Below are 56295 nucleotides of genomic sequence, written 5' to 3'. Positions count from 1 at the left end.
CGATCTGCGGTCCGAGACATTGCAGCATTACGATGCCGACGTCCTGACCGGTGTCATCCTTGACGGCATTTCCGATACCGCAATGCCCCCATGGCGGCCCCTGATCAGCGAAGAAGAGGCCGAATGGATCGCCCGTTACCTGCTGGAACAGGAGGAACAATGAAACATCTCATCCTCGGCCTTGCAGCCACATTGATGATCACAACGGCACATGCCGATCCTACCGCAACCGGAGACCTGGGTCTGGTGATCGAACGGGCCAAGGGGTCAGTCCTGTTGGTCGACCAGTCCGACCGCGCCGCGCTCGCGCGGATCGAGGGGCTGGGCGACCTTTCCCATGCCTCGCTGGTCTATTCGCCGGATGAACGCTTTGCGTATGTCTTCGGGCGTGACGGCGGGCTGACCAAGGTGGACATTGTCACCCGTCAGATCGTGAACCGCGTCGTGCAGGCGGGCAACGCCATCGGCGGCGCAATCTCAGACGATGGCAAACTGGTGGCCGTGTCCAACTATGAACCCGGTGGTGTACGAGTCTTTGATGCGGACACGCTGGAGATGGTCGCCGACATTCCCACCGACAGCAAAACCATCGGTTTAGTCGATGCGCCGGGCCGTCGCTTCGTGTTTACCATGTGGGACACGGGCGAGACCTGGATTGCCGATTTTGCCAAAGGCGACCCCGCGATCACCAAGATCACCGACATGGGCAAGAACCCTTACGACGCGCTGATCACCGCCAATGGCCGCACCTATATCACCGGCCTGTTCGGCGAGGACGGCCTGACCGCGCTGGATCTCTGGGCCGAGAACCCCGAACCCATCCGCGTGCTGCCCGACTATGGGCGCGGACAGGAGGAAATGCCGGTCTACAAGATGCCCCATCTGGAAGGCTGGGCGCTGACCGGGCGCGAGTTCGTCCTGCCCGCCGTTGGCCATCACGAGGTTCTGTGGATCGACTCTGACACCCTTACCGAAACCGGGCGCACCAAGACGCACGGCCAGCCGGTCTTTGCCATGGCTCGCCCCGACGGGCGGCAGGTCTGGGTCAATTTCGCCCATCCACTGAACGACACGATTCAGGTCATCGACAGTGTCAGCAAAGAGATCATCCACGAATTCAAACCCGGCCCCGCCGTGTTGCACATGGAGTTCACGCCTCGCGGGCATGAGGTCTGGCTCAGCGTGCGCGATGCCAACAAGGTTATGGTCTACGACACGCAGACCTTCGAAAAACTGCGCGAGATCGATGCGGACAGCCCCTCGGGCATCTTCTTTACAGCGCGTGCGCACAAAACGGGGCTGTGACGGATGGATCATATCACCGACCCGATCGACCGCCGCCTGCTGGATGAGTTCCAGCGTGATTTCCCGATCACCGACCACCCGTTTCAGGTTCTGGGCAATACGCTGGGTCTGGACGAGGCCGAAGTCATCGACCGCCTGACCCGAATGCGCGCAACCGGCCGGATCACGCGCGTTGGCGCGACGATTGCACCCGGTGCGGTTTCGGCCAGCACTCTGGCTGCCGTCGCCGCGCCCGATGAGCGTCTGGAAGAGGTCGCCGCAATGATCGACGCGGAACCCGGCGTTAACCACAATTACCAGCGCGAGGATGACTGGAACCTATGGTTTGTCGCCACCGGCCCGGACCGTACGCATGTGAATGACACGCTGGCGCGGATCAGCCATCGCACCGGGCTGCGGGTGCTGGATTTGCGGCTGGTGCGCCCGTTCAACGTCGATCTGGGGTTCCGCATGTCGGGCAATACCCGCAACGTGCCCGGCCCCCGCAAGGTGGATTGCTCGGCCATGCGGGACGGAGACCGCCCCTTGCTGCAGGCGCTGAGTTCGGGCCTGCAACTGGTCATTGATCCGTTTGCTGATCTGGCACGGTCTCTGGGTCGGTCCGCCCCCGAGGTGATGGCGCGAATCGAGGCACTGCACGATGCGGGCATTATCTCGCGCCTGGGTGTCATCGTTCGCCACAGGGCGCTTGGCTGGTCGGCCAACGCGATGGTGGTCTGGGATATGCCCGCCGATCAGGTCGGCACTGCTGGCCCAGCACTTGCCGCACATCCCGGAGTGACCCTGTGTTATGAGCGGAACCCGGTCGAGGACATCTGGCCCTATCGCCTCTATTCCATGATCCACGCCCGGTCGCGCAGCGAAGCGCTGGAAACCCTTTCAAGTGCCGTCGCCTTGCCGGAACTGGCCAGTGCGCGCCACAAGGTGCTGTTCTCGACCCGCTGCTTCAAACAGACCGGCGCGCTGATCCACCAAAAGGAGGCTGCGGCATGACACTGGACGCAACCGATCGCGCAATCCTGAACCGGATGCAGGACGATCTGCCACTGAGCACGCATCCCTATGCCGCAATCGCCACCGAGCTGAGCATTTCGGAGAGCGACTTGCTGGACCGTCTCAAACGCATGAAAGAAGAGCGCATCATCACTCGCTTTGGTCCGTTTTTTGACGCCGCTGCCATGGGCGGCGCCTTCTGCCTGTGCGCAATGGCCGTTCCACCCGAGAATTTCGAAACCGTCCTGACCAAAGTCAATGCGCATCCAGAGGTTGCCCATAATTATGAACGCACGCATCGGCTGAACATGTGGTTCGTCCTGGCAACCGAAACCCCCGAGGGGATCGAGGCCACCGCCGATGCCATCGAACGGGAAACGGGGATCGAGGTACTTTGTTTTCCCAAATTGCAGGAATTTTTCATTGGCTTCCGGGTGGCGGCATGATCGACGCGAAAGACAGAGAGATTATCGAGGCGCTGCAAGGCGGCCTGCCGCTCGTGCCTGCACCCTACGCGCAGGTGGCTTCGGACATGGGCATGGACGAAGACGAGTTGCTGCTTCGTCTGGCCGACCTGAAATCGAGCGGTGTGATCCGCCGCATCGCTGCTGCACCCAATCACTACAAACTGGGCATGACCTCGAACGGCATGACCGTGTGGGATGTCGAAGACGACCACGTGACCGAACTGGGCACCCGGATCGGCGCTTTGCCGTTTGTCACCCACTGCTACGAACGCCCTCGCGCCCTGCCCGACTGGCCTTATAACCTGTTCGCCATGGTCCACGGAACGGACCGCGACGAGGTCGAAGAAAAGCGGGCGGAAATCACCGCAATACTGGGCGAGGCCTGTCGGGCCAAAGATATCCTCTATTCCACGCGCATTCTCAAAAAGACCGGGCTGCGCCTGAAAACGAAAGGCTGAGACATGTTCCGCCTGACCGAATACATGCATCAACTCGTCACCCCGACCCCGGTGCGGAAACGCCGCCCCGGACCGGTAAAACCGGTGGTAATCTGGAACCTGACGCGTCGCTGCAACCTGAAATGCCGCCATTGCTACACCGTTTCGGCGGATGTTGCGTTCCCGGGCGAGCTCAACCACGAGCAAGCCATGGTAACCCTTGAGGATCTGGGCCAGTTTCGCGTCCCGGCCTTGATCCTCTCGGGTGGGGAACCGCTGGACCGGTTCGATTTCTTCGATATCGCCAAACGCGCCCGTGACCTGGTGCCGATGCTGGCATTGTCGACCAACGGTACACGGATACACGACGAAACCGCCGACATGATCGCCGATGTCGGGTTCAACTATGTCGGCATCTCGTTGGACGGGATCGGGGCCACGAATGACTGGTTCCGCGGGGTTGAAGGCGCCTTTGCCGACGCCCTGCGCGGTGTGCGCGAATGCAAGAAACGCGGCATAAAGGTTGGCCTGCGGTTCTGTCTGACCGAAGGCACCCAACATCACCTGCCCGACCTGCTGCAACTGTGCGATGATGAGGGCGTTGATAAGTTCTATCTGTCTCACCTTGTTTACGCCGGGCGCGGCGACAAGAACCGGGGCGAGGATGCCGAGCATATGCGCACGCGCAACGGGCTTGATCTGTTGCTGGAACGCGCGTGGGAGGCCGCCTCGGGCGGGCGCCCACTGGACATCGTGACAGGCAACAACGACGCCGATGCTGGGTATTTCCTGAACTGGGTCCGCGCACGCTTCGATGCCGACAAGGCCGCCCATGTACGCGAGCACCTGGCCGCATGGGGGGGTAATTCCAGCGGTCTGGGCGTGGCCAATATTGACAATCTGGGCCGGGTTCATCCCGACACCTACTGGTCCGACTACACGGTCGGCAATGTAAAGACCAAACCGTTTTCCGAGCTATGGACCAGCGATGATCCGATGCTTGCCATGCTGCGCACCCGCCCGCGCCCGCTGAAGGGGCGCTGCGGGGCTTGTCAGCTCAAGGACGTCTGCGGCGGCAATACCCGGATTCGGGCGTTGCAGCTGACCGGCGACCCCTGGGCCGAAGATCCGGCCTGTTATCTGACAAATCAAGAAATCGGCGTCGAAGATGCGGGCGAGCGCCTGCAGGTGACGCCGTTCCGAGGAAAAAGCCATGACCCGGCGCATCAATTCTTTTGACACTCTGAAAATCGGCACCTTCTGTTCGCTGCTGCTGGCGGGCACTGCATGGGCCGACGCCCCAGCCGACTATGCCGAACACTGCGCATCCTGCCACGGTGAAAACCGTCTGGGCGGAGTTGGTCCTGCGCTGATCCCCGAGACGCTGAAACGGATGCGCGGCCCGCGCGTGGCCGCTGTGATCGCCGAAGGGCGCACGGCCACTCAGATGCCCGCCTTTTCCCACGAACTCGACGCTTTGCAGATCGAGGAACTGGCCGGTTGGCTGAAATCCCCGCTGGAAACCGACCCTGAATGGGGTGAGGCCGATATCATGGCCAGCCGCACGCTGGACGAGGACTATGTCCCGGTCGACGCCCCTGTATGGGACAGCGACCCGATGAATATCACGCTGGCGGTTGAGACCGGCGATCACCATGTCAGCGTTCTGGACGGCGACACGTTCGAGGTTCTGGACCGGTTCGAGACGCCCTTTGCCGTTCACGGCGGCCCAAAATTCAGCCCCGATGGCCGCTATGTATTCATCATGTCCCGTGATGGCTGGGTGCAGAAATACGACATCTGGGCGCTGAAACAGGTGGGCCGCGTGCGCGCAGGCTTGAACAGCCGCAACATTGCCATGTCTGGCGACGGCAAATGGGTTGCCGTGGCGAATTACCTGCCCAACAGCCTGACCCTGCTGTCGACCGAGGACCTGTCGGTTGCCAAGGTCGTTGAGGTCAAGAGCAAGAAGGGAGTCCCCAGCCGTGTCTCGGCCGTGTATCAGGCCCCACCGCGCGAAAGCTTTGTGCTGGCACTGAAAGACGTGCCCGAGATCTGGGAGGTCTTCTACGGCGCCAACCCACCGCAATCCGGCCTGGGTCACGACTTTCGCATCGAGGGTCAGTTCAAGAACCCCGACCCATTCCCGGTGCGCAAGATCACCACGCCCGACTATCTGGACGATTTCTTTTTCGACCAGAGCTATGAATATGTCATGGGCGCATCGCGCGATGGCGAGGGCGGTCAGGTGATCGATCTGGTCATCGGCCAGAAAGTCGCCGATCTGGACCTGCCGGGGATGCCGCATCTGGGCTCGGGCATCACATGGCAGCACGGCGACACCACCGTGATGGCCACGCCGCACCTGACCGATGGTACCGTGTCGGTGATCGACATGGAAACCTGGGAAACTGTCAAACGGATCAAGACGGAAGGACCGGGGTTCTTCATGCGCAGCCATGAAAACTCGCCCTACGTCTGGGCCGATGTGTTCTTTGGGCCGAACAAGGACGCGATGCATGTGATCGACAAGCAAAGCCTTGAGATCGTTAAGACTCTGCGCCCGGCTCCGGGTAAGACAGTTGCGCATGTTGAGTTCACCAAAGACGGCAGCCACGCGCTGGTTTCGATCTGGGAAGATGACGGCGCGGTAATCGTCTATGATGCGCAAACGCTGGAAGAAGTCCGCCGCCTGCCGATGCGCAAACCTTCGGGAAAATACAATGTCTGGAACAAAATCACCTTCTCGGAAGGAACCAGCCACTGAAGGCAAATGGCCGGTCTGGAAACTGGCCATTCTGCTTTATCCGGCCACGGCGCTGACCGTGGCTATCAATCTGTTTCTGGCCGGCCTGATTGCCAACAGCGCCGGTTACGGCATTATCGAGCCGGTCACAGCGATCCTGTGGTCGATCCCATTGGGCGTGCCTGCATCCTGGCTTGCCGGGCGCTGGGTACGGGGCCTGATGGACGAAGCTGACAGTTGACGTCGGCTTCTAGAATTCTGAGATTTCACGGAAATCCGCCAAGATTAATTTTTGGGCAGTCTGAGAACAAATGACTTAAGTCAAGGATCGAATCCGGCGGCAGGTCTACCCCTCAGGAAAGATTGCCGAGTTGGATTCTCCATGCCCGCCTTTAACCCTCTGCACATGTCAGCTGATTGCGCGTCCCGCGCAGCTTGTGCTGTAGCGGGCATTTTCCTTCTGCTGTTGCAGCTGCTTGGCCCGGCGCTGGCGAGTCCCGGGGAAAGCATGTGGGTGGAGATCTGCTCGGAGGCAGGGGCGGTCTGGGTTCAGGTGGACCTTGAAGAGGACACCACGGATCCAACCGCGCCCTGTCCGAATTGCGCCGACTGCGCCCTGTGCGCCGTCACCTCAGCGGCCCCGGTGCCGGAAATGCCTGTATTCTACCGGGAAGGTCTAATTCACGCCGCACATTGCGAAAACCGCGATCTGCTCAGCGTCACCAGTGTAAAACGACTGTGGCCCGAAACCCGCGGCCCCCCCCGCGTGACCCAAGAAACAACTGAACGCGCCCTGCGCGCGTCCATGGCGTCCACCCAAATTATCGGAGGTGCGCCGTGGTCGTAAGTCGCGCAATCCATTTCCTGCTGGCCCTTTCCCTGTCCTGCCTGATGGCGATCAGCGCCCATGCCGACAGCCTCGCCAGCTTCCTGCCCGACATTGAGCCCGCCGACCTGGCCCCCGGTGCCGATGCTTTTGGCCCGGTTCGCGACGACGTGCCCGTTGCCCCAGTTCTGAAGGGCGGAGAGACAGTTGCCTGGGCTTTCCTGACTTCTGATTTCGTGGGCACCACCGGTTATTCGGGCAAACCCATCCACGTGGTTGCTGCCATCGACGACGATGCGGTTCTGACCGGTGTTAAGCTGGTCAAACACTCGGAACCCATTGTTCTGATCGGCATTCCCAATTCCCGTATGGTCGAATTGACCGAAGGTTACACTGGGCTTGACCTGAAAGTCGAAGTGGAGACCGGTGGCGAGGGGCATGACCTCGACATCATCTCGGGCGCGACAGTGACGATCATGGTGATCGACGACAGCCTCGTTCGCGGTGGGATCAAGGTATCCCGCGCACTGGGTCTGGGAGGCCTGTCTCCGTTGCTGGCCGATGGTCCCAAACGCGAAATCGATATGGCGAAGAACTCCGCTTACGACTGGGCAACCTTGTCTGGCGACGGCTCGGTCCGGCGTCTGACGCTGGACGTCGGTCAGGTCAATGCCGCTTTTGAGGCCACGGGCGATCAGCGTGCCATCAAGCGCCCCGAGCCGGGTGAACCGGACGACACATTCATCGACATGCATTTGGCACTGGTTTCTGTCCCGTCAATCGGCAAGTCGCTGTTGGGTGAGGCCGAATATCAGAATCTGGTCGAGTGGTTGGACGAAGGGGAACAGGCCATTCTGGTGCTGGGCCGCGGCGCCTACAGCTTCAAAGGTTCGGGTTACGTCCGCGGCGGTATCTTTGACCGGATACAACTGATCCAGGGCGACAATTCAGTACGGTTCTTTGACAAGCAACAAGAGCGTCTTGGCAAAGTCGCAGCCTCCGACGCGCCGAGCTTCACCGAATTGGATATCTTCAAGATCCCTGCCGAGGCCGAGTTCAATCCGGCTGAACCGTTCCGCCTGCAACTGCTGGTGCAACGCGCTATAGGTGCGGTTGAGAAGACATTCCTGACCTTTGATCTTGGTTACAAACTGCCCGAGCGGTATCTGCTGCCCGTCGCTGCCTCCGCGGTCGTCGATGATGCCACCGGCGAAGCCGCCGCCAAAGCCGCTTTGTGGCAGCGCATCTGGAAGGATCGCACCGTTGAAATTGGCGTTCTCGGCATCATGCTTCTGGTGCTGACGGCCACCTTCTTCTTCCAATTCCACGCCACCATGAACGCGCGGGTCTTCTACTGGTTCCGCATCGGTTACCTGACAATGACCCTGTTCTTCATCGGCTGGTATGCCAACGCGCAGCTAAGCGTGGTGAACCTGATGGCTCTGGCAGGCAGTCTACGCACCGGGTTCTCATGGGATGCGTTCCTGCTGGATCCGCTGGTCTTTATCCAATGGTTCGCCGTGGCCGCCGCCCTGCTGTTCTGGGGCCGAGGTGCCTATTGCGGCTGGCTGTGCCCGTTCGGTGCATTGCAGGAGCTGACCAACAAGATCGCGCGGGCCTGCCGCGTTCCGCAGTGGACCCTGCCCTGGGGTCTGAATGAACGGCTTTGGCCTGCAAAATACATGATCTTCCTTGTGCTCTTCGGCATCAGCTTCGTGTCCATCCCGCTGGCCGAAAAATATGCCGAGATCGAACCGTTCAAGACCGCAATCATCCTGAAGTTCATGCGCGACTGGCCGTTTGTAGTCTTTGCGCTGCTCCTGCTGGGTGTCGGGCTGTTCATCGAACGGTTCTACTGCCGTTATCTCTGCCCGCTGGGCGGAGCGCTGGCGATCCCCGCCCGTATCCGCATGTTCGACTGGCTGCGCCGCTACAAGGAATGCGGCACACCCTGTCAGACCTGCGCCAACGAATGCCCCGTTCAGGCCATCCACCCCACGGGTGAGATCAATCCGAACGAGTGTGTCACCTGCCTGCATTGTCAGGTGCTCTACCAGTCCGAGACGAAATGTCCCGTCGTCATCCGCCAGCTAAAACGGCGGGCCAAGACAGGGTCGGTCGACCTCAAGACCCCGCTCGGACAACCACCGGCGAACCATCCGAACGCCAAACCGCAATCCGTTTCCTAAAAAAGGAGGAACGATCATGTCGGACAATGAAAGCAAACTGAACATCACACGCCGCGGGATGCTGGGTGCAACCGCAACCGGCGCTGTGCTGGCCGGGACCGGTCTGGGCTCAACCCTGATGACCGCGAAGCAAGCCAGCGCTGCCGCCAATGCTAACCTGGAGCCCGGTGAACTGGACGAATACTACGGTTTCTGGTCTTCAGGTCAGACAGGTGAACTGCGCATTCTGGGCTTCCCGTCCATGCGCGAACTGATGCGGGTTCCGGTGTTCAACCGCTGCTCGGCCACCGGCTGGGGTCAAACCAACGAGTCGTTGAAGATCATGACCGATGGCCTGCTACCGGAAACCAAGGAATTCCTCGCCAAGCGCGGCCTGAAAACCTATGACAACGGTGACCTTCACCACCCGCATATGTCATTCACCGACGGCACCTATGATGGCCGCTACCTGTTCATGAACGACAAGGCCAACACCCGCGTCGCCCGCGTGCGCTGCGACGTGATGAAATGCGACAAAATCACCGAGATCCCGAACGCCAAGGCGATCCACGGTCTGCGCCCGCAGAAATTCCCGCGCACCGGCTATGTATTTGCCAACGGTGAGGATGAAACGCCGCTGGTTAATGACGGCACAGTGCTGGATGATCCATCGCAATACGTGAACATCTTCACCGCGCTGGACGGCGACACCATGGAAGTGGCATGGCAGGTGATCGTGTCGGGCAACCTCGACAACACCGACTGCGACTATCAGGGCAAGTACGCCTACTCGACCTCGTACAACTCGGAAATGGGTATGAACCTGGCCGAGATGACCGAGAACGAGCTGGACCACGTCGTTGTCTTCAACCTCGCGGAAATCGAAGCGGGTATCGAAGCCGGTGACTATCAGGAACTGAAGGGAGTCAAGGTTCTGGACGGTCGTAAGGGTCAGAACAAGAAGTACACCCGTTACATTCCGATCCCGAACTCGCCGCACGGCATCAACACCGCGCCCGACGGCAAGCACGTCTGCATCAACGGTAAGCTGTCGCCGACCGTGTCGATCATGGACGTCACCAAACTGGACGCCTTGTTCGAAAGTGATGCCGACCCGCGGTCCTGCATCGTGGGTGAGCCGCAACTGGGTCTTGGCCCACTTCACACCGCCTATGACGGCCAGGGCAACGCGTTCACCACGCTGTTCCTGGACAGCCAGATCGTGAAGTGGAACATCGAAAAGGCAATCGAAGCTTACGGTGGTGCTGATGTGGATCCGATCATCTCGAAGGTCGACGTGCACTATCAGCCGGGCCACAACTCGACCTCCATGGGTGAAACCAAGGATGCCGACGGAAAGTGGCTGATTTCGATGAACAAGTTCTCGAAAGACCGCTTCCTGAACGTGGGTCCGCTGAAGCCCGAGAACGAGCAGTTGATCGACATCTCGTCCAACGAGATGAAAGTGGTTCACGACGGTCCGACCTTTGCCGAGCCGCATGACTCGATCATCGTTCGCAGCGACATCGTCAACCCGGTAAACGTCTGGGACCGCGCCGATGTTACATGGGAAGACGCCCGCAAACAGGCCGAGGCCGATGGCATTGATCTGGAAGAAGGCGCCGAAGAACCCATCCGGGACGGCAACAAGGTGCGGGTCTACATGACATCGCAGGCTCCGACCTTCAGCCTGGAAAAGTTCACCGTCAAACAGGGTGACGAGGTGACGGTTTACATCACCAACCTGGATGACGTGGACGACGTGACCCACGGCTTCTGCCTGGGCAACTACGGCATCGCGATGGAGGTCGCACCGCTGGCGACCGCTTCGGTCACCTTCACAGCCGACCGTCCGGGCGTACACTGGTTCTATTGCCAGTGGTTCTGTCACGCGCTGCACATGGAAATGCGCGGCCGGATGCTGGTCGAACCGCAGGGAGCATAACCCATGCGTTGGTCCCTGCTCATACCGCTCCTGCTCGGCTCGCCCCTTTGGGCGGCGGACTGGGATGTGCCCAACCGGGCGGGGGCCATTAATGAAATACTGGCGCAGGCGGCGGATGGGGACACCCTCCGCCTGAGCCCCGGTGTCTACACCGAAACACTGGTTCTGGACCGGCCCGTCACCATCGACGGGCTGGGACAGGCCACCATTGACGGACAAGGCACGGGCAGCGTCATCACCGTGACCGGGCCGGGTGTCACCGTGCGCGGGCTGACGGTGATCGGCTCAGGCTCTAGCCATGACGGGATCGACAGCGGTATCCAGCTGACCAAAACGGCCAAAGCACCCGTGGTTGAGGATAACGTGCTGCTGGGCAATCTCTACGGCGTCGACATTCACGGGGCCAAGGACAGCATCGTGCGGGGCAACCGGATCGAAGGTCGGTTGGACCAGCGGATGAACGACCGCGGTAATGGCGTCTATGTCTGGAATGCGCCGGGTGCGCGGGTGGAAGACAACGACATCCGCTATGGCCGCGACGGGATCTTTGTGAACTCGTCCAAGAAAAACACCTTCACTGGCAACCTGTTCCGCGATCTGCGATTTGCCGTGCACTACATGTATGCCGACGACTCGATCGTCAGCGACAATGTCTCAATCGGTAACGATCTGGGTTATGCCGTGATGTTCACTACCAATGTGAAGGTCGCAGATAACGTCTCGGTTGGTGACCGCGAACATGGCGTGATGCTGAACTACGCCAACAAAAGTCAGATCACCGGCAACGTGGTGATAGGTGCCAAGGAAAAATGCACCTTCCTCTATAACTCCAACAAGAATGAATTCACCGATAACTGGTTCCAGGGATGCGGCATCGGCATCCATTTTACCGCTGGCAGCGAGCGCAACCGCATCGTCGGCAATTCTTTTATTGGGAACCGGACACAGGTGAAATACGTCTCGACCAAGTGGGTCGAGTGGTCCGAAAACGGGCGCGGCAATTACTGGTCCGATTTCGCTGCCTATGATGTGGATGGGGACGGTATCGCCGACGCCCCCTATCGCCCCAATGACAGTATGGACCATGTGCTGTGGACCCAACCCTCAGCCAAATTACTCCTCGGCTCCCCTGCCGTGCAGCTGGTGCGCTGGTCGCAATCCGCCTTCCCGGCCCTTCTGCCGGGCGGCGTGATCGACAGCAACCCGCTTATGCAAGCCCCTGAACCCCCAGCTATGAAAAAGGTGCCTCATGACGGATAAGGCCCTAAGTATTACCCAAGTCAGCAAGGACCGAGGGAAAACCCGCGTTCTTGACGATATCACCCTTTCCCTTGCCCCAGGTCAGCGCGTTGCACTGCTGGGCCATAACGGCGCGGGCAAGTCGACCCTGATCAAATCCATCCTCGGCTTGACGCCGATCCATGGCGGAGCCATTCGGATCGGCGATACCACTCCCGGCACCGCGCAAGCACGGCGGGATACGGCCTATCTGCCCGAGGCTGTGTCGTTCCACCCAGCCTTGACCGGACGCGAGCAGTTGACCCTTTTCGCAAAGCTGTCCGGGGCAATTGCCGATGTGCCCGGCTTGCTGGATCGCGTTGGCCTCAGCGATGCACTGGATCGCCGGATTGGAACTTACTCCAAAGGGATGCGGCAACGTCTTGGTCTGGCGCAAGTGCTGCTAGGCCAGCCGAAAGTGGCACTGCTAGACGAACCAACCTCAGGCCTGGACCCGATCTCTCGGCAGGATCTTTATGCCATCATTGACGAACTGGCAGCGCAGGGCACCGCCGTCCTGATCGCGTCGCACGCTCTGACCGAGGTCGAGGCCCGCACTGACCGCATCGCTATCATGCGGAAGGGCCGGATGGTTGCGGATGACACGCTGAACAACCTTTCGGCGCTGGCCGGGCTGCCGATCCGCCTGCGCGTACGCGCCAGCGTCAACGCAGATGCACTGGCCGCCGAATTGGGTGGCAACCGGATCAATGGTGCGTCCGTGGAACTGCTCTGTTCCCCTGATGACAAGATGGAGGCCCTGCGCCGTATCGCCGGGTTGGGCGACGCAGTAGCGGATGTCGAAATGACCCCGCCCAGGCTGGAAGACCTCTATCGACACTACGCACAGGAGGAGATGCAATGACCCGCTTCCTCGCCATCACTCGCACCGAGATGCTGATCCTGCGTCGCAACCGCTGGCTGCTGGTCGCAACGCTGATCATGGTATTGTTCGCTTTGGCTCTGACTTTTGCGGGCAGCGCCCCCACCGGCACACTGGGCGTCGATATGCTGACTGTTTCGGTGGCCTCGATGACCACACTGTCGGTTTACCTGGCACCCTTGCTGGCGCTGATGATTTCCTTCGACGCCATCGCTGGTGACGTGGACCGGGGCAGCCTGTCGCTGCTGCTGTCCTACCCGGCAGGGCGCGGAGAAATCCTGCTAGGCAAGTTCACCGCCCACTTGGCCGCCCTGGCCTTTGCTATGACCGTTGGTTTCGGCACCGCAGGCGCGGTGGCCGCATTTTTTGGCGGCGCGGGACCGGAAAGCCTGATGGCGCTGGCTCGCCTCATTCTCACATCCATCCTGCTGGGCGCTGTGTTTCTGGCGCTGGGTTACCTGCTGTCTGCCCTGGCAAGGGGCGCCACGGCGGCAGCAGGTCTGTCGGCCGGGCTCTGGCTGGTTTTTGTCGTCCTTTATGATCTGGGCTTGTTGGGAGCCGTCGTCATGGACAAGGGCGGCACCTTCACCCAATCCGTCTTTCCGTGGGTGATGGTTGCCAACCCGGCCGACGCATTCCGTCTGTGGAACATCGCCGCAACCGAAGGTGTCGCCATGGCCTCGGGCATGACTGGAGCTGCGCAAGCTCTGCCCGTATGGGCCGCGCCGGCCTCGCTGCTGATCTGGCCGGTGCTGGGTTTTATCCTAGCCCGTGCCGCCTTCCGGAGGGTCGAGCCATGAAACGCTTTTGCCTGATCGCCCTGGTAGCCCTGACTGCTTGTAAAGAAGAGATGGCCGTGGCCCCTGACCCGGTTGATTTGACACCGGACGCGCTCAGCTATTTTTGTCAGATGAACATTGCCGAGCATGGCGGGCCAAAGGGGCAAATTCATCTGGAAGGGTATCCCGTGCCGCTGTTCTTTGCTCAAGTTCGCGACATGGTGGCCTATCTGAAAAGCCCCGAGAGGGATGCCAAAATCACTGCTGTTTATGTCAGTGACATGGGGGTTGCCCCGAACTGGCGGCAGCCGGGCATTTCCAACTGGATCGCGGCTGATGACGCAACCTTTGTGGTCGGCTCCAACGTTGCAGGCGGCATGGGCGCACCCGAGGTTGTACCCTTTGCCGATCCCACCGCTGCCGATGTTTTCATCACCCAATATGGCGGCGCGCAGATGCCGCTGCCCGACATTCCAGCTGCCGAGGTTCTCGGCCCCGTCGATCTGGACCTGAAACTGGAGACCCCCTCATGACCCCCCTCTCCCGCCGTCGGTTCCTGACCATGTCCGCCGCCTGCGCCGCCTTTCCAGCCAGCGCGAAACCCGCCCCAGCGGCCCATTGGCGCGGGGTTGCACTGGGGGCCGAAGCCAGCCTGCGGCTGGAAGGGCTGACCGATACCCAGGCGGCGCCGATCATTGCCGCCGTCGAGGCCGAGTTGAACCGTTTGGAAAACATCTTCAGCCTGTACCGCCCTCAATCCGAACTCAGCCGACTGAACCGCGACGGCCAACTGTCGGACCCCGCACCTGAATTGCTAAACGTTCTCAGCCTGTGCACGGCGCTGCACGAGGCTACGAACGGCGCGTTTGACCCCACCGTTCAACCACTCTGGTCCGCACTCGCAACTGATGCGCGCCCTGAAAAGACCGACGCGGCACGGCGTTCTGTCGGGTGGACTCGCGTGAACGTTCAGACGGACATGATCCGCCTGCCGCAACCGGGTGTTTCAGCACTGACCCTGAACGGCATCGCACAGGGCGCCATCACCGACCGTATCAGTGCGCTGCTGACCGCGCATGACCTGCGGGGCGTGCTGGTAAATATGGGAGAAATAGCAGCCTGGGGGCAACGCGGAGACGGACAAGCCTGGCAGGTCGGGCTGGCTGGACCCGGAGGCAATGTTCGTAAATCCATCGAACTACGGGACCGTGCGGTCGCAACTTCGAACGCGCGCAGCTTCATGCTGACAGGTGATCAGGGGCATATTCTGAACCCTGCGAGTGGTATGCGCCCAGCGGGCATCGTCTCAGTCTCAGCGCCCAGCGCGGCCATTGCCGACGGGTTGTCGACAGCTTTGTGCGCCCTGCCGAAGACAGGATTTGACACAGTACTCAGGTCTTTCCCCGACGTGCGGCTGGAAATGCACATCTGATCACAAGGCTCAGTGTTGCGTGCCAGAAACTGCGCAACCAAAGCCTCTCAGTACACCAAAGCCGAAACATAGACTTGCCCAAAGATTAATTTGGTAAGCCGAGTTTCACGCCGTATCTACGAAAAAAGGTAGGTGGCGGAGACGAAGGGATTCGAACCCTCGAGACGGTTTCCCGCCTACTCCCTTAGCAGGGGAGCGCCTTCGACCACTCGGCCACGTCTCCGCCGACGGGTATATCCTTGCAAACGCTGGAAATACAAGGCCAATTCTGATCAGATTGGCAGTTTTCTGAGAAATCCCGGAACTACTTGAAATCTCACCAAATAGCACTGCTTAAACCGATTCCGGACCATGTCCGGTCAACCGATTTCAGCTGGGTGTAATGGGAACAGGTTGCAGATTCGCAAAACACATTGAGGCTGTACGCACCCGTGCGCAGCATCGGGTGTCAAACATGCCCCGATACCTAGCTATGCACCGTCAGTTTTTCAAAAGGTCGATGACCAGCCCTCCCTGAGCTGTGTCCCAAAAGCCTTCGCGGCCAAGAACCCAATATCCGAAATCCGATCGTGCGTGATGGGTCGACATGGGAACCAGACTTTGTCCGTCGATCAGGTCCTGGATGATCCCCGTCCACCCAAGCGCTACCCCGGCTCCGGTCAGGGCAAGATGCAGCGCCATTCCGTGATCATTGACCACGACGCGGTTGTCCGAAAGGCGCCAATCGTCTTGAGAGCGATCCAGCCACGCCTCCCAACTCAGCCAGCGCCTTTCCGGATCTTCCTGTTCGATCAGCGGAATACTGGACACGTCAATGCTGCCATCTGGCTGCCGGTAGCGTTCGATCAGGCTGGGGGAGGCAACAGGACAAACGGCTTCATCAATCAGCTTTCGGGCCTCGAATCCCGGCCAGTGGCCTTGACCAAAGAGAATCCAGCAATCTGCCGGCTCCACAAACAGGTCCGCGTCCTTGACCAGGGTGATTACCTTTACCTGAACATCCAACCGCTCGGACAGTTCCGGCAGGCGCGAAGACAACCAGTAAGCTCCGATTCCCGGATAAGTCGCGATTGCGAAAACCCCATCGCCCTCTTTCGCGCGAATCCGGGCCGCCGTCGTTCGTATGTTTCGAAAAGCCCGTGACACGCTGTCATAGAGCTCACTCGCGTCCGGGGTCGGTACCAGACGCCCATGCGATTTCTCGAAGAGAACGGCACCAAGATCCTGCTCAAGCTTCTTGATCTGATAGCTTATCGCCGGTTGTTGCACGTTCAGCGCCTTGGCCGCCAGCGTGAAGCTGCCATGCCAGTAAGCCTCTTCGAAGGCTCTCAGACCCTTGAGTGTCGGAAGGCTGTCAGCCATTGAAAAATTCAATCTCCTGCTCAGAATTTTCCGCGTATTGTAGAAGAAAAAACTCGTTTAAACAGAAAAAACTATTCTAATGCCGGAAACTGGGAGGCCTCACTTGTCCACCGATATTGAAAAAATTTTGAACATGGCGCGCGAACACGCGGCCGCTGAGGTTGCTCCTAACGTTGACGCCTGGAACCAGTCAGGAGTTTGGCCGCGTGCAGTGTCGGACAAGGCTGGGGCTGCGGGTCTTACGGGTCTTTATGCCCCCGAAAAATATGGTGGTCAGGGGCTTTCCCTTGGCGACGGCATCCGGGTTTACGAAGAGCTTGGAATGGCCGATGGCGCCTATGCGTTCGCGTTGTCGATGCACAATATCTGCACCTTCGCCGGGTGCGGCTTTGGCACCGAAGCATTCAAGGCGCAGTGGGCGCGTTATCTTACATCCGGCCGGAAACTTGCGAACTTCGCGTTGACGGAACCGCAATCGGGCTCTGACGCCACCAACATGTACAGCCGCGCCGTGATCAATACAGATGGCACATGGACTATCAATGGCGCAAAGGCCTGGGTCAGCCTAGCGGGTGAAGCCGATATCTATTTCACCGTTGTGAAGACGTCCGATCAGCCCGGCCATCAGGATATGGCGATGATCGCCATCCCGGCCGACACTCCGGGCCTGAGCTTTGGGCCGCGTTATGAAACGCCCAGCTACAACTTCCTGCCCCTGTCCGAGATGTACATGAAAGATGTCGTCGTCTCAGAGGACAATATCATCCTGCCAGTCGGACAAGGGCTGCAGGGGTCACTGATGGCAATCGACATCGCTCGTGTGTCCATCGCCTCGGGCTGTTGCGGATTGATGCAGGCCGCGCTGGACACGGCGCTGAGCTATTCCAAGAACCGCAAAATGTTTGGCGGCAAGAACCTGGATCTGGATGGCATCCAATGGATGCTGGGCGATGTTGCGACCGAGCTGGAGGCCTCGCGTTTGTTGTACCGGGCGGCGGCAAACGCGCTTGGAACGCCTGAAGGACCGGTAATGGCGGCCCATGCCAAGCGATTTGTTCCGGATGCGGCCATCAAGGCGGCCAATACATGCACGCAGGTGCTTGGGGGGATGGGGTTGCTAAAACCCTATGGCCTCGACCGCCTGTCCCGGCTCAGCCAGATGCTGCGCATCGTTGACGGTACAACGGAAATCAGCCGGGTCGTTATTGGGCGCAGTCTGATGAAACGGGCAAAAAACCTGCCAGACTTGCCAATCCCCAAAGGCTTCGGAGAAGCCTAAGTCAAGTCACGCTGGTCTGTTTGGGAGGGTTGACCATGCAAAAACACTTTGAAGCGATGGAAAAGACAGCGGCCAACCATGTGCCGCTGTCCCCTCTATCCTTTCTGAACCGGGCGGCGGCGCTGCACGGAAAACGCACGGCGGTTGTTTACGGGGACACGCGGCGCGATTGGGGTGAAGTTGTCCAGCGCTCGCGCGCTGTTGCGCGCGGGTTGGCTGAATTGGGCATCACCAAAGGCGACACGATTTCCGTTCTCTGCCCCAATATACCCGAACTGTTCGAGCTTCATTTCGCCGTACCCTTGTCCGGTGCCGTATTGAACACACTGAACACGCGGCTGGAACCCGAGACGGTTGCCTACATTCTGGATCATGCTGACACTAATCTGGTGATTGTCGACCGTGAGCTGGTGCCACTTTTGTCCAAAGCCTTTGAACTACTCGGTCGTGATATCCCGGTTGTGGAAGTCACCGACCCGAATGCCGCGGGTCAAGACAGTCTTGGCGGGCAGGACTATTGCGAGCTTTTGAACAAAGGCGAATACGCTGGCCCGGCTGTGCCCGAGGATGAATGGGACGCGATTGCGCTGAACTATACCTCGGGCACCTCCGGGCGCCCGAAAGGCGTGGTGTATCACCACCGCGGCGCTTACCTGATGGCACTTGGCACTGTGGCGGCGTGGCAGATGCCCAGCTATCCGGTTTACCTGTCCGTTGTGCCAATGTTCCATTGCAACGGCTGGGGGCACCCTTGGGTGATGGCACTTCAGGGGGGAACCATGGTATTCACCCGCGTGCCGGCCGCAGACAAGATTATGGCGTCGATCCACGAACATGGCGTGACCCATTTGGGCGCGGCCCCAATCGTACTGCAGATGCTTGCCGAATTGGACAACAGCGGAACCGCCCCTTTTTACCCGGCCATCAAAGTGATGACCGCAGGTGCGCCGCCCCCACCTTCGGTTTTGGAGAAAACTACGGCGATGGGTCTGGACGTCATGCAGGTCTACGGCCTAACCGAAACCTTTGGCCACATTTCTCAGTGCCTGTGGCAGGAAGAGTGGGCCGATGAAAGCCCGGCCGAGCAGGCGCGACTGCAAGCGCAACAAGGCATCGCCTTTCCAATGGTCGAATCTGTTGAGGTCATCGACCGCGACAGCTGGGAAACCGTCCCCCGGGATGGCGAAACGCAGGGTGAGATCACCATTCGCGGCAATACGGTCATGAAGGGTTATTACAAGGACGCTGCTGCCACGACCGAGGCTTTCGACAAGGGGTATTTCTGGTCCGGAGACGCCGCCGTGGTCAACCCGGACAGCTACATGCAGATCCGGGACAGATTGAAGGACGTCATCATCTCGGGCGGTGAAAACATATCCTCGGTTGAGGTCGAGGCCGTTCTGTACCGCCACCCCGCGATCCAGGCGGCCGCAGTTGTGGCCAAACCCGACCCCAAATGGGGCGAGGTGCCCTGTGCCTTTGTCGAATTGCGACCGGGCCACCTAGCAGAGGGCCGCGAAATCATAGCGTTTTGCCGCGAGCATTTGGCCGGGTTCAAGGCACCCAAGTCAGTGGTGTTTACTGACCTGCCCAAGACTTCGACCGGGAAAATCCAGAAATTCCAGCTCAGGGAAAAAATAAAAGCCGCAGAGCCCTGAAAGACCGGCCCTTTTCATCCCTTGGACAGCCTGTGCCGCGCCCTGATGACCATCCTTTGGGGCCGACACTTTGCAGCAAGATGCGAACCCACCAAGAAACCGCGAAAGGCTTCTGGATGGGGAGCACCCCTTTTGCTAACGTCGCCCCGATCATGACCACTTACCGTGAAATAATCCGGCCCCACTTTATACCGCGCCTATTCAAAGTTGCATTGCCGGATGTGCGGTTCGGCACGACTTCAAGACCTAATCTGCAGCTCTGTTCGAAGAACGTCCTGGTGGCGTCTGATATCGCCCTGCCCCAAACCCACCGACCCGGAGCCCGACCATGCCTGTCGAAACGTTTGATTACATCGTCGTAGGGGCTGGCACCGCCGGTTGCCTGCTTGCCAATCGCCTCAGCAAGGACCCGTCGAACAGAGTGCTGTTGCTGGAAGCCGGTAAAAAGGACACCTACCCCTGGATTCACATCCCGGTCGGCTATCTGTACTGCATCGGTAATCCTCGTACCGATTGGCTGTATCGGACCGAGCCAGACAAAGGCCTGAACGGCCGCGCGCTACTCTATCCACGCGGCAGGACATTGGGCGGCTGTTCCTCAATCAACGGCATGATCTACATGCGCGGTCAGGCGCGGGACTATGACAACTGGGCCAAGTTAAGTGGAGAGGAAGACTGGAGCTGGGAAAACTCGGTCCCGGACTTCAAGGCACATGAAAACCACTACAAGCTGGACAATGGCGCCGATCCGGAAACCGGCAACAACAGCCGGTTTTCGGACCTGCATGGGCATGGCGGCGAATGGCGCGTAGAAAAGCAGCGTCTGCGCTGGGATGTGCTGGATGCCTTTGCCAACGCCGCAGTCGAGGCAGGAATTGAACCGACCGATGACTTTAATTCGGGCGACAATGCCGGGGTTGGTTATTTCGATGTGAACCAGAAATCAGGTTGGCGATGGAGCACCTCGAAAGGTTTCCTCCGCCCCGCGAAAGCGCGCCAGAACCTGGCCATCTGGACCGAAGCGCAGGTCGAGCGCCTGACCTTCGATACTGCCCCCGATGGCGCAACCCGCTGCTCCGGCGCGTTAGTGCATTGCGCGGGGCATTCGGTGACCGTGTGTGCCTCCACCGAGGTCATCCTGTCGGCAGGTGCCATCAACTCGCCACAGATTCTGCAGTTGTCAGGTATCGGCAATGCCGAGTTTCTGAAGTCCCACGGAATTGAGGTGGTGCAGAACGCGCCCGCTGTTGGAGAAAACCTGCAGGACCACCTGCAGATCCGCGCAGTGTTCAAGGTAGACGGAACCAAAACCCTCAATACGCTGGCAAACAGCCTTTTAGGCAAGGCCAGGATCGGTCTGCAATATGCCCTGCAACGCTCTGGTCCGATGAGCATGTCGCCCAGTCAGTTGGGGGCCTTCACTCGGTCCGACCCGTCCCGCGCTCATCCTAACTTGGAATATCACGTCCAACCGCTGAGCCTTGAAGCCTTTGGCGAAGATCTGCACGATTTCCCGGCCATCACCGTCAGCGTCTGCAACCTGAACCCGACCAGCCGTGGCCTCGTTCGCATCCGCTCGAACAAATACACCCACGCGCCGATGATCACGCCGAACTATCTGGCCACCAAGGATGACCGCAAGGTCGCTGCCGACAGCCTGCGCCAAGTGCGCGAGATCATGTCCAAACCAGCGATGCAGAAATACAGTCCGCAGGAATGGAAGCCGGGTGTTCAGTTCCGGACCGATGAAGAACTGGCAAATCTGGCCGGTGACATCGCCAACACCATCTTTCACCCTGTAGGCACGGCAAAGATGGGGCACGAGGACGATCCGACCGCGGTGGTCGATCCCTATCTGAAGGTCAAAGGCATCAAGGGGCTGCGCGTAGTTGACGCTAGCATCATGCCCGAGATCACCAGCGGCAACACCAACGCCCCGACCCTGATGATCGCGGAAAAGGCCGCACGCTGGATTCTGGACGGTCGGTAACCCAACCACACAGTGGCCTCGGGTTCTTGGGCGGACCCGGGTCTTGTGTCAAATCAGCGGCCAAGAACCATGGAACGGCAGGGACAGTGCGCATGCTGTTCCGATTGTCCTCTGGACTGCCGCTTGTCGGTGTCAAAGCCACCGGCCTTGCTCAGTAAACTGTAGGTTCCCGCCACGGTCGGGGCGCAGCAGATCAGAGAGCGACGCCCCGCTTTGGAAAAGCCCGGCCAATGCTAGCTGATCCGCAACAAACTGATCCTCAAACATGATCAGGTCGATGCCATTCGGTTCAGGTATCGGCCTATCTCACACAGAAAACTTGCCAGATATGCAGGTTTTAGGGCATATTTGTATGGATTTAATAAGTTCAAATTCATACAAATGAATTTCTTGAGGCTGAACCGAGCGGCGGGCGCTTTGCGCCCGAGACCACCTGTGGGGGAAGGAAGTTGGTTTTGGCTTGGTTGAGACTGTTACTCGTTTTTTGTTGTGTTTTGCTGCTGCCATCGCAGGTTTTAGCTGAAATCGGGAAAGTAATAGGCGTCAAACAAGGCGCACTCATCACGCGCGCTGGGAAAACCCAACCGTTGCAGGCTGGAATGGGAGTTGCTTCCGGCGATTCCATTTCAACCGACCGTAGCGGTGTGGTTCAGCTTGTTTTCGTTGACGAAACCAAGATTGCCATCGGTCCGAACGCACGCATGATGCTGGATGTGACAATGCTGCGCGGCAACCGAAAGGCCAAGAATTTCGCGGTTCAGGCATTGGGTGGCAGTTTTCGGTTTATCTCCGGCAAGAGCAAAAAGCGCGCCTATTCCATCAACACTCCGACCGCGACAATGGCGGTGCGGGGCACAACCTTCGACCTTTGGGTCGTTCCCGGCACTCAAAGTGCCATGCTGGTTTTGCAGGGGCGGGTAGAAATGTGCGGCCAGAACGGCAATTGCCGTGAAGCCGGGCGCCAGTGCAGCCTTCTGGCAACGACACAAGCCGGCAGTATTGGTCGCCCTGTCGATCAGGAAAGCTATGACAAGGCACTGAAAAAGGGGTTTCCCTTCGTTCAGTCGCAGGAACAGCTGCTGGCCCCTTTGCAAGTAGACTTCAGAGGTTGCGGAACAGACACACTGCCACCGCCACCGCAACGGTCCGAGGCGCGGGAAACCAGTCCCGAGCGCGGCGAAACAGGCGGTGTTGAAAGCGCCGCGGCTGCGGAGTCGCGCAGTGAAACTCCGTCCGGGCAAAGCGTCGGTCAGGGGAATGGCGGCAACATCGGCAGCAATACCGGCAGCGGCAACGGCAATGGCGGCAACATCGGAGCCAGCAGCGGCAGCGGGGATGGGCGCGGTGGTTCGATCGGTGGTGGCTCGGGCAGCGGTGGTCCGGGAAGCGGCGGCACAATCGGCGGCGGCGACACCGGAGGATTCGGGGGCGCTCCCGGCGGCGGTGGCGCCGGTGGGAATGGCGGTAACAGCGGCAGCTGAAGATATAATGGCACCGCTAGATGACACCAGTTCAGGCGATGTCGTGGCGGCACCCGCACGTTCAGGGATGACCAAGGCATTCGGAGGCTAACGTGACCGGAAAGCCCAGGGAAAGAACGGGGCGACGGCGAGCCTTTCAGTTTGTGGGGCTCGGACTGATTCTGTTTGGATGTTTCATAAGGGTGCTCGATCCTTACCCGGTGCGAATGACGCGGCTGATTTATTTTGACCTTTTGCAACGCATTTCGCCGCGGGAATACAACCCCGACCTTCCAGTTCGCGTAGTGGATATTGACGAACGGTCGCTGGCTAACTGGGGGCAATGGCCCTGGCCCAGAACCCTGCTTGCTCAGATGGTCAATAACCTGGGCGAATACGGTGCTGCCTCCATCGCCTTTGACATGCTGTTCATTGAGCCCGACAGGTTCTCACCCACACGCCTGCTGAACGATCCTGCTCTTGCTGGCGTGGTTTCGGTGGACCATCATGCCTCGAAACTGGACAACGACGTGCTGTTCGCGCTGGAAATCGCCAACTGGCCAGTGGTTTTGGGTGCCGCGGCCCGGCAATCCGGCGACGGGCGGGCCGTCACGCCCCACGCCGGCATCATAGAAATCGGGGAAACGCCAACTGCGGGGCTGGTCACGGTTCCTCATTGGACGCCGCCCGCCCCGCCGCTGGATCGCAGCGCAGCAGGTGTCGGCGGGGTCAACGTTTCACCTCTGGGCGGCATGGGTATCATACGCCGCGTTCCCATCCTGTGGGGCGGCCCGGACGGAACGCTGCCGGGGCTGGGCGTCGAGGCACTCAGGGTCGCATTGGACGAGCCCATCATCATTGCCGAGGGTACACCGGACGAAGCTGGTATCATGTTGGCGGTCGAGATCGGAGAGTTCCGACTGCCCACCACGGAAAACGGCGAAGTCTGGGTCCGGTACAGACGTGACAATCCGGATTTGTACCTGTCGGCGGACGATATCATGCAAGACCCGGATAACCCCGCTCTGCGCGCAGAAATCGAAGGTCACATCATATTGGTCGGCACCTCAGCTGCGGGACTGTTCGACATGCACCAGACGGCGCTGGGTGAATCCGTTCCGGGAGTGTCGATCCACGCGCAAATCCTGGAGCAAATTCTGACCGGCGAAATGATGAGCCGCTCGGATGTGACCGCCGCCCTTGAATTGCTGTCCTTCGTCACTCTGGGCATCGTGGTCACGGCTGTCATGGCCCGGTTCGGCGCGGTGGCCTCGTTCGTGGCGGGTGGCGCCTCGGCGGCGGTTGTTCTCGGCATCAGTTGGCTGGCCTTCCAGAACCAGCTGATCCTGTTCGATGTCACTTTTCCGTTGATGGGTGGCATGGCCAATTTCGGCCTTCTCGCGGGCTATCTGTTCATTTCGACAGAGCGCGAAAAGCGGGTGATCCGACAGATCTTTTCTCACTATGTCGCGCCCGAAATCCTGGATGAGATGGAGGGGACAGGTCATCAACTGCAACTAGGAGGGGAAACGCAGGATATCACTGTGATGTTTTCCGATATCCGAGGCTTCACCCCGCTGTCCGAGTCGATTTCGGCCACGGATCTTGTCGCCCTGCTAAACCAGTTGTTTTCACAGATCGGGGATCAGATCCTGCTGGAACGAGGCACCATCGACAAGTTCATAGGCGATGCGGTGATGGCCTTTTGGAACGCGCCGTTGCCAGTCGAGAACCACCCTTGCCGCGCAGCACAGGCGGCGCTGCTGATGCGGCAGGCGCTGATCGAATTCAATGCGTCGGACGCCATGACTGGGCGGCCACCGATTGCCCTTGCCACGGGCTGCGCTACCGGTCGGGCCTGTGTCGGCAATATCGGGTCCAAACGTCGGTTCAACTACACCGTGATTGGGGATGTGGTGAACGTCGCAGCGCGGATCGAACAATGTTGCCGCCATGTCAACTATGACATCCTGGTTTCTTGTTCGGTTTACGAAAAAACCAGGCACGACATGGCCATGCTCGAGGCCGGGTATGTCGACCTCAAAGGCCGCACCGATCTGGAGCCTGTGTTTGTTCTGGTGGGCGACAAGGCCATGCTGGACACGCCCGCGTTTCAAAAGCTGGACGCAACCCACAAGAAACTGATTGAGGCCATTCGGGGTCGTCAGCCACCGGATCAGGTCGAGGCGATCTGCGAAGATTGCATTGCTCAGGCGCGTCACATCGAACCCGGCCTGCTGAAATTCTACGGCGCGCTGTCCGGCCGAACGGCGGACTTCAGGTCCGAGTTCCAGTCCAGCCAGTTGATTTTCAGCCACCACGAGCGCGAAAGCACGTCCTCAGCGTGACGAGCTTAGAACAGACAGCCATGCTTGCCCGCCAGGCAAGGTGCATACGACCACCCAGGGCCGGGTGCATTCCTGCTTTCAGCGTTGCCCTAATCGACGGCTCTGTTCCCCGGAAGCCTTCATCCTTCGGCGGGCGCGCAGGACCCCAGATAGCGGCGAACAGTTTCGGCCATCCCGAATGTCAAAGCATCGCAGAACAGCGCATGGCCGATAGAGACCTCTGTAATCGACGGGATACGGGTAATCAGCTTGCGCGTCCCGCCAACCGTCAGATCGTGACCCGCATTGACCTGCAGGCCCTGCCTCTTGGCTGCGGCTGCTGCTTCAGCCAGACGTTCAAGTTCCCGATCTTCAGCAACGGGATCGCTGTGGGCGCCACCAAACGGGCCAGTATAAAGCTCGACCCGATCCGCCCCTGTCTGGGCTGCAGGACCCATATGTGTCGCGTCCGGGTCGCTAAACAGCGACGCGCGATGGCCGTTTCTCTTAAGCCCGGCAACCACCTCTGCCAGCATCGCGCCCTGTGTCTCGTAATCCCAGCCATGGTCGCTTGTCGCCTGCGTGGGATCATCCGGCACAAGCGTCACCTGATCCGCGCGAACCTCGTGAACAAGCGACAGGAACCGGGGATCGGGATAGCCTTCGACATTCAGCTCCCGGTCCGGAAACTCTGTATCAAGCAGCACCCGCAGCGCCCGTACATCTCCGGGTCGGGTATGGCGTTCGTCTGGCCGGGGGTGCACGGTCACACCAGCAGCACCTGCAGCTAAGGCGATCCGGGCCAGATCCACCACATCCGGCCATGGGTGTTCGCGCCGGTTTCGAAGCAAGGCAGCAACGTTCAGATTCACCGAAAGGTCTGTCATGTCATTGCCCTACAACTGAAAAGTCTGCACATGCGCGGGCATCGGGATACCGTCGATGTTGCGGGGATCGGGGATCGGGTCTCCGACCTTGGTGCTGACGGGAATGACACCGGCCCAGATCGGCAGGCCGTAATCCTCTTCCTCATCCTTGGGTCCACCGGTGCGAATCTTGGCGCTGCCTTCGGAAATCTCCATGCCCAGCACCATAGTCGCCTTCAGATCCTGCGCATAATCCGGCCGCAGGCCTTCATAGCGCCCGGGAAACAAGCCGTTCACAAACCGGGCAAGCTTTTTCTGTTTTTCCGCAGGGTCTTCGATCTTGAATGCCGACCCGAACAGCGTAACCGACCGCGAATTGACCGAATGGTGCATTCCGGACCGGGCCAGCACAAAGCCATCAAGGATCGCCACCGAAAGACACACCTGCGCGTCGCGCGCGTTGCGCAGCGCGCGACTGGCCGAAGAGCCGTGCCAATAGACATGGTTGTCTTCACGCCACTGCAGCGTCGGCGTGACAAAAGGCTTGCCATCAATCACGTATCCCACGCTGCAAATGGGCTGCGCGTCCAGAATTTGGTTGATCGTGGCGCGGTCGAAATGCCCCCGCTCGTGCGATCTGCGTAGGCGCGTTCTGTCGGTTATATCCAGTGTCTCGTTCATATTCATAGCTCGGGTTTGTTCTTGCTATGATCGTAATGCCCGGATATTGGGTTTTGGCAAATGACCAATTTTGAATCTTTTTCTAAGGCCAATTTGCACCGCGACCTGTTCGCGATTTCGCTGGATGCGTCGCTGAAGACGTCATTGCAGGCCCAGTTGCTGGATGCGTTGCGGCGCGTTGTCTCCAAGTCGCCGAATCTGGTCGGCGCGCGGCTGCCCGCCAGCCGGACCCTGGCGTCCGAGCTTTCGATCTCGCGCACCACGGTTCAGGCGGTCTTTGACCAGATGATCAGCGAAGGATATCTGGTCACCCGGCAAGGCAGCGGAACCTTTGTTGCCAGCGAAATCACCCACCTGTCGCAGCCACAGCCAATTTCCCGCCCGGCGGGTCCCGTAACTGCGGAATGGCGCCCCTTCCAAACCGGGCTGCCTGATCAAAACCTGTTACCGCACCGGCAATGGGCCCGCCATCTTGAACGCGCATGGCGCAGCCCGGCACCCGAGCTTTTGACGCGCCCGGATCCTCTGGGCTGGTATCCGCTACGCGAAGCGATTTCGGACCACCTTTCCGCGTGGCGTCATTTGAACTGTGATCCCGGTCAGGTGGTCATCACCTCGGGCGCACGCGAGGCTTTCGAGGTGATTTTCTATGGTCTGCTTGGTGCAGGTAAACATGTTGCGATCGAGGATCCCTGCTGGCCCAAATTGCACACGATCCTTGCCGACACGGGCAACAGTGCCCGTCCCGTCCGTATCGATCGGGACGGGCTGGACGTGGCCAGAATTCCGCAGGGCATACATGCCACGATCGTTACCCCCTCGCGGCACTATCCTACGGGTGTGAGCCTACCCCTGTCCCGCCGGGTTGCTCTGCTGGATTGGGCGCGGCAAACCGGAGCGGCAGTGATAGAAGATGACTATGACAGCGAGTTCCGATATCGCGGGCAACCTTTGCCGTCCCTCTCGGGTCTGGACGGCCTGACGAACACGATTTACCTCGGCAGCTTTTCGAAACTGGTCAGCCCCGCGCTGAGGATCGGGTACCTGGTTGTTCCCAAGAGATTTTTACACAACACCCTGGCCTATCTTGGCCGCGTCGGTCCGCGCGCCTCGTTGATCCCGCAACCCGCTTTGGCAGCGTTCATGAACAGCGGAGAGTTTGCGATGCACCTGCGACGGATGCGGCGGGTCTATGCACGGCGTCAGAGCCACCTGCTTGAAGCGCTGTCCCCGGTAGCGGGCCTTCTGAATCTTCAGCCTGACTCCTCGGGAATGCACTTGTGCCTGTCGCCAAAGGCACCGCTGGTTGACCGAATGTCGGATCTTGAGATAGGCAAACTTGCCGAGCAAAACGGTCTGCGCGTCAACGCCTTGTCAGCCCACTGCGTTCTGCCCGAAAAACTGCAAGGCTTGTTGCTTGGATATGCGGCTTTTGACGAGGACACGCTCTCGGACGCGGCAGATCGATTGATCACCCTCCTTCGCACACACGCCTGAACTGTCGTGAAAAGCAGCCGCCAGAACCGCTCCAGCACATGGTGTAGCTTTACACCAGCGCCGGAGAAACGTGATATCATGAAAGCACAATAAGTACTTTCGTTATTTGGAAACGCGGAGACTGTGAGGGGGAGATTCACCTGCTTCGACAGTCTTTCTGCTTGTTAACGTTGATATCCGTCTCAAGTAAGGAAAGGCTGAATGCCGCTTTCAAAGACAAAGCTGCTCCAACTCATCCTTGGAACTGGTGGATGGAATTCAACATTAAAGATGTCCTTGAACGCCACGCTAAACGTAGCAGAACGAATTTATATGTGAAGCGATCTCTGGTTGAGTGGTCCACTCGTCTGCGGATCAAACTCACCATCACTTCAATCCTCCTGATAGCCGCAACTGATCGCGCGCGTAGAGAGCGATTGCGGCGATCCCACAACAGCAAATGCAGCGAACTGAACAAGAGTCCGTATTGTTTGGAGCGCTAGTCCTGCGAAGACAACGCCTCCTGTACACGCGCCCTCAGGAAGCCGATGACCTTTTGTGTGGTCGCGATGTCTTCAGTCGAAAGACCTTTGGACAGTTCGTTCACCCATGGAACTTGCAGCGCGATAGCGGCATCGAACAGTTTTTGACCTTCTGACGTTAGCGTAACGAGTTGCGCGCGCTTGTGATGCGGGTTTGGTCGAAACTCTATGATTCCTTCCTTTTCCATCTCATTGACGATGCGCTGAACACCCTGGCGATGAACCCCCATCGTTCGAGCATGCCATGCGACAGATTCGGGGCGCTCCGCATAGGCGATCGCCCCAAGGATCTGCCAGCGCGCGCTGGTTAGTCCAAGATCAGCCACCAGACGATCTCCAGCGAGCTGCAATCTGCCATTCAGTCGAAACACGTCCAGGATTAGCGCCGTCACCGCCTTTCCGGCCTCTGTCCATTGTTCGTTTGCCATGCGAGCAATCTGGCCTGTTGACAACATATAGTCAATATGATTAATGAAAAAGAAACGACAACATGTCACCAATTAAAGCACCCACTCACGGAGCAAGACACATGGTCAACTTCAAATCTCTGGATCCCGAGTTTCCAATTGAACAGCAATTGAGCGTCGAAGCCGGACCTGTTGTTTTGGTCAACCTGTTCACAGTGGATACGGCAGATCAGGGTGCTTTGGTTGAAGCCTGGAAAGAGGATGCGCTCTGGATGAAAAAGCAGCCGGGTTACATCAGCACGCAGCTGCACAAGGCCATCGGCGAAAGCAGCATGTTTTTGAATTACGCCGTTTGGGATTCTGTGGATGACTTCCGTGCGGCATTTTTGAACCCAGAGTTTCAGAATGCGCTCAGTCATTACCCATCCAGCGCAGTAACGGCACCGCATCTCTTTGAAAAAATTGCTGTGCCCAACTGCTGCGCGGCCTGACGGACACCTAATCAAAAACTGATCAGAGGATGCAAAGATGAAAACACGCATTCACGCAATAGCAGGCGGAATCGGCTTCCTGATGATCCTTCTCTTCTGGACGTCCACGGCAATCAGTGAGCTGTTTGCGAGCCACGCGACGGTCGCAGCTGTTAAGGGTTTGATCCTCAAAGGCATGTTTATCCTGATCCCGGCAATGGTAATTGCGGGCGGATCGGGCACTGTGATGGGTAAGAACCGAACGGATACCAAGGCGGTCGCAAAGAAGAAACGAATGCCCATCATTGCGATGAATGGGCTTCTGGTCCTGTTGCCATCAGCATGGTTTCTGGCAGGCAAAGCTACCGCGGGCGAATTCGATACCGTCTTCTACACGGTTCAGGCGGTCGAGCTGATCGCTGGAGCCGCAAACCTGACCATGATGGGTCTCAATATTCGCGATGGCCTTACCATGACAGGGCGTATCGGTGGCCCGCGCGCGGAATCCACGAACCTGCAAAAGCCGGTAATAGAAGAGCGCCCCGCAGGGCCGTTGGTAGCCAAATCCGTTCCACGGCTCACCAACTATGACGGTCAGGAGCTTGACGCGGGCTCAGTTGTTGCCTTGTGTCGCTGCGGGCAATCGAAGAAGAAACCCTATTGCGACGGGTCGCACAGTGAATTTGGCTTTTCCTCGGAACCCTCACCGGACCGCACTCCCGATGGCGTAAAAGTCTTCGAGGGTGAGCAGCTTGATATCTACTACAACCGCTTGCTCTGCTCACACGCGGGAGTATGTGGAGCGACATTGAAAACCGTTTTCGACACCAAGCGAGACCCCTGGATCGCGCCTGACAATGCGACCCCGGATGACATCAGGGGTGTGATTGGGGCGTGTCCCTCCGGGGCGCTGTCCTGGAGTGAACCGGGCGGATCACCACAACACATCACGCATGACGCGCCCGGGATCACAATCGAAAAAGACGGGCCCTATCGTGTGACACAGATCCGACTGGCCTCAGGTGTTCAAGTCCAGGCGGCTTCCATGGAAAAGTATGTCCTGTGTCGGTGCGGTGCCTCAAAAAACAAACCTTTTTGTGACGGGTCGCATGCCGATATCGGTTGGACCGGCTGAATCGAACTCCAAACTTCTCTTAACCTATAGGCGTTAGGAGCTGTATCTTTGAAAAAGCACTGATTGCTTGCGCTGCCAGCCTCTTGATCTCAACACTGTCCCTTGCCGAAACAAACGATATCGGAACGGGTCAGGAGCTGGCAAAGCTCATTTTCGCCTCCAATGAAAGCAATCACAGAGGGCTGACCGATATGGGACAAATCACTGCCTTTGGGAAAGACCTATTCGTCTCCATGGATGGCAATGATGATGGCGGCATTGCATTCGAGGGGCTCAAGGAGCGGGGCTTCGGTTTTGAATCTATTGCCGAGGACGAAGGGCAGCGGCACATCTATGACACCGCTTAGAAAATGCTGTTTGCGGACTGGGACCGTGGCAGTAGTGGCCGGATCAACAACTCCGAATTCAACAAGTCGATGATCGCCGACTTCCGAAACGCAGGCATCAATGATAATGCGTTTCTCGGCGAAGATGAACTTTTGCAGGGATACAACGCCAACCGTGCTTGCCGCGCGGCGGATACTGGCAAATAGACCTCTGGGAACGAACCCACAGCATTTTGGGTGGTCGTACCTCTTCACCCACCCACTGCAGCACGGAAATCAAAAGCTCACGTATGAAATATGGAACGGTGGCTGTTACCATTCATTGGCTGAGCACGCTATTGATCCTGCGTCAATTAGGATCGGGTTTTCGGGCTGCACTCATGCTTGATAGCGCCGCGAAAGAAGCGATTTCTAATCTCCATGCGTCATTAGGGCTAGCCATCCTTGTGTTTACGGAATTTTTTTGCTCGCTTGGTGGAAGTTCGCAGACCGCAAGCCAGATCCAGTTGCCGCTGACCCGACCAGGCAGATTTTCGTCGGCAAAGCGGTTCATGCGCTGTTTTACATCGTCATTCTCGGCATGGTGGCCAGCGGCATCAGCTTGATGATACCCCCTGTTGCTGGAGATATCCTTTTTTGGGAGTCCACAGCACCGCATCCCGATTCTTCCAACTGCCACCACGTGTGCCACACGGGATGTGCGCAAGGCTGATGGTTGGCTTGCTTGTGATTCATGCAGGAGCGGCGCTCTACCACCAGTTTGTCAAGAAGGACGGCGCGCTCGCACGGATGTGGCACAACGCAAAATGAAACAGGCCTCTCCCCCTCGAGAACTTTTTCGAGACAACAACAACGGAATGTGAGCAGCCTCAGCTGACTGATCCAAGTTGATTGTCGGTGCATTCTCGGCCTGTGATCCATCGGAGTGATTGTTTCGGCGGCTGGCGGGCGATAGCCCGGTGCACTGTGTGGGCGTTTTGTGTTGTAGTGTCTCCTCCATTGTTCGATCAGGATTTGAGCTTCGCTTAGGCTGTGGAAGATCTCACTGTTGAGCCGCGCGTCCTTGAAGCCGCGCCGCTGCACTTGACGATGTGTGCAACGGCAGGTCTGGGCCGGTGATGTTTTGAGGTTGATCGGGGGTTTTGTCCGTCATAGCGTGTTGTGCATGTCAAAGTTCATCCATCATGTCGTCCTCGAGCGTCACAGTGCTCATCGCAGAAAGCGTTTTGCTGGATAGCAGGCCTCCATTTGCACACTTTCTAGCAATACACTTTGGAGACCTCAGATGACTGAATTTACTGATATCCCGGTGCTTGATCTGGCGCCACTGATTAATGGCGAAGACACATCCAGCCTTACCTTGGATTTTGCCAAAACCTACGGCGAGACCGGATTTGGCTATGTTGTCAATCACGGCGTGGATCCTGCCTTACGTGCCGCCGTGTTTGCCGCCTCAAAGAAGTTTCATGCGCTTCCTGAGAGCGAAAAGCAGACAATCACGCTTGATAAATGCCACCGCGGTTACATCGCCATTAATACCTCTACGGATGTGAATTCCGACCTTGCCAAAGTAACCAAACCAAACCAATCCGGGTCGTTCATGATGATGCGCGAGGACTCAGAGATTGACCCTGAAGTATACCTGTCTGGGCCAAACCAGTGGCCGGATCTGGAAGGGTTTCGTGAGGCGTGTGAGGCCTATGCCAAGGCGATGACCGTGTTGGGGCACAAACTAATGGCGTTGGCATTGGACGCGATCGGTGTGACGGATCGCTCGTTCCTTGCTGCATTTGAAACACCAACGATCTGGTTACGTCTGCTCCACTATCCGCCGCAACCTCCGCAAGCGCCCGATGATATGTTTGGATCCGCACCGCACAGGGATTTTGGATGCTTGACTTTACTCGCACAAGACGATGTTGGCGGGTTGCAAGTGCAGACACCTGCCGGTCTTTGGGTGGATGCACCACCAATCGAAGATGCATTCGTGGTCAATGTCGGTGATATGCTGCACCGCCTGTCCAACGGAAAGCTCTTGTCCACCCCGCACCGGGTGATCAATTCAACCGGACGAGAGCGCTATTCCGTGCCGTTCTTTTACGATCCTCATGTATCTGCGGAAATTGCGCCTCTCCCGTACACAGGCGATGCAAGGTTTGGCCCACTGAACTTTGGAGAATTTTTGAGGAACGAACTGGAAGCCAGTTATGATGCGCATCAGACCAACAAGTCGTTACCATAGAATGCACACAGAAGGCGGCGGGGCAGCGCAAAAATGATAAACACGTTGTGGTGAGGATCCTCAGTGTTTTGGCGCATGATGAAGGCGGTGCTTATCCTTCCGGGAACAGCGCTGATCTATATCCCGATTTTAATCCAATGGTACAGCGACCGTTGGCCATTCGACGAAAGCATGGGGACGCGCCTGCATTGGGCAGTGGCAGCGTTTTTGGCTTTCCCTGCGCTTGCTTTGGCTGTCAACACGATGAAACTGTTTGTTCTGGAGGGGGATGGAACTCCGGCGCCGTGGGATCCACCCCAAAGATTTGTAGTCAGCGGGCCTTATCGCTTTGTTCGCAATCCCATGCTTTCATCGGTCGTTCTTTTGATAGTGGCGGAAGCAGTGGCTCTGGACAGCCCGCACTTGCTCGGTTGGGCAATCACGTTTTTTTTCCTAAATACAATTTACTTCAAATTCGTGGAGGAACCGGGACTAGAGCGACGCTTTGGCGAGGAATACTTACGGTACAAGGCGGCAGTGCCACGATGGGTTCCCATGTTAAGTCCGTATGAGTCCCCAGACGCCGACGGCAATTGAAACGTAAGTTGTATGCACTGAATGTTAACTAGTTCATACTGTGGATTCACGGTCATCGCGAACAACTGAATTAAAGAGCCGCGCCGCAGCATAGTTGAGATGAGACGAATGTCGGGAACAGACCGTCCACAACATTAGCCGTGTGACCGAATTGCAATGGGTGCTGGAATTGCAGCTGCATCGCTGATTTCAGTACCAAGAAATTTAAGTAAGCCGTCCGACTTCGACTTCCCGAGCACGCCTTGAATTGCGTGCAGCTGAGCAGATTCTGGACTTCTATGTAACGTTGGTGCGCTGTATCGAGTAAGCACCTTAGCGTCATCTGATCCAATTTGTGTCTAGAACAGAAGGTCCTCAACGAGCTGTGAGATCAATTGGCTTTTGCCAGACACTCCCGCCTTTCTGTAAATCGCAGTACATTGAGCCTTAACGGTTCCAATTCGGGTTTGTCTCAGATTGGCGATCTCAGCCATAGACATCCCTTTCAGAACAAGCCACGCGATCTCTGTTTCCGCGCCAGTCAAGCCGAGCTTCTCGAAATACGCCTCTACTACGGTCGTGAACTCGCCGGACGTGATCCGGCGGGCCGTTTCGGCCCGGTGTGTCGCTTTTTGGGCCACGAGCGCAAGCCGGACACCCAGAAATGCGCCAAGTATCAGCCCGATACTGGCGCCTGCTTCGACAAGCTCTCGCACATTCCAACGTAGCGGAACCGATGGGATACCCAAAATTGATGCCAGAATTTCCCACAGGAAATACGCACCACACAGGCACTGGATAAGGACAAGGGTCCATACGACCCATGCGCGGTTCATCATGCGCGGCACCGTGCGCAGGTCAATTCCGTTTCAGCAGGTTGTCTCATTCCGGATCACCCACCGTTTTTACCGGGGCCGCCATGTCCGCCACCCCCTTTTGGACCGCCGGATTTGCCAGCCCCTTTGGGGCCATCGGATTTGCCAGCCCCTTTGGAACCGCCATGCGCATTTGGTTCTCTCGGCTGAACACGTTCGTTTGGTTCATTGGCTGGCGGTTCAGCACGCTCGTCGCCGTGCGATTCCTTCGAGAACCTTTGATCTCGCAATACCTCTCCGGACGTACGGTTCAGCACCACCTCGCGCAGTTCATTCTGATCGCTCGCGGTGATGACGATGCGGCCCAGCCAAGACCGTTTCACTTCGTCAACCGTGTAACCTTCGGCCTCAATCCGCGCGATGACATCATCAGCAACGGATACCTGCGCCTGCGCCGGCGAGTGCAGGAGCATGACCATCGCGAGGCTTGCGAGGATATGTGATCTACGCATCAAAAGTTCCCATACCTTTGCATTTTGGCTAAGTGGTTACCGCGCACCGTGTCAACCGGTGCGCGGTGGCTTTGTGTTACCCGCGAGGACCGCCTCGACCGCCGTGGCCGCCACGACCTTCGCCGCCGCGACCTCCACGACCTTCGCCACTGCCGCCCCTTTCGCCAGAGTCAGCCGTCTCGCTGCCGGATTCCGCACTTCGGCCTTCACTGTCGTGCCCGCCGCGCCCAGCAGGGATTCCTTGTTCGGCCAGTTGATCGCCGATGTTCCGCCGATCTTCGGGGCTCAGGCTTGAGTGGTCGATATCCCCCAGCGCTACGGTTTCGCCGGTTGATGGGTCGACGACCTCTACCTCTGAAAAATCAATGGCGTTCCGATCACGGCCTCGGGGCTGGACTCCCTGTTCTTTCAGCTGATCCCGAATATCGGCACGTTCTTCCTCGGACAATGCTTCGAAATCCACTTCGGACAGTTCGACGGTTTGGCCTGTACTCGGGTCAACAACCGAGATGCTTTTGGCAAGTAGCGGCTGGAACGACACTGCGGTGATAAGGGCAGCTAGGATCAACGGGCTGTGAGGGAGTGAGAGAGTACGCATGTTTTTTCTTCCTGTTTGTAAGATTTAACGCGGCTTGGATTGGTGCCGTGAAGCCTAGATGCAGTGAAAACTTCGATCGGAATACTGGACGCGAGCCTGATTTTTGGCCGAATAAGCCAAAGTCGCAGACCCGCGTAGCATGGCCGAAATGCGCAGGATCGACGCGTTCAAAATACGTTCTTCACGATGAGAATTTCAGTGTCAGACGTCTATATGACTTTGGCTTAGAACGTCCTTTCGCAGCCTGGGTTCAATGGTTTTCTGATCGGAAAACATGCCAACCAAGTCCCTTCAGCCGTCACTACAAGACGAACCTCGCGACCGAGAAGTGGACACGAAATGCGACCAAGCACCCTGAGCTTTATTATGGTAAGCCTAATGCCTTTGACGGCCTATGCAGAGGAGGAACCTGCGCCCGTCGATCAGCACGAGTTATCGCGCATGATACAGAACGAAGAGGTAACCAAGGCGTTTCTGGAGGCTTTCGAGGCGGGGGATGAACTGACCGAGTTCAGCTTTGACGCAGCGCGCGGGGTCGGTGCGAATATCGGCGAAGGCCGTCTTTTTACGCGTATTCCGCGGGCTGATCTCGCCGACCCATCAGAGTGGGCTTCGCATTTTCCAAAGCGCGAAGGAGGGGCTAACGCGACATCTTGTATTGCCTGTCACAACGCACCGATTGCCAATGGGGCCGGTGACGTTGCAGTCAACGTGCTTGTGGATCCCGCACATTCGGGCGACGCAACCAGATATCTTGAAAGAAATACACTCCCCCTGTTTGCACTTGGTATCCCTCAGCGACTTGCAGAAGAAATTAGCGCGGACCTTTATCAACAGCGAGATGCAGCCCATCAGGTTGCCTGCACTTCGGGTCGCGCCTCAATTCAGTTAGAGTCCAAAGGCGTAGACTATGGAACGTTGACACTGACGCGTACTTCTCAAAACCCCTGTTCCGTCGACACGGATTCCAGCGGATTGAGTGGCATCGACCCGGACCTCGTGATCAAACCGTTTGGATGGAAAGGTAATCATGCAACGATCAGAGCATTCACGAGGAATGCTGCGCACAATGAACTGGGACTACAGGCCGTCGAGCTTGTCGGAGGCCGGGATGGCGACTTCGATGGTGTGGTGAATGAGTTGACCGTTGGCGATGTGACGGCGCTTACAATATACATGGCAGCCCTCGAACGACCAGTAACCAAGATTGAACTGGCCGATCTGGGGTTGATCGACCTTTCTGAGTCCGAAAGAACCGATATTCTGGCAGGAGAGGCGCTATTCGCTCAAACCGGCTGCACCAGTTGTCACACGCCAGCGATGAGCCTTCGGGACACAACGTTCAAAGAACCCAGCGAAATTCCGGGTTTCTACGATGTCAGGTTTCCAGATGGATCAGACCCGAATACTCATGGCTTGAACGTCGTCAGTGCAATCACATTCAATCTGGCCGGAGATCAACCCAACAACTCGATTAAGCTGCTGGACGGTTCAATCCACCATCTAGGTGCTATGGGGCAGAATGCCGAAGGTGAGCCAGTGGCCCGATGGTACACAGATTTCAAACGACACGATATGGGATCCGACTTGGCAGATCCCGATGACCCTCTTGGGTTGGGGGCATCTATGTTTCTGACGCGATCACTGGCGGGTGTCGGGGCAACTGGACCCTGGTTACACGATGGCCGGGCGACCACGTTGCAAGAAGCAATAACGAGTCATGCGGGTGAAGCCTCAGACAGCGCCACTGTCTACAACCGCCTCAGCGAAAGCGAACAAACTAAAATCGTCGCCTTTCTGGAGAATCTAACAATATATAAGACGGTCGAAGAATAAGTGCTGGTTGAGAAAAGTTGAACGTCGGATTTGGCCGGTGCCGTGTGAATTCTAGCTTCCCGGATATTGCGTGTTCAGTGAACGTCTGGAAGGCGGGCAGCGATTGCTTCATGAATGTGTGGCGGCCCGTGTCATCAGATTTCAACAGCTTCTGCAACCACAAGTGCGCCGTCTAATTCAGAACCCAGACACCCAACTGTACTGTCCATTATCGTGTGACCTAACAGAAGTTGAACCGTACGTGGGTTGCCAGTCTTCTTGGTTGTATCGCAAACTTTTGGAGAAAATGACTGGTTTGCCGGGACGCACCTCAGCAAAGACATCCATCGGCGAACGACAGGAATGGGCCGTCCTACTAGTTGTGGTGGGGCTGTCGGCCCCTCCACTTTTTTGAGGGCCAGCAGGGCTTTGACGAGCCAAACGTCTGGCTGCCAGGGTGAGGCCACTGTCCTCACCCTCGGGCAACCCTATTAGACAACACTGTGTCTTCGGCTGTGCCTGCGGACCGCACCACCACAGTCGAATAGCATTGCCCCGCCCCCTTCCGCATTCGCCACGTGGCAGATCAGCAGGAACAGGCGACTGGTCTTTAGCGGACCACCGACAAATCTCTTTTTCGTTGCGCATCCCGGATGAGTGCAGCAAGCCTATAGAAACCGTGAGCCATTTTTGTGTAGGGCGTAAGGAGGAAGAGGGCCAGGACCGATCCAAGATGGATGGTAAGCATCGCAGGCATCAGGGCCGATGAACCGAAAGCGTAAAGAACAAGCCCGCTTAACCCAACAAACCCTAGCAGCAGGATGAATCCGATGTCTCCGCCCCAAGCGGAAACGTCGCCGAGGTTGCGGTCTGATTTCTGTTTCAGCAACACCATCGCGCAGCAACCGACGGTAAGCAATAAACCCCCTGATACACCGAACAGCTTTGGTAATGACCAGAACCCGTAAGGTGCGTGCAAGCCGAAACCGTAATGCATGATCGTAGCTACCGAAGTTGAGGCGAAACATAGCAGAAACCCGTACATGATTGCATGATGCACGTGGCGACGGGCCTGACTAAAGCGGTCTTCGTCCTCGAAATTGCAACCCTCCCCATGGCCGGCAGCCAGATCCTGCATTTTGGCTGCTCGTCTTAGCGCGGCATTCAAGTCGCCGGGTTGGATCGGTTTGCCTCCAATCACATGCCAATAGCGCCGAAGGCTGATCCCAATGCTAAACAGTGGTAGAAGGAAAGCCGGAGCAAAGATCGCCACCATCGCATTGTGAGAGAGGACAGCGTAGAAGCCTTCGCCCCCAGCGGAGCCGATCACGTGAACGGCCCAAAACAAAAGTGCGAAGCCGACGACCAGAGCCAGAGCGATCGCTCCACCATGGGTATGGAAGCGGCGCGCCACGGGTTGCGGCCAGGCGAAGCTTTCCCAACTGTCCCGCCGCACCTCTGCCAGCGCTTTGGGCAGGTTCAGATCGAACTCGTGCGGGGCCGTGTATTGACAGGCGTAGTAGCAACCCCGGCAGTTGTGGCAGAGGTTGGCCAATTGCGTGATATCGCCGTCCGAGAATGCGCGTTCGGCGTGAAGCGACGGAAAGACCGAGCAATAGCCTTCGCAATACCGGCAGGCATTGCAGATCTCAGCCTGACGGCGGGCTTCCTGGATCAGTTCAGTTCGCATAAGAAGCGGCCTCTCGTCCTGCAATGCGTCCGAAGACGGTTCCGATGGTCATGCCGAACCCGGCCAGATAACCCTGCCCCAAAATCGATCCAGCCATGGCTTCTCCTGCCGCCCAGAGGTTCTTGATCTTGCCGTTTGGCGTCGAACACTGCGCAGTTTCATCCACCTTCAGACCCAGATAGGTGAAGGTCACACCGGTACGCAGTGAATATCCGTAGTAAGGAGGCTCAGTTATCGGACGTGCCCAGTTTGTTTTGGGCGGGGTAAGACCCGAAGTGGAAACGCCGTCCAACTCAGTTGGATGAAAGCCGCTTGTATCCCCACAGGCGCCATTGAATTCCGCGACGGTCGTGGTCAGCTTTTCGGCGGGCAGACCCATCATTTTGGCCAGTTCCTCCAACGTGTCCGCCTTTAACGGCGGAAAAACCGACGGCATGAACAGGTTCAGCGACTTGGTGTCAATGATCACATAACCCACCTGATCCGGCTGGGCTGCCACCAGGCGACCCCAGATCGCGTAACGCTTGGGCCAAACGTCCTCGCCCTCGTCATAGAACCGCTCGGCATCCTTGTTGACGACAATTGAGAACGGAACGCAGTCCAGGCGGGTGACGATGCCGCCGTCGAATTTCGGCGCGCGCCCGTCGATTGCAACAGCGTGGCATTGGGTCGGATCACCAACGCTCTCAACGCCTTGATCCAGAAGATCAGCCAGCACGACACCCCGATTATAGGGCGTGCCGCGGATCAGGAAATTGCGTGCCGCAGGCCCCCACGCGCGGGTCAGCCAATCCGTGTCAGCCTGAAACCCGCCCGAAGCGACGATGACCGCTTTGGGCGTGATGCGATGGGATTGACCTTCACATGTATAGTCCACCCATGCGATCTGGTCCCCGTTCAATTCCAGATGCGTGACGGCAGCTTCGTAAAGGACTTCGACTCCCAGCCGCGTCGCTGTCCGGTAATAGGCGTTTACCAGCGATTTACCGCCGCCCATGAAGAACGCATTTGTCCGCGCTAGCGACAGAGTCCCCGACAGAGAGGGCTGGAACCGGACCCCGTGCTCCTCCATCCAGGGAAGGCATTCCTCAGACGTGCGGATTGCGAGGCGCGCCAGATCTTTGTCGGTTTTGCCCCCGGTAACCTTAAGCAGATCCGACAGGTATTCGTCTTCGCTGTATTCTTCGACCAGCGGGCCCAACGGGCTAGAGTGCATACAGCGAAAGTTGCGGGTGTGGCGCGAGTTTCCACCACGATAGGGTTTTGGCGCCGTTTCAAGGATGAGAACACGCGCGCCTGCTTCGGCGGCGGTCATAGCGGCGCAGAGGGCGGCGTTCCCTCCGCCAATCACAGCGATATCATAGACTTCCGGTTGGGCGGCCATGTCGTTTCTGCCTATTGAGTTTGGTCGGTTGTACGGTCGCGTTCCTGCAACGCGCGAATGCGCATGCGTTGTGCTGCGTGGATATGAGCGCGCATCTCATTCTCAGCCGACGCGCCATCACGGGTTTTCAAGGCGGCCATGATAAGGCGATGTTCGGCCACTGCGGCCTCGGCTCGGTCGCCGTCCAGCAATTGCGACGGGCCTAAGATCAACAGCGCCTTCTGTAGAGACAACATCGATTTTGCCAGAAACCGGTTCTTGGCTGCATCCAGAAGGGTCGCATGGAAAATCCGATTGATCCGCGCGGCATCCGGGCCGGTGCCTGCTTCGGCCAACCTGTCATTCAACACGTCCAGCTCATCCAGCTCGACATCTGACGCCGCCCGTGCCGCAAGGCGGGCCGCAGTGCCCTCGAGCACAGCGCGCATCTCATAGAGTTCCATCACCTCGGCGTAATCCAAGCTGCGCACCGTTGCGCCCTGCCGGGGGATGTGCGTAACCAACCCATCCGCTTCTAGCTGTCGGATCGCTTCGCGCACAGGAGTGCGGCTGACACCCAGTCTCTCGGACAGCTCAATCTCGCGCAGCCGTTCGCCGGGCAGCAGGCTTCCATCACGAATCTCATCCAGCAGGCGCTGGTAAGCGGAATTTCCTTGTGGGCCAGGCTGCAACGGATCGTCCTGAAGGGTCATAAAACGCTCACTTGTCTTCTTGCGTCCACTTGTATACATTTGGATACACAGTGAGTCAACCACACCGGAATCGGCGCTTTGTCCACTCAGATCAACGCACCCTCTGCTGTAAAAAAAAGGGCCGTGACATTCGCGTTAGCAGTGCTGGGTACCGGAGTATTCTGGGCTCTGAATTTGCCCTTGCCTTTTTTGTTCGGCCCCATGAGCGCCTGTCTGATTGCAGCTCTGTCCCATGCCCCCATGGAGGGCTTCGGGCAGGTCTCGGTGGCGGCACGTACTATTCTGGGCGTGGCGGTAGGCGCATCAATCACACCGGCCCTGTTTGCCGAATTGCCGAAAATGGCCGCGTCGATTGCGTTGGTCCCGTTCTTTATCCTGCTGATCGCGCTGGTCGGCGTACCATTCTTCCGCAAGGTCTGGGGTTTCGATACGACAACCGCATTCTATGCAGCCATGCCCGGTGGCTTGCAGGACATGATCATATTCGGGACCGAAGCCGGAGCCAATCCGCGCACTCTGTCCCTGATCCACGGCACGCGCGTGCTGATCATCGTGACACTGGCCCCGCTGTTCCTGACAGTGTTTTATGGCGCCGAACTGACAAACCCAATCGGAGAACCCGCGCGCGACTTACCGCTGCATGAACTGGCCCTGATGGTGCTGGCGGCCTTTGTCGGCTGGAAGGGTGGTGAGCGCATTGGCCTGTTTGGTGCTTCCATATTAGGACCGATGATCCTGACTGCTGCTTTGTCCGTCGGGGATTTCATCCATACCCGTCCCCCGCGCGAGGCAATCCTGGCCGCGCAATTCTTCATTGGTTGCGGGATCGGCGTGAAGTTTGTCGGTGTTACCTGGGTGGAGTTGCGCAAGGTCGTGGCGGCGGGTTGCGCCTACGTGGTTGTTCTGGCCGTGTTGGCGGCGGCCTTCACCGCCGTTGTCACCACCTTAGGGCTTGGCAAGCCGGTCGAAGCATTCCTGGCCTTCGCGCCCGGCGGGCAGGCCGAAATGACGGTTCTGGCCATCGTTTCAGGCGCGGATCTGGGCTTCGTGATCACTCACCATCTGACAAGGATCGTGCTTGTGATCATCGGTGCACCCATCGCCGCAAATCTTATTCTGCGCTGGTCCAAACCTCGGGGTTGATCATGTGGGTCGGTGCGCCTTCAACGTAAGCATTCACCTGATCGAAGATGTCGGCAAATTGCAGGTCGAACTCATCCTCCGTCACAAAGCCGATATGCGGCGTCGCGATCAGGTTGGGATGCGCCAGCAACGGATCTGTCGGGTCGGTCAGCGGCTCTGTATCAAACACATCAATTGCGGCTTTACCGGGGCGACCGGCGTTGAGCGCCCCAAGCAATGCACCCGGCGCAAGAAGCCCCGCCCGCGACGTATTGACGAACATCGCCCCGGGCTGCATCTGCGCAAAATCCGATGCGGTGATGATCCCTCGCGTGTCCGGCTTCAGGCGCACATGGACCGAGACAACATCACTATCGGCAAAAAACGCCTCGCGGCTCGGCGCGATCTGTGCACCATCCTCCCGTGCACGTGACCGGCCTTCTTCAGATGACCACCAGACTACATTCATTCCGAAAGCTTCGGCATAACCTGCAACCGCACGAGCTATGCGGCCATAACCATAGAGCCCGAGCTGACGACCACGTAACGTCTTGCCCACGCCGGCCTGCCAGTGCCCTGCCTTGACCGAGACCATCTGAGCAGGCAAATCGCGCATCCCTGCCATGATCAGTGCCCATGTGAGTTCGGCTGCGGCATAGGACGGCGTGCCGCCATGCATGTTCGAACACAGCAAAACACCCTGATCTGTGCACGCCGGTACATCAACATGAGGATAGACGCTGCGCTGGCTGATCAGGCGCAAGTTCGGTAGCTTTTCCAGCAAGGCGCGGGTGACTTTGGTGCGTTCGCGGAACAGCACCAGCACCTGGGCCTCTTGCAAACGCTCGGCCAAAGTGTCTGTATCCTCGACATGATCCGTCCAGACAGTCACATCATGACCGGTGAGTTTCTCAAAACACGGCAAGCCACGCAGCGTGTCGAACCAGTCATCCAGAATGTGTATTTTCATCGGCTTTCAATACCCTGCCCGGTGGTTAGTTTTCTTGGCGTCGGCACAAAATGCTGCGCGTCGAGAGCTGCCAGCGCGTTTCGGACGCGTTCGCTTTGGTCCAGCAAATGGTTAAATTGCTCGTCGCACCCGGCAATTGGCGTCGGGTATTCGGCCATATCGCGCCGCAAGGCCGCTTGGGCCAACCTGAGTTCCTGACGTGCGATATCGAGGCATTCCGAATAGTTGTCCATCGAGATCCCCTTTAATGTATGCCATGGTATACCATTTTCAGATCGCCCGATCAACTCCCCTTCCACACCGATTGTGGCACATAGACGTGCCCGTCCGCGAGCTTACGCGCGGTCCGCACAAGGCCCGCAGAGTTCACGGTGAACCCTTTCTCGTTAGCGAAATCCACCAACACGTCGATCTTACCCGAGGCGTGTTCCAGTACAACTTCAGCCGGGCTTGTCGTAGGGCGATCCACCAATCCGTCCGCGACTGTGCCGGGCGTCAAAGCGCAGGACGCCATGCACTGCGCACCGGTGACCGCCATTGTCGGATGGGTCTTCCACGGCATGAAATACCGAACCGCAAGAGTTCCGCCTTCTCTGGCAGACGCAATCAGGCCGAATTTGGGGGTCACCGATTTCGAAACATCCCCCATTCCCATTCGCACTCCGGCTTCGATCCGAACAGATTCCATCCGGTCAAAAAAGCCACGGTTGGCGTCCAGCTCCTCGGCGCTTTCATAGCCCGTCAGACCGAAGTCGGCGGCGCGGGCAATGGCCATTGGCATGGCGACATCCATGCCGCTCAGTTCGATCCCCTGAACTGTGTCGCGCAGATTGCCCGTGGGCAGGAAAGCACCGGTTGCTGACCCCACCACGCCCATGAAGCTCAGTTGCACCGGCGCAGACTGGCCAGGCACTCCGGCAATGCCTGTATCACCCTCGTAGGTCAGCATTCCATTAGGTGTCTGGATTCGGGCCACTACGCGGGCCCCAGTGTTGACCGCCCGGATACGGATTTCGGTCTCATCGCCTTGCGGTTCGAACAGTCCCATTTCGATGGCAGCAGGGGCGACACCGGACAGGATGTTGCCACAAGTGGGTTTGAAATCGACCAACTTTTCCTCGACCGCAACCTGCGCGAAGAAATAGTCAATATCGGCCCAGTCATCCTCGCTGACTGACAGCATCGCGACCTTGGTGGTCACCGCTGCACCGCCGCCGATGCCATCGATATTCAGCGACTGTCCGGAACCAAGGGCTGCGATCAGCACCTTGGCCAGCGTCTCCATATCCTCAGGCAAATCCGAGCGGCGGAAATACGGACCCTTCGAAGTACCGCCACGCATGAAGATGTACGGGATTGCGGTTTGAGTCATTTTGGGTCCCTCACTTCAACGGCCAGGGCAGGCTAACCATGTCCTGCAGCAGACCCGGCGGGAAATCCCTGTTCAAAGCACCCGCCATCAGGCACATGAATCCGATACCGCAGGCGGTCAGGATCAGCGCCATCCGCCAACTGGCCCCGGCCCTGATGCGGAAGAAAGCGATCAGGAAGCCCAGCAATGCGAGGATGAAACCCACCACCCATGTCGCCGCGATGAGACCTGCGAACCACGCAAGCGTTGACCACAGGCCATGGGGCGCACTGGCATCCTCACCCGCGATTTCCTTGTCGGCAAAGATCGCGTCGCCCTCGGGCCGTCGCATCATCTGGATCAGCAGGATCACGCAGCAGAACAATGAGACGCTGCCGATCACCAGCGGGATGATTTTGTCGGTCATGTTGTAGTCGGGGATCATGTTGGCGTTAACCAGCGCGACGATCAGATAGGCCGTGATCACCAGCAGGAAGATCAGCGGTGCGCGCTTTGTCCCGGCCTGAACGTCACCCTCAGCCATGATCATCTTGGCCTGACGGATACCCAGAATGACCGAGACCACGGTGACCACGATCAGAACGATGACAATGGGGCTGAAGACATATTCCATGCCTTCACCAAAGCTCTTGCGGAAGCGGAACGATGCAATCTGAAATGCCTGGTTGGTGAACTTCTCGACCGGATTCGACAGAACAAAGCCGATCAGGAAAGCCGGACGTGACCAGTCGAAGCGGCGCAGGAAGATGCCGATCAGGCCGATCACGAACAAGGCCAGGAGGTCTTCGAAGTTCTGACCAGATTGGAAGGCCGCAAAACTGATCAACATGAACAGGAACGGCGCCAAATAAGTGAACCGAATTGTGGTCAGCTTGGCGATGCCCCCCGAAGCTGCGATGCACAGGATGGTGCCGACAACGTTGGCAAGCGCCAGCAGCCAGACGATCGAATAGGTGATGTCGAGATTGTCCTGAAGCATGCTCGGACCAACCTCGATATCGCCCGACCCCAGAAGAGCCACCGCGCCAATGAAGATCGCCATTGAGCCTGAGCCGGGGATGCCGAACAGCAGCGTTGGCACCAGACCGCCGCCTTCCTTGGCGTTATTCGAACTTTCCGGCCCGATGACCCCGCGTACTTCGCCTTTGCCGAAATTACTTTTGTCCTTGGTCGTTTGAACTGAGTGACCATAGGCAATCCAATCGACGACAGAACCTCCGAGGCCGGGAATAACCCCGACGATAACGCCGATTATCGAACATCGGACCGATAGCCAGATGTTCGCAAACCAGTCTTTGACGCCATCCAGCCATCCAGCGCCTAACGAAGCGCCTTTGGCAATCGACCGGTCCTGCCGCAGCAGCGAAACGATCTCGGGAACAGCGAAGATGCCTAAACCCACGATGACCAGCTTCAGACCATCCGTCAGGTAAGGAAGGTCATAAGTCGCCATTCGAAGCGAGCCGCCGGCATCGGCCTCGCCAATCGTGCCGACCATCAGGCCCAACCCGGCAGCAGCCACACCTTTCAGGGGAATACGCCCGGCCAGAATTGCAACCATCGACAAGCCGAGAATAGTGATCATCAACATCTCGGGCAGTCCAAAGGCCAGCACGATCGGACGTGCGATCAGTATGAACATAGTCAGGAAGGTCGCGCCAACGAGACCACCGAATAAAGATGACGCAAAGGCAGCAGACAACGCCCGCGCGGCCTCTCCCTTTTTTGCCATCGGGAAGCCGTCAAGCACAGTTGCCTGCGAGGCCGAACTGCCTGGTATCCCCATCAGAACCGAAGCAAATGTGTCAGAGGTCGGAACGACGGCAACCATTCCGATCATCAGCGCCAGACCCAGAATCGGGTCCATGCCGAACATGAATGGCAGCAAAAGGGAGAGGCCGGCGATACCGCCCAGTCCGGGAAAGACGCCCACGGCCAGCCCCATGACAACACCGAGCACAAGATAGCCCAGAACGATGGGTTGCAGGATCAGAGCCCACGCATCACCAAGCGCAGGAAGAGCGGTGGCGAAAACCTCCATAGCGGCCGCCTTTCATATATTGTCTTGTGTGCAGAAAAGCGCGCGCCCTTCGTTGGGCACGCGCTGTGGTATGTCGGCTTAATTCAGCTCAACGCCATAGGCCTCTTTCAGCCAGTTCAGGACATATTGCTTGGCGTTATCATCAACGTTTGTCGCTGTTTGTAGCGCTGCCTTGGAGCCGTCGCCCACGAACACGGGGTATTTGCCCACACGCTTGGAGGAGATGTCCCCAAAGTCGCCACGCTCGGTCACCGCCTGGAAGGCCGCGGTATAAGCATCAACCACCTCTTGCGGTGTGTCACCCGGCAAGAAGGCCAGCTTTTGTACCGGGAAACCGGCAACAAAGAAGGCTTTCCATGCGTCCCATGCCTCACCACTGGTCTCACAGCCATCGGTTGCTTCGCAGACCTCTTTGAAAGTCGGAACGTCCGGGAAAGTCGGATCGCGCACGATATTGCCATCGGCGTCCAGCGCGCCCCACGTCATCATCGGCACGGCCTGACCAGCCTCGACGAGAGGTGCCGAACCGCCCAGATAGCCAGAGGAGGTCTGATAGTCGATATTGGCTTCACCACGCTCAAACATCAGGCGACCGTCTCCACGGCCTTTGATGCCAAACACAGGCTCGACATTCATGCCCAGCATCTGCCACGCCAACAGCGGTACGAGGTCCAGACGCGTCGCGCCTTGCGAGCCGTAGATGAAATTGGTGTCTTTCAGAGCGTTGGCGGACCCGTCGAACTTTGCCCCGTCCTCGGCATTCAGATAGGCCACACCACCGGTTCCGGACGCCATGACCGGAATCCAGTCGTTATACTCGTAGCGCACGCGCGGGTCGCTCAGCAGATAGGGAAACTGGGTTGAACCGGATGTGCCAAACAACAGGGTGCCGTCATCGTGGCTTTGCTCCTGAAACCAGTTTGCGCCTTTCGTTGAACCCGCACCGGGCATGAATTTAACCACAACAGTCGGCTGACCCGGCAGCGCCTCGGACAGAAGCGGTGCGAAGAAGTTAGCCCATTTGGCGGACCCGCCCGTTTCCGAGAACGGAATGACCCACTCTATAGTCTTGCCCGAGAAATCGACCTCGGCAGCGGCTGGCGCGGCGATACCGGCGGCGGCGATCAGCCCCACGACGGCGCGACGGGTGAAGTTGGAAATGGCCATTGGTACCTCCCTGTTGACCAGACAACCACGTCAGCGCCCTCCGCGCCACCGTGATCGCAAATAGAACTGCGGGGTTGATTCCCCCTCCCATCTGGCAATCATGGAATGCCAACCTTGCGCGAAACTTGCAGGAGACCTGATGCGGATCGTCATCGTCGAGGACAATGAGCCCCTCGCAAACGCTATTGCCTACCGCTTGCGTGATCGTGGTCATGCCGCAGATGTGCTGACGGATGGCGACGCCGCCGAACTGTATCTGGTGCAGGAAGGGGCGGACCTGATCGTCCTGGATATCAACTTGCCGGGCCGGTCCGGGCTGGAAATCCTGCGTTCGCTGCGCAAGCGGGGCGACAGCGTCCCTGTCATTCTGCTGACCGCGCGCACCGAGACCAGTGACCGCGTTTCCGGTCTGGATATGGGCGCGGACGATTACCTGGTCAAACCTTTCGAAATGGATGAACTTGAGGCCCGCATCCGTGCGTTGTCCCGCCGCAAACAACTGGACTACGGCGCACGCGAGATCATCGGAGACCTGGAATTTGACCGCACCGCTCGTCAAGTCAGCGCAAATGGGCAAATGCTAGACGTGCCGCGCCGGGAGATGGCCGTACTTGAGTGCCTGCTGGAGCGTCGTGGAAGGATTGTTCCCAAAAGCCAACTGACTGATTACGTCTATGGCGTGGGTGCGGATGTCGATGACACTGCCGTTGAACCTCATGTATCGCGATTGCGCAAGCGCCTTCTGAACCACGGCATAAAGATAAAGACGGCCCGTGGCCTCGGGTACCTGCTTGAGGTGCAGAAGTGATCAGACATGGTTCGCTCAGGCTTAGGCTGTTCATTCTGATCCTGACGCCTTTGGTGTTGCTCGCAATCCTTCTTGGATATTGGCGCTACACGGTGGCCCAGCAAACAGCGCAAGAGCTTTTTGACGACAGTCTTTTATCCGCTGGTCTGGCGATTTCCCGAGATGTGGCGGTTTCGGAAGGCGATGCCTTGTCGCCCACTACACGCAGCTTAATCCGCGATGCATCGGGTGGAGAAATTTTCTATCACGTGACCGGACCCGGTGGTATCTACGTGACCGGGTACGCATATCCCCCGGCCTCGGCAAACCTGTCAGAGCAAGATGTTTACCAACCGCAGTTTTTCGAGGCAGTTTATCGTGACGAGCCGGTGCGCGTGTTGAAAATGACCGAACGGGTCACATTGGATAACCTGGTGGGAGATGCGACGGTCACGGCATGGCAACGCATCGCGGATCGCAACGCGTTTGCCAATGAACTGTCGATCCGCGCGGCGATCCTTATGGGCATCCTTCTGGCCACCCTTGCCTTTGTCGTCTGGTTCGGCGTCGCGCGCGGCCTGCGACCCTTGCTAGACTTGCAGGACGCCATTGACCTGCGTTCACCCGACGACCTCAGCAAGATCAAACGCCCGGTGCCAGTCGAAGTCCACGGTATTGTTCAGACCCTGAACCGGCTATTTGGACAGGTCGAACACAGCATCAACGCCCATCAAGTGTTTATCTCAGAAGCCGCGCATCAGCTGCGAAATCCGGCAGCCGCAGTCCAGTCGATGGCCGAGGCGCTGAGAGATGCAAAAACGGATGAGGACAGAGACAAACGCATTGTTGAGCTTGTGTCAGCAGCAAAGAATTCGGCCACGGTAGCCGAGCAGCTGCTATCGTTGGAGCGACTGCAGCAACCTACACATCAGGATCAGATGGACAAGGTTGATTTCCGCTTGGTCGTGGAAGAGGCTTGTGCAGAAATGGGCGTACACATCCTCGCAAAAGGAATCGATTTTGAGGTCACGATGCCGGACTCGGCAATCACGGTCTCAGGGGATCAGGTCTTTTTGACTGAGGCGATCAAAAACCTGCTGGACAACGCGGTTAAGCACGGTGGCGCTAAGTTGAGCCGAATTACAGTTGCTTTGCGCTGTGACGACGGGCACGTAAAACTAACTGTAGCTGATGACGGAACAGGTCTTTCACCCGACCAAAGCGAAGCCGCCTTCAGTCGGTTTTCGCAGCTGGAGTATTCCGAAGGCAGCGGTTTGGGATTGTCAATTGTCTCAGCGGTCGCGAAGCGACATGGAGGAGTGGTCGCAATCAACCAGGTCGAAAAAGGAGCGAGCATTACACTCGAGCTTCCAATAGTCCTGTAAATCGTTTCGAGTTTACTAGAAGCGCGAAACCCTTCACGATCAAAGTGCGTTCTTTGCAGTTGCAGCGAATCGTCGCTCTGTTGTGCAATTCGCAGCAGCAACTCGGGGCTCTGCCAAAACTTTAAATGTATTGCGTTTCATATCAGTGCTGAAAAAGGCTTCTGATTATTCACCGGCCCTAACCGGACATTTAGCCATGCCAAAAGATGCTGCAATGCAGCCCGTCGAACCTGCCGTTCGCTGCGGGTGCAACTTTGGAGCGAGTGTGACGAGGCCACACAGCTGTCGTTCACTGCGGTTGCAGCACCCAGCACATCGAACGGCAGCATTGCGCAACAAATCATACCTTGCAATTGTTTGTCTCTGCAAAAACTCTCTCTGTTCCAATCTTCAACAGGAAATAAGCGTCTGCGAGCCCCGCAAACTACCGCTTCTTATTGCTGTTCGTAACTGCATTCCAATCTTCCGGCGGTGGATGCTCCAACAAAACTTGGGCGCGGGACATCATGACCACCGAAGCGGGATCTCCGTTTCGTTCTTGATCAGCGGCCTTAAAGGCAGCAACAGCTTTTTCAAACTGCCCTGCTCGATAGTGTGCAAGGCCTTGTTCGTAGGGTTCAATCCACGCAAGCGATCCGTCAATCTCATCCGCCATCGCGATTAGTTCGTAGACCACCAACTCCTTTGTGCGCCCAAATACTGTTAACGTGTCCAGTTCGCGCACCATGATCTTATCAGCCGCTTGGCGCCGGGTTTCTGGGCCAATCAGGATCAGTGTGTCGTAATCCTTGTTGGCTCCCTCTAATCGGCTGGCAACGTTCACCACATCGCCAATTGCAGTGTAATTCAAACGCTGCTCTGACCCTATGTTGCCGACCAGAGCCTCGCCACTATTCAGCCCAATCCTGACGCGCAGGGGGTTGCCAGCGTCGTCTTCAATTCCGGCCTCCTCTACAGCAGCGACAAGGTCCAGTGCCGCGCGACAGGCGTTTTCGGCATGGTTGGTATCCTTGCGCGGCGCGCCCCAGAAGGCCATCACAGCATCGCCCATGAATTTGTCGATAGTTCCCCCATTACGAGTGATGGCAGCAGAGGACGCGTTGAAGAAGGGTTCCATCATTTGGACGATCTTGGGGCCAAGTTTTTCAGACAGACCTGTGAAACCCGTGACATCGCAAAATAGCACGGAAATCTGCTTTATGTCTCCGCCTGGCTGAGTCTTGATGCCCTCGGCAACCAGCATGCGCACCAAGTCGGTAGGTACATACTTGCGGAATGCTGATAGACCTGCAGCCATACTTGCGGTCGCAGCAGAGAGATTTGCAAGCTCAGAGAGATTGGAGGGCCTGCGCGCAATGCGTTCGACATCAAAGCGTTCGATTTTGCTCAGGTCTTCGGCGATATATGCTAACGGGTTTGCGACGACTGTGCGAACCAACCAAATAGCCAATCCGGTGGCAACAACAACCACACCGATCAGAATATAGATCAGGTTTATCAGCGTCTTGTCGATATCCGAAAGAAAGGCAGCTTCAGGGATGACGGTGGCAACGCGCCAGCCGTAGAACCCCAATGGCGTCAGAGCAACCGCGTAGGGCACACCTTCGATGACAACACGCTTAGTCAACGAACCGGAGGCGTTCGCTGTGGGGTCACCCAACAGCTTTTCACCGGCGATCTTTGCGACCTCATAAAGCTCACCCTCACCCATGCGTGCGGGTGTGACCTCATCTGCTTCCGCATCGGGTACAGCGATCACTTTACCATCGGCATCCAGAACAAACGCTGCGCCGAATTCACCGGGCGTAAGAGTCGCCAGAAAACGCGAAAGTCGATCCGTTTCGATCGCCACGGCCAGAACGCCTTGCCGCTTTCGGTTGACGTCTATCGGACCAGCAAATGTGTAGACAGTTTTGTTACTCTCCGGGAGGTCGCGCGCTTCTATCCATCCCGCGGACTCAAGGCCCATAAAGTTTTCAAACCACGCATGTTCGCGTGGATCGTAGGATGTTTCGGTAAAGGTTCGCTCTTCGAACTGGATGTCTCCTGGAATGAAGATATAACGGTCCTTCCGCAACATCCGTTCACGGATATCCTTGTCGATTTCAATCATCTCAAGCCCGCCGTCACCTAAACGATGTGACGCGAAAAAGTTCCCATCGGGCCAACCGAAGAAAACCCATGAAATATTCGGTTGCGCCTGCAATTGTGATAAAAACACGAACTCTCTCTTGTCGGCTTGTCGCGTCGCGATAACGTTCTGGACAAATATCGTGCGTACGGCCGCCCAGGCGGCTTCGGCCGACCTGAGCGTTACGCCCACCTCTATACGAACGGTGTTTGCAATTTGACTGTTAATCTCGGCTGCGAGCATGCGGCTATTGTCGCGCGCTGTTTTCCACCAAAGGGAGTGGACTATAACCGTCGACACGCCGATGGATATAGCAACTAGTATTGATACAGCGATGCCTACGCTAATTCGCACTAAAGCTCCGCAAGTAGCGACATGTGCTTTAGTATTGAGTTGAGACAGTTCGAAGAGCAAAGCTTACTTCGCTTTAATGCTGAAAACTCACGCAACTGTTAAATTCAACAAATAGATCTGCTTGTGAAGCGATTACCGGAGCAAGTTTTCGGCTTTAGTTAATTGCCCAGACCGAGACAAGAATACACACATGCAGCTGTTGCAAGGTATCGACGATTGACCTTCGCGGCTTTAGCGCCTGTTTGGCGAGCGGGCCATCAACCTGCCATTCGCTGCATACGCGAATAGTCTACTGCAAGCGCAAAGCCATAGCCCTCTGCGGCGGCAAAACGCACTGCCAGAGAGCAATTGAACGGGAAATGAAAAAAGCGCGGGCATGATGAGGGTCTCAAGGTTCCGGGTCGGACCGACTGTTTTATAGCTCCTGTTTCGAAACCAATCATTTGCGGAAGCGCGGCATAAAGACGCTAAGCACGGCATTTGGCAAGACCGTTTTGCCCTATGAATTTGCACCGGTGGCGGATTACAGCAATGTGGGCTGCAGCCTCGGCAGCCGAGCAAGGTGCTGAGAGGCCGGAAAGGGCCGTCCACTCCCTGGCCAAAAGAAAATCAAGCTCTGATGCCGAACCTGCACCGACGTCCGTAGAGAGCCCAATTCACAGTCCTGAAGGTATTGGTCCGTAGCGGTTTTCTTCTTCCTGTGTTGGGCGGCTTAGCCAAAAAATCATCAAAATTGCCAGAATCAATTGTACTAGAACTGCAAAAGCTACCCCACCTAGTCCCAGGATAGCTACAGCCGCACCCAACTCTTCAGGGTCGCTGCTTGCATTCCCAGTCGCAGAAAACGCCAAAATACCAACCATCATTCCACCGGTCATTACCAATGACACGGCCAATGGCAGTAACAAGTACCAGCCAGGACGACCCGTATCATGCAAGCGACGCCAACCCGCCGCGAGTAAAGGCAAGAATACTGCAATCGAGAACAGGCTATACAATGGCTGACGGGCTATTCCACCTTCCTGTTCACTGCCAAAAAAGACACTATCCAGCACAGTAAAAACGACGCTGCCGAGTACAACGAACAAGAAAAACCACCAATACTCCGGACGTCGCGCACGACCGCTAAAGGTTACGTATTTGGATAGACAAATCGAAATCGATTTTATGAACGTATTCATGGGTTGGGCTCCCGTTTTAACGAAACTGACCTGACAATATCCTTATAATGTTATAGTATGACAAAAACAGTGGATTGGTTAAAGAGGGGCAATGACATTTCGCACAGCACATTGGGGGTTATTCGATGCGATCGGGTTTTTTGCGTATGGCCCGATAGATTCAGTCTCTCCCGAGCAATGCCAGACCGGGGACTGGGCAAGCATCGGTTTCGCAGACGGTAAAGGCGGAAGCTCTGAAGCCTTTATCTCCCGCCATCATGGAGCCTGCGCAAAGGTCGGTGTCATGCCTGATAAAGCGGCGTGGTCGTCAGATCGCGTTCGCGGATTGCAGGAGTATTGTACCCCACAAAATGCATATTCAGTCGGACGCAATAGCACCGAATTATTCAATGTATGCACTGGCCCCAAAGTCACGGAGATCAACCGCGCCAACGCGAAAGGGCTAAAGTACAACGCCATAGGCCGAGAGATCAGCAATCTCCGTACGCGATCCAATGACATCGACACTAAGTTGCTGTTCCTGGGAACACCAAAGAACGAAGAACAGCGGTTTGAATGGTGAAAACTAAAAGCGGAACAGAAACGGATAAAAACTCGGATCAGCGACCTCGAATTGCAAAGAAGCGATTATTCAGTGCTTTAAGGCTTCGAGAAAGTACTCGGTAAGTGATCGAGCACTTTACTCATTGTGGCCTGATATGCGCTGAAAAGCACCAGATAATTCATCAATTGAACTATGGGACAAGATATGGCCAACGACGACAATGAACTTCACGTGGAACTGGATCCTAATCACGAAGATCCAGTGATCAGAGTTGCAAACGTTGTGGTCCGGCAAATGACGCGCGGCCTGTCCATACTGATGGTTTTAGTCATTGGATGGACGATTCTTGACGCATTTGTCACCTTTGGGTTTCATCTTGTCGAAAAACCAACGCTACTTATTGATGGGGAAGACCTGCTCATTGTTCTGGGAGCTGTGTTGTCAGTCCTTATTGCAATCGAAGTCTATACGAACGCGGCGCTCTACCTGACTTCTAACGTCATACACGTAAGGCTGGTTCTTGCGACCGGGCTTATGGCCGTCGCCCGGAAAGTGATAACCTTCGACTACAAGACAATGGACGCAGCCCATATCGCGGCATACGCCGGATTGGCACTTGCGCTGGGAGTCGCATATTGGCTGGCCAATAGATAGACTGTTAACTGCTCGGATGACATAGCAAGGTTACTGCCCCGAAGTGCAAGCGGACGTGTGCTGCGTCAGCAGTAGATGCAACCCAAAAGGTTCGTTTTGACCTACAGGGCCGTCGTCGGCACCCTCGAAATACGGCGCCAGTTATCAACACCCGCTTCGAGGAAGCTGACCGTTACGGATAGCAGCAAAGGGCCGTCCGTGTAGGCGGCCCAGAGGTGTTGGATTTCAATGGCTTCAGCAATGGCAAGGCATCCTCAAGTTCGACACCAAGATACCTGACCGTGCTGTCCATGTTTGTGTGCCCTAAAAGAATTCGAACGGCGCGAAGGTTGCCAGCCTTCTTGTAGATCTGTGTGACTTTCGTGCGTCGCATCGAATGTGTGCCGTATGCACTGGCTTCCGGTCCGATCAACGTGACCAGTCCCGAACAATCCGCGCGTACTGGCGTGTCGATATGTGTGGGCGCTCATGAAAACGGCCTGGCCAAAGATACTCTGATCCGACCATCAGTTCATCTTCCATTCAATTATCGACGGAAGCACGGCTGCCATCCGATATCTCAAACCGGACTGGCTTCTGCGTATTGCTTTGCAGCACTAAAGCGCGTTCCTTGATCTGGCCAGATGCCATGCCGTCAATTACCTTCATCTTCACTAGGTCGCAGCCGCGAAGCTTGCTGTCGATTGCCATATTGAACAGGGCTAGATCACGATGGTTCTCTGCTTATTCAAGCCGCACCCGGATTGCCCAAACGTGCTTCGGCTTCTGCGCCAGTACTTCCCGAAAGGCACTGACCTCTCCGTGCACACCCAACAGCATCTCGATGCCGTAGCTCGCGAACTCAACGAGCGGCCCAGAATAACCTTGAATTACTTCTCACCGGCAGAGAAGTTCGAAGAGTGTGTTGCGTCCATCGGTTGAATCGGCAGCAGAAAGCAGACTTTGCAAAGTCCGGTTGATCTCTCTTAGTTGCCCTTTGGCACACCCCTTAGTGACTGCCTTCACCCCGCATTAGAAAACGATCCGGGTTCTTAGACCGAACAGGG

At 57.5% G+C, this 56295-nt stretch carries 53 protein-coding genes, 1 tRNA gene and 3 pseudogenes (1 of these 57 only partly in view); 37 read left to right on the top strand and 20 right to left on the bottom strand.

Features of this window, described 5'->3' with window-relative positions; translation table 11 throughout:
- The 16 genes from ACR0IK_RS15205 to ACR0IK_RS15130 form a co-directional block, all read left to right on the top strand.
- A protein-coding gene (locus tag ACR0IK_RS15205; protein WP_480642086.1) for a c-type cytochrome crosses the window boundary here: on the top strand, positions 1-163 show its final stretch. The gene continues 191 nt to the left of window position 1, outside the view; only the last 163 of its 354 coding nucleotides appear in the window; the start codon falls outside the window, past its left edge; the stop codon is at positions 161-163.
- Positions 160-1305, top strand: coding sequence for a cytochrome D1 domain-containing protein (locus ACR0IK_RS15200; protein WP_480594333.1), 1146 nt, complete (start codon positions 160-162; stop codon positions 1303-1305). The genes ACR0IK_RS15205 and ACR0IK_RS15200 overlap by 4 nt, the downstream gene beginning before the upstream one ends.
- Positions 1306-1308: 3 nt before the next feature.
- A complete protein-coding gene (ahbB, locus tag ACR0IK_RS15195; RefSeq protein ID WP_480594334.1) occupies positions 1309-2298 on the top strand; it encodes a siroheme decarboxylase subunit beta in 990 nt (329 codons plus the stop codon).
- Positions 2295-2744 carry an Lrp/AsnC family transcriptional regulator gene (locus tag ACR0IK_RS15190; RefSeq protein WP_480642085.1) on the top strand — a complete coding sequence of 150 codons (450 nt, stop codon included), beginning with the start codon at positions 2295-2297 and terminating at the stop codon, positions 2742-2744. Before ahbB (ACR0IK_RS15195) ends, ACR0IK_RS15190 begins: the two co-directional genes overlap by 4 nt.
- Positions 2741-3223, top strand: coding sequence for a siroheme decarboxylase subunit beta (gene ahbB / locus ACR0IK_RS15185; RefSeq protein WP_480594336.1), 483 nt, complete (start codon positions 2741-2743; stop codon positions 3221-3223). The genes ACR0IK_RS15190 and ahbB (ACR0IK_RS15185) overlap by 4 nt, the downstream gene beginning before the upstream one ends.
- A 3-nt stretch (positions 3224-3226) precedes the next feature.
- Positions 3227-4441 (top strand): heme d1 biosynthesis radical SAM protein NirJ, encoded by a 1215-nt coding sequence (gene nirJ / locus ACR0IK_RS15180; protein WP_480594337.1) that lies wholly within the window; start codon positions 3227-3229, stop codon positions 4439-4441.
- Positions 4416-5969, top strand: coding sequence for a cytochrome D1 domain-containing protein (locus ACR0IK_RS15175; RefSeq protein ID WP_480642084.1), 1554 nt, complete (start codon positions 4416-4418; stop codon positions 5967-5969). The genes nirJ and ACR0IK_RS15175 overlap by 26 nt, the downstream gene beginning before the upstream one ends.
- Positions 5926-6189 (top strand): hypothetical protein, encoded by a 264-nt coding sequence (locus ACR0IK_RS15170; RefSeq protein WP_480642083.1) that lies wholly within the window; start codon positions 5926-5928, stop codon positions 6187-6189. The genes ACR0IK_RS15175 and ACR0IK_RS15170 overlap by 44 nt, the downstream gene beginning before the upstream one ends.
- Before the next feature lie 141 nt (positions 6190-6330).
- Positions 6331-6795 (top strand): DUF2946 family protein, encoded by a 465-nt coding sequence (locus ACR0IK_RS15165; RefSeq protein WP_480642082.1) that lies wholly within the window; start codon positions 6331-6333, stop codon positions 6793-6795.
- Positions 6796-6839: 44 nt separating this feature from the next.
- A complete protein-coding gene (locus tag ACR0IK_RS15160) occupies positions 6840-8963 on the top strand; it encodes a 4Fe-4S binding protein (RefSeq protein ID WP_480594384.1) in 2124 nt (707 codons plus the stop codon).
- Positions 8964-8979: 16 nt separating this feature from the next.
- Positions 8980-10887 carry a TAT-dependent nitrous-oxide reductase gene (gene nosZ / locus ACR0IK_RS15155; RefSeq protein ID WP_480642081.1) on the top strand — a complete coding sequence of 636 codons (1908 nt, stop codon included), beginning with the start codon at positions 8980-8982 and terminating at the stop codon, positions 10885-10887.
- A gap of 3 nt (positions 10888-10890) precedes the next feature.
- Positions 10891-12147: a nitrous oxide reductase family maturation protein NosD gene (locus ACR0IK_RS15150; RefSeq protein WP_480642080.1), complete on the top strand. Its 1257-nt coding sequence runs from the start codon at positions 10891-10893 to the stop codon at positions 12145-12147.
- A complete protein-coding gene (locus ACR0IK_RS15145) occupies positions 12137-13030 on the top strand; it encodes an ABC transporter ATP-binding protein (RefSeq protein ID WP_480594343.1) in 894 nt (297 codons plus the stop codon). Before ACR0IK_RS15150 ends, ACR0IK_RS15145 begins: the two co-directional genes overlap by 11 nt.
- The gene (locus ACR0IK_RS15140; protein ID WP_480594344.1) at positions 13027-13848 is read left to right on the top strand and encodes an ABC transporter permease; all 822 of its coding nucleotides are present in this window, start codon (positions 13027-13029) and stop codon (positions 13846-13848) included. Before ACR0IK_RS15145 ends, ACR0IK_RS15140 begins: the two co-directional genes overlap by 4 nt.
- On the top strand, positions 13845-14360 hold the full coding sequence (locus ACR0IK_RS15135) for a nitrous oxide reductase accessory protein NosL (protein WP_480642079.1): 516 nt from the start codon (positions 13845-13847) through the stop codon (positions 14358-14360). Before ACR0IK_RS15140 ends, ACR0IK_RS15135 begins: the two co-directional genes overlap by 4 nt.
- Positions 14357-15259, top strand: coding sequence for an FAD:protein FMN transferase (locus ACR0IK_RS15130; RefSeq protein WP_480642078.1), 903 nt, complete (start codon positions 14357-14359; stop codon positions 15257-15259). Before ACR0IK_RS15135 ends, ACR0IK_RS15130 begins: the two co-directional genes overlap by 4 nt.
- A 133-nt stretch (positions 15260-15392) precedes the next feature.
- Here ACR0IK_RS15130 and ACR0IK_RS15125 read toward each other — a convergent pair.
- Together ACR0IK_RS15125 and ACR0IK_RS15120 are read right to left on the bottom strand one after the other, a co-directional pair.
- Positions 15393-15482 (bottom strand) — tRNA-Ser (locus tag ACR0IK_RS15125).
- 257 nt (positions 15483-15739) lie between these two features.
- Positions 15740-16621 carry a LysR family transcriptional regulator gene (locus tag ACR0IK_RS15120; protein ID WP_480642077.1) on the bottom strand — a complete coding sequence of 294 codons (882 nt, stop codon included), beginning with the start codon at positions 16619-16621 and terminating at the stop codon, positions 15740-15742.
- 103 nt (positions 16622-16724) lie between these two features.
- Here ACR0IK_RS15120 and ACR0IK_RS15115 point away from each other — a divergent pair, with 103 nt between their 5' ends.
- The 5 genes from ACR0IK_RS15115 to ACR0IK_RS15095 all read left to right on the top strand — a co-directional run bounded on the left by ACR0IK_RS15115 (position 16725) and on the right by ACR0IK_RS15095 (position 25356).
- Positions 16725-17900 carry an acyl-CoA dehydrogenase family protein gene (locus ACR0IK_RS15115; RefSeq protein ID WP_480642076.1) on the top strand — a complete coding sequence of 392 codons (1176 nt, stop codon included), beginning with the start codon at positions 16725-16727 and terminating at the stop codon, positions 17898-17900.
- A 35-nt stretch (positions 17901-17935) separates the two neighbouring features.
- Positions 17936-19558, top strand: coding sequence for an AMP-binding protein (locus tag ACR0IK_RS15110; protein WP_480642075.1), 1623 nt, complete (start codon positions 17936-17938; stop codon positions 19556-19558).
- Positions 19559-19886: 328 nt separating this feature from the next.
- Positions 19887-21548, top strand: coding sequence for a GMC family oxidoreductase (locus tag ACR0IK_RS15105; RefSeq protein ID WP_480642074.1), 1662 nt, complete (start codon positions 19887-19889; stop codon positions 21546-21548).
- A gap of 599 nt (positions 21549-22147) precedes the next feature.
- Positions 22148-23029, top strand: a complete 882-nt coding sequence (locus ACR0IK_RS15100; RefSeq protein WP_480642073.1) for a FecR family protein — start codon at positions 22148-22150, stop codon at positions 23027-23029.
- A gap of 206 nt (positions 23030-23235) precedes the next feature.
- Positions 23236-25356 carry a CHASE2 domain-containing protein gene (locus ACR0IK_RS15095; protein ID WP_480642072.1) on the top strand — a complete coding sequence of 707 codons (2121 nt, stop codon included), beginning with the start codon at positions 23236-23238 and terminating at the stop codon, positions 25354-25356.
- Positions 25357-25475: 119 nt separating this feature from the next.
- On the opposite strand, the gene ACR0IK_RS15090 is transcribed toward ACR0IK_RS15095, so the two are convergent.
- A complete protein-coding gene (locus tag ACR0IK_RS15090) occupies positions 25476-26222 on the bottom strand; it encodes a pyridoxine 5'-phosphate synthase (protein WP_480642071.1) in 747 nt (248 codons plus the stop codon).
- 9 nt (positions 26223-26231) lie between these two features.
- The gene (locus ACR0IK_RS15085; protein ID WP_480642070.1) at positions 26232-26882 is read right to left on the bottom strand and encodes a pyridoxamine 5'-phosphate oxidase family protein; all 651 of its coding nucleotides are present in this window, start codon (positions 26880-26882) and stop codon (positions 26232-26234) included.
- 60 nt (positions 26883-26942) lie between these two features.
- Between ACR0IK_RS15085 and pdxR the strand changes: the two genes are divergently transcribed.
- Positions 26943-28379 (top strand): MocR-like pyridoxine biosynthesis transcription factor PdxR, encoded by a 1437-nt coding sequence (gene pdxR / locus ACR0IK_RS15080; RefSeq protein WP_480642069.1) that lies wholly within the window; start codon positions 26943-26945, stop codon positions 28377-28379.
- Positions 28380-28857: 478 nt separating this feature from the next.
- On the opposite strand, the gene ACR0IK_RS15075 is transcribed toward pdxR, so the two are convergent.
- Positions 28858-29328, bottom strand: a complete 471-nt coding sequence (locus ACR0IK_RS15075) for a MarR family winged helix-turn-helix transcriptional regulator (protein ID WP_480642068.1) — start codon at positions 29326-29328, stop codon at positions 28858-28860.
- Positions 29329-29429: 101 nt separating this feature from the next.
- On the opposite strand from ACR0IK_RS15075, the gene ACR0IK_RS15070 reads away from it, so the two are divergent.
- The 6 genes from ACR0IK_RS15070 (at position 29430) to ACR0IK_RS15045 (ending at position 32048) form a co-directional block, all read left to right on the top strand.
- Positions 29430-29798, top strand: coding sequence for an antibiotic biosynthesis monooxygenase family protein (locus ACR0IK_RS15070; protein ID WP_480642067.1), 369 nt, complete (start codon positions 29430-29432; stop codon positions 29796-29798).
- A gap of 37 nt (positions 29799-29835) precedes the next feature.
- A complete protein-coding gene (locus tag ACR0IK_RS15065; RefSeq protein WP_480642066.1) occupies positions 29836-30912 on the top strand; it encodes a CDGSH iron-sulfur domain-containing protein in 1077 nt (358 codons plus the stop codon).
- Between the two features lie 83 nt (positions 30913-30995).
- Positions 30996-31259, top strand: coding sequence for a hypothetical protein (locus ACR0IK_RS15060; RefSeq protein WP_480642065.1), 264 nt, complete (start codon positions 30996-30998; stop codon positions 31257-31259).
- A 3-nt stretch (positions 31260-31262) separates the two neighbouring features.
- Positions 31263-31445, top strand: a complete 183-nt coding sequence (locus ACR0IK_RS15055) for a hypothetical protein (RefSeq protein ID WP_480642064.1) — start codon at positions 31263-31265, stop codon at positions 31443-31445.
- 83 nt (positions 31446-31528) lie between these two features.
- Positions 31529-31843 carry a cytochrome b/b6 domain-containing protein gene (locus tag ACR0IK_RS15050; RefSeq protein ID WP_480642063.1) on the top strand — a complete coding sequence of 105 codons (315 nt, stop codon included), beginning with the start codon at positions 31529-31531 and terminating at the stop codon, positions 31841-31843.
- 91 nt (positions 31844-31934) lie between these two features.
- Positions 31935-32048, top strand: a complete 114-nt coding sequence (locus ACR0IK_RS15045) for a hypothetical protein (protein WP_480642183.1) — start codon at positions 31935-31937, stop codon at positions 32046-32048.
- Between the two features lie 111 nt (positions 32049-32159).
- Here the strand turns inward: ACR0IK_RS15045 and ACR0IK_RS15040 are convergent.
- Positions 32160-32303: pseudogene (locus tag ACR0IK_RS15040) on the bottom strand (integrase core domain-containing protein); the annotation flags it as partial.
- 220 nt (positions 32304-32523) lie between these two features.
- Here ACR0IK_RS15040 and ACR0IK_RS15035 point away from each other — a divergent pair.
- Together ACR0IK_RS15035 and ACR0IK_RS15030 are read left to right on the top strand one after the other, a co-directional pair.
- A complete protein-coding gene (locus ACR0IK_RS15035) occupies positions 32524-33480 on the top strand; it encodes an isopenicillin N synthase family dioxygenase (RefSeq protein ID WP_480642062.1) in 957 nt (318 codons plus the stop codon).
- Positions 33481-33543: 63 nt separating this feature from the next.
- Positions 33544-34056, top strand: coding sequence for a methyltransferase family protein (locus tag ACR0IK_RS15030; RefSeq protein WP_480642061.1), 513 nt, complete (start codon positions 33544-33546; stop codon positions 34054-34056).
- A gap of 338 nt (positions 34057-34394) precedes the next feature.
- Here ACR0IK_RS15030 and ACR0IK_RS15025 read toward each other — a convergent pair whose 3' ends face one another.
- The 3 genes from ACR0IK_RS15025 to ACR0IK_RS15015 form a co-directional block, all read right to left on the bottom strand.
- Positions 34395-34874: a helix-turn-helix transcriptional regulator gene (locus tag ACR0IK_RS15025; protein ID WP_480642060.1), complete on the bottom strand. Its 480-nt coding sequence runs from the start codon at positions 34872-34874 to the stop codon at positions 34395-34397.
- A gap of 53 nt (positions 34875-34927) precedes the next feature.
- The gene (locus ACR0IK_RS15020) at positions 34928-35362 is read right to left on the bottom strand and encodes a hypothetical protein (protein WP_480594365.1); all 435 of its coding nucleotides are present in this window, start codon (positions 35360-35362) and stop codon (positions 34928-34930) included.
- 76 nt (positions 35363-35438) lie between these two features.
- Positions 35439-35960 carry a hypothetical protein gene (locus ACR0IK_RS15015; RefSeq protein ID WP_480642059.1) on the bottom strand — a complete coding sequence of 174 codons (522 nt, stop codon included), beginning with the start codon at positions 35958-35960 and terminating at the stop codon, positions 35439-35441.
- Positions 35961-36299: 339 nt separating this feature from the next.
- On the opposite strand from ACR0IK_RS15015, the gene ACR0IK_RS15010 reads away from it, so the two are divergent.
- Positions 36300-37796, top strand: coding sequence for a di-heme oxidoredictase family protein (locus tag ACR0IK_RS15010; protein WP_480642058.1), 1497 nt, complete (start codon positions 36300-36302; stop codon positions 37794-37796).
- A 589-nt stretch (positions 37797-38385) separates the two neighbouring features.
- On the opposite strand, the gene tcuB is transcribed toward ACR0IK_RS15010, so the two are convergent.
- From tcuB to ACR0IK_RS14995, 3 genes are read right to left on the bottom strand one after another with little or no spacing between them, the layout of a single operon-like run.
- Positions 38386-39465 carry a tricarballylate utilization 4Fe-4S protein TcuB gene (gene tcuB, locus ACR0IK_RS15005; protein WP_480642057.1) on the bottom strand — a complete coding sequence of 360 codons (1080 nt, stop codon included), beginning with the start codon at positions 39463-39465 and terminating at the stop codon, positions 38386-38388.
- The gene (tcuA, locus tag ACR0IK_RS15000; RefSeq protein WP_480642056.1) at positions 39455-40849 is read right to left on the bottom strand and encodes an FAD-dependent tricarballylate dehydrogenase TcuA; all 1395 of its coding nucleotides are present in this window, start codon (positions 40847-40849) and stop codon (positions 39455-39457) included. Before tcuA ends, tcuB begins: the two co-directional genes overlap by 11 nt.
- An 11-nt stretch (positions 40850-40860) precedes the next feature.
- Positions 40861-41541 (bottom strand): GntR family transcriptional regulator, encoded by a 681-nt coding sequence (locus tag ACR0IK_RS14995; RefSeq protein WP_480594370.1) that lies wholly within the window; start codon positions 41539-41541, stop codon positions 40861-40863.
- 123 nt (positions 41542-41664) lie between these two features.
- On the opposite strand from ACR0IK_RS14995, the gene ACR0IK_RS14990 reads away from it, so the two are divergent.
- A complete protein-coding gene (locus ACR0IK_RS14990) occupies positions 41665-42684 on the top strand; it encodes an AbrB family transcriptional regulator (protein ID WP_480642055.1) in 1020 nt (339 codons plus the stop codon).
- Here the strand turns inward: ACR0IK_RS14990 and ACR0IK_RS14985 are convergent.
- The 5 genes from ACR0IK_RS14985 to ACR0IK_RS14965 all read right to left on the bottom strand — a co-directional run bounded on the left by ACR0IK_RS14985 (position 42653) and on the right by ACR0IK_RS14965 (position 48213).
- A complete protein-coding gene (locus ACR0IK_RS14985; protein WP_480642054.1) occupies positions 42653-43633 on the bottom strand; it encodes a D-2-hydroxyacid dehydrogenase family protein in 981 nt (326 codons plus the stop codon). The two genes, ACR0IK_RS14990 and ACR0IK_RS14985, sit on opposite strands and share 32 nt — an antisense overlap.
- Positions 43630-43866, bottom strand: coding sequence for a hypothetical protein (locus ACR0IK_RS14980; protein WP_480594373.1), 237 nt, complete (start codon positions 43864-43866; stop codon positions 43630-43632). Before ACR0IK_RS14980 ends, ACR0IK_RS14985 begins: the two co-directional genes overlap by 4 nt.
- A 50-nt stretch (positions 43867-43916) precedes the next feature.
- Positions 43917-45005, bottom strand: coding sequence for a 4-oxalomesaconate tautomerase (locus tag ACR0IK_RS14975; RefSeq protein ID WP_480642053.1), 1089 nt, complete (start codon positions 45003-45005; stop codon positions 43917-43919).
- A 10-nt stretch (positions 45006-45015) separates the two neighbouring features.
- Complete coding sequence (locus tag ACR0IK_RS14970; RefSeq protein ID WP_480642052.1) at positions 45016-47046, bottom strand: tripartite tricarboxylate transporter permease; 2031 nt, start codon at positions 47044-47046, stop codon at positions 45016-45018.
- 78 nt (positions 47047-47124) lie between these two features.
- Positions 47125-48213: a tricarboxylate transporter gene (locus ACR0IK_RS14965; RefSeq protein ID WP_480642051.1), complete on the bottom strand. Its 1089-nt coding sequence runs from the start codon at positions 48211-48213 to the stop codon at positions 47125-47127.
- A 139-nt stretch (positions 48214-48352) separates the two neighbouring features.
- Here ACR0IK_RS14965 and ACR0IK_RS14960 point away from each other — a divergent pair, with 139 nt between their 5' ends.
- Positions 48353-49021: a response regulator transcription factor gene (locus ACR0IK_RS14960; RefSeq protein ID WP_480594377.1), complete on the top strand. Its 669-nt coding sequence runs from the start codon at positions 48353-48355 to the stop codon at positions 49019-49021.
- Positions 49018-50385 carry a sensor histidine kinase gene (locus ACR0IK_RS14955; RefSeq protein WP_480642050.1) on the top strand — a complete coding sequence of 456 codons (1368 nt, stop codon included), beginning with the start codon at positions 49018-49020 and terminating at the stop codon, positions 50383-50385. The genes ACR0IK_RS14960 and ACR0IK_RS14955 overlap by 4 nt, the downstream gene beginning before the upstream one ends.
- 424 nt (positions 50386-50809) lie before the next feature.
- Here the strand turns inward: ACR0IK_RS14955 and ACR0IK_RS14950 are convergent, their stop codons facing one another.
- Complete coding sequence (locus ACR0IK_RS14950; protein ID WP_480642049.1) at positions 50810-52759, bottom strand: adenylate/guanylate cyclase domain-containing protein; 1950 nt, start codon at positions 52757-52759, stop codon at positions 50810-50812.
- A 767-nt stretch (positions 52760-53526) separates the two neighbouring features.
- Positions 53527-54051, bottom strand: a complete 525-nt coding sequence (locus ACR0IK_RS14945) for a DUF805 domain-containing protein (RefSeq protein WP_480597234.1) — start codon at positions 54049-54051, stop codon at positions 53527-53529.
- Between the two features lie 91 nt (positions 54052-54142).
- Here ACR0IK_RS14945 and ACR0IK_RS14940 point away from each other — a divergent pair, with 91 nt between their 5' ends.
- A complete protein-coding gene (locus tag ACR0IK_RS14940) occupies positions 54143-54613 on the top strand; it encodes a DUF2799 domain-containing protein (protein WP_480597236.1) in 471 nt (156 codons plus the stop codon).
- A gap of 186 nt (positions 54614-54799) precedes the next feature.
- A complete protein-coding gene (locus ACR0IK_RS14935) occupies positions 54800-55249 on the top strand; it encodes a phosphate-starvation-inducible PsiE family protein (RefSeq protein ID WP_480642048.1) in 450 nt (149 codons plus the stop codon).
- A gap of 221 nt (positions 55250-55470) precedes the next feature.
- On the opposite strand, the pseudogene ACR0IK_RS14930 reads toward ACR0IK_RS14935, so the two are convergent.
- A pseudogene (locus ACR0IK_RS14930) lies at positions 55471-55939 on the bottom strand (tyrosine-type recombinase/integrase); the annotation flags it as partial.
- 60 nt (positions 55940-55999) lie between these two features.
- Here ACR0IK_RS14930 and ACR0IK_RS14925 point away from each other — a divergent pair.
- Positions 56000-56170: pseudogene (locus tag ACR0IK_RS14925) on the top strand (IS30 family transposase); the annotation flags it as partial.
- Positions 56171-56295 lie beyond the last annotated feature (125 nt).

The sequence above is a fragment of the Ruegeria sp. BF7 genome (assembly GCF_056538605.1).
The sequence above is the reverse complement of the archived record's forward strand: the minus strand, read 5'-3'. Positions and strand labels throughout refer to the sequence as shown.

Excerpts from the sequence above, each read along its gene's own strand:
- ACR0IK_RS15150 (WP_480642080.1), top strand. The coding sequence starts at position 10,891 with ATGCGTTGGTCCCTGCTCATACCGCTCCTGCTCGGCTCGCCCCTTTGG.
- ACR0IK_RS15105 (WP_480642074.1), top strand. The coding sequence starts at position 19,887 with ATGCCTGTCGAAACGTTTGATTACATCGTCGTAGGGGCTGGCACCGCC.
- ACR0IK_RS15020 (WP_480594365.1), bottom strand. The coding sequence starts at position 35,362 with ATGCGTAGATCACATATCCTCGCAAGCCTCGCGATGGTCATGCTCCTG.
- ACR0IK_RS15075 (WP_480642068.1), bottom strand. The coding sequence starts at position 29,328 with ATGGCAAACGAACAATGGACAGAGGCCGGAAAGGCGGTGACGGCGCTA.
- pdxR (WP_480642069.1), top strand. The coding sequence starts at position 26,943 with ATGACCAATTTTGAATCTTTTTCTAAGGCCAATTTGCACCGCGACCTG.
- ACR0IK_RS15055 (WP_480642064.1), top strand. The coding sequence starts at position 31,263 with ATGCTGTTTGCGGACTGGGACCGTGGCAGTAGTGGCCGGATCAACAAC.
- ahbB (WP_480594334.1), top strand. The coding sequence starts at position 1,309 with ATGGATCATATCACCGACCCGATCGACCGCCGCCTGCTGGATGAGTTC.
- ACR0IK_RS15035 (WP_480642062.1), top strand. The coding sequence starts at position 32,524 with ATGACTGAATTTACTGATATCCCGGTGCTTGATCTGGCGCCACTGATT.
- ACR0IK_RS15160 (WP_480594384.1), top strand. The coding sequence starts at position 6,840 with ATGGCGATCAGCGCCCATGCCGACAGCCTCGCCAGCTTCCTGCCCGAC.
- ACR0IK_RS14950 (WP_480642049.1), bottom strand. The coding sequence starts at position 52,759 with ATGCTCGCAGCCGAGATTAACAGTCAAATTGCAAACACCGTTCGTATA.
- ahbB (WP_480594336.1), top strand. The coding sequence starts at position 2,741 with ATGATCGACGCGAAAGACAGAGAGATTATCGAGGCGCTGCAAGGCGGC.
- ACR0IK_RS14970 (WP_480642052.1), bottom strand. The coding sequence starts at position 47,046 with ATGGAGGTTTTCGCCACCGCTCTTCCTGCGCTTGGTGATGCGTGGGCT.
- ACR0IK_RS15190 (WP_480642085.1), top strand. The coding sequence starts at position 2,295 with ATGACACTGGACGCAACCGATCGCGCAATCCTGAACCGGATGCAGGAC.
- ACR0IK_RS15110 (WP_480642075.1), top strand. The coding sequence starts at position 17,936 with ATGCAAAAACACTTTGAAGCGATGGAAAAGACAGCGGCCAACCATGTG.
- ACR0IK_RS14940 (WP_480597236.1), top strand. The coding sequence starts at position 54,143 with ATGACATTTCGCACAGCACATTGGGGGTTATTCGATGCGATCGGGTTT.
- ACR0IK_RS14980 (WP_480594373.1), bottom strand. The coding sequence starts at position 43,866 with ATGGACAACTATTCGGAATGCCTCGATATCGCACGTCAGGAACTCAGG.
- ACR0IK_RS14960 (WP_480594377.1), top strand. The coding sequence starts at position 48,353 with ATGCGGATCGTCATCGTCGAGGACAATGAGCCCCTCGCAAACGCTATT.
- ACR0IK_RS15065 (WP_480642066.1), top strand. The coding sequence starts at position 29,836 with ATGAAAACACGCATTCACGCAATAGCAGGCGGAATCGGCTTCCTGATG.
- ACR0IK_RS14965 (WP_480642051.1), bottom strand. The coding sequence starts at position 48,213 with ATGGCCATTTCCAACTTCACCCGTCGCGCCGTCGTGGGGCTGATCGCC.
- ACR0IK_RS15135 (WP_480642079.1), top strand. The coding sequence starts at position 13,845 with ATGAAACGCTTTTGCCTGATCGCCCTGGTAGCCCTGACTGCTTGTAAA.
- ACR0IK_RS15050 (WP_480642063.1), top strand. The coding sequence starts at position 31,529 with ATGAAATATGGAACGGTGGCTGTTACCATTCATTGGCTGAGCACGCTA.
- nosZ (WP_480642081.1), top strand. The coding sequence starts at position 8,980 with ATGTCGGACAATGAAAGCAAACTGAACATCACACGCCGCGGGATGCTG.
- ACR0IK_RS15025 (WP_480642060.1), bottom strand. The coding sequence starts at position 34,874 with ATGATGAACCGCGCATGGGTCGTATGGACCCTTGTCCTTATCCAGTGC.
- ACR0IK_RS15085 (WP_480642070.1), bottom strand. The coding sequence starts at position 26,882 with ATGAACGAGACACTGGATATAACCGACAGAACGCGCCTACGCAGATCG.
- ACR0IK_RS15010 (WP_480642058.1), top strand. The coding sequence starts at position 36,300 with ATGCGACCAAGCACCCTGAGCTTTATTATGGTAAGCCTAATGCCTTTG.
- ACR0IK_RS15200 (WP_480594333.1), top strand. The coding sequence starts at position 160 with ATGAAACATCTCATCCTCGGCCTTGCAGCCACATTGATGATCACAACG.
- ACR0IK_RS14935 (WP_480642048.1), top strand. The coding sequence starts at position 54,800 with ATGGCCAACGACGACAATGAACTTCACGTGGAACTGGATCCTAATCAC.
- ACR0IK_RS15045 (WP_480642183.1), top strand. The coding sequence starts at position 31,935 with ATGTGCGCAAGGCTGATGGTTGGCTTGCTTGTGATTCATGCAGGAGCG.
- nirJ (WP_480594337.1), top strand. The coding sequence starts at position 3,227 with ATGTTCCGCCTGACCGAATACATGCATCAACTCGTCACCCCGACCCCG.
- ACR0IK_RS15170 (WP_480642083.1), top strand. The coding sequence starts at position 5,926 with ATGTCTGGAACAAAATCACCTTCTCGGAAGGAACCAGCCACTGAAGGC.
- ACR0IK_RS15090 (WP_480642071.1), bottom strand. The coding sequence starts at position 26,222 with ATGACAGACCTTTCGGTGAATCTGAACGTTGCTGCCTTGCTTCGAAAC.
- ACR0IK_RS15140 (WP_480594344.1), top strand. The coding sequence starts at position 13,027 with ATGACCCGCTTCCTCGCCATCACTCGCACCGAGATGCTGATCCTGCGT.
- ACR0IK_RS15175 (WP_480642084.1), top strand. The coding sequence starts at position 4,416 with ATGACCCGGCGCATCAATTCTTTTGACACTCTGAAAATCGGCACCTTC.
- ACR0IK_RS15095 (WP_480642072.1), top strand. The coding sequence starts at position 23,236 with ATGACGCGGCTGATTTATTTTGACCTTTTGCAACGCATTTCGCCGCGG.
- ACR0IK_RS15100 (WP_480642073.1), top strand. The coding sequence starts at position 22,148 with ATGGGAGTTGCTTCCGGCGATTCCATTTCAACCGACCGTAGCGGTGTG.
- tcuB (WP_480642057.1), bottom strand. The coding sequence starts at position 39,465 with ATGCGAACTGAACTGATCCAGGAAGCCCGCCGTCAGGCTGAGATCTGC.
- ACR0IK_RS15070 (WP_480642067.1), top strand. The coding sequence starts at position 29,430 with ATGGTCAACTTCAAATCTCTGGATCCCGAGTTTCCAATTGAACAGCAA.
- ACR0IK_RS15015 (WP_480642059.1), bottom strand. The coding sequence starts at position 35,960 with ATGCGTACTCTCTCACTCCCTCACAGCCCGTTGATCCTAGCTGCCCTT.
- ACR0IK_RS15165 (WP_480642082.1), top strand. The coding sequence starts at position 6,331 with ATGCCCGCCTTTAACCCTCTGCACATGTCAGCTGATTGCGCGTCCCGC.
- ACR0IK_RS15120 (WP_480642077.1), bottom strand. The coding sequence starts at position 16,621 with ATGGCTGACAGCCTTCCGACACTCAAGGGTCTGAGAGCCTTCGAAGAG.
- ACR0IK_RS14995 (WP_480594370.1), bottom strand. The coding sequence starts at position 41,541 with ATGACCCTTCAGGACGATCCGTTGCAGCCTGGCCCACAAGGAAATTCC.
- ACR0IK_RS15130 (WP_480642078.1), top strand. The coding sequence starts at position 14,357 with ATGACCCCCCTCTCCCGCCGTCGGTTCCTGACCATGTCCGCCGCCTGC.
- ACR0IK_RS14985 (WP_480642054.1), bottom strand. The coding sequence starts at position 43,633 with ATGAAAATACACATTCTGGATGACTGGTTCGACACGCTGCGTGGCTTG.
- ACR0IK_RS15145 (WP_480594343.1), top strand. The coding sequence starts at position 12,137 with ATGACGGATAAGGCCCTAAGTATTACCCAAGTCAGCAAGGACCGAGGG.
- ACR0IK_RS14975 (WP_480642053.1), bottom strand. The coding sequence starts at position 45,005 with ATGACTCAAACCGCAATCCCGTACATCTTCATGCGTGGCGGTACTTCG.
- ACR0IK_RS14945 (WP_480597234.1), bottom strand. The coding sequence starts at position 54,051 with ATGAATACGTTCATAAAATCGATTTCGATTTGTCTATCCAAATACGTA.
- tcuA (WP_480642056.1), bottom strand. The coding sequence starts at position 40,849 with ATGGCCGCCCAACCGGAAGTCTATGATATCGCTGTGATTGGCGGAGGG.